Annotated in this window: 53 protein-coding genes and 2 pseudogenes (1 of these 55 running past the window's edge); 21 read left to right on the forward strand and 34 right to left on the reverse strand. The window is 54.7% G+C overall.

Going from position 1 to position 57671, the window contains the following annotated elements; genetic code table 11:
• Nucleotides 1-209 precede the first annotated feature (209 nt).
• Nucleotides 210-1811: an autotransporter outer membrane beta-barrel domain-containing protein gene (locus AC2FJ6_RS17320; RefSeq protein WP_496669590.1), complete on the forward strand. Its 1602-nt coding sequence runs from the start codon at nt 210-212 to the stop codon at nt 1809-1811.
• A 559-nt stretch (nt 1812-2370) separates the two neighbouring features.
• Here the strand turns inward: AC2FJ6_RS17320 and AC2FJ6_RS17325 are convergent.
• The 5 genes from AC2FJ6_RS17325 to AC2FJ6_RS17345 form a co-directional block, all read right to left on the reverse strand.
• Nucleotides 2371-3111 (reverse strand): maleate cis-trans isomerase family protein, encoded by a 741-nt coding sequence (locus tag AC2FJ6_RS17325; protein ID WP_170775625.1) that lies wholly within the window; start codon nt 3109-3111, stop codon nt 2371-2373.
• Complete coding sequence (locus tag AC2FJ6_RS17330; protein ID WP_496669592.1) at nt 3108-4175, reverse strand: pyridoxal phosphate-dependent aminotransferase; 1068 nt, start codon at nt 4173-4175, stop codon at nt 3108-3110. Before AC2FJ6_RS17330 ends, AC2FJ6_RS17325 begins: the two co-directional genes overlap by 4 nt.
• Entirely contained in the window at nt 4172-5824 is a 1653-nt protein-coding gene (locus AC2FJ6_RS17335; RefSeq protein WP_496669594.1) for a hydantoinase B/oxoprolinase family protein, read from the reverse strand. Before AC2FJ6_RS17335 ends, AC2FJ6_RS17330 begins: the two co-directional genes overlap by 4 nt.
• Entirely contained in the window at nt 5821-7920 is a 2100-nt protein-coding gene (locus tag AC2FJ6_RS17340; protein ID WP_496669596.1) for a hydantoinase/oxoprolinase family protein, read from the reverse strand. Before AC2FJ6_RS17340 ends, AC2FJ6_RS17335 begins: the two co-directional genes overlap by 4 nt.
• Nucleotides 7921-9122: 1202 nt before the next feature.
• The gene (locus AC2FJ6_RS17345) at nt 9123-10457 is read right to left on the reverse strand and encodes a tetratricopeptide repeat protein (RefSeq protein ID WP_170775645.1); all 1335 of its coding nucleotides are present in this window, start codon (nt 10455-10457) and stop codon (nt 9123-9125) included.
• Nucleotides 10458-10622: 165 nt separating this feature from the next.
• Between AC2FJ6_RS17345 and gntH the strand changes: the two genes are divergently transcribed.
• From gntH to AC2FJ6_RS17365, 4 genes are all read left to right on the forward strand, one after another.
• Entirely contained in the window at nt 10623-11954 is a 1332-nt protein-coding gene (gene gntH, locus AC2FJ6_RS17350; protein WP_496669598.1) for a guanitoxin biosynthesis MBL fold metallo-hydrolase GntH, read from the forward strand.
• A 64-nt stretch (nt 11955-12018) separates the two neighbouring features.
• Nucleotides 12019-12828 (forward strand): hypothetical protein, encoded by an 810-nt coding sequence (locus AC2FJ6_RS17355; RefSeq protein WP_174819524.1) that lies wholly within the window; start codon nt 12019-12021, stop codon nt 12826-12828.
• A complete protein-coding gene (locus tag AC2FJ6_RS17360) occupies nt 12779-14548 on the forward strand; it encodes a hypothetical protein (RefSeq protein WP_496669600.1) in 1770 nt (589 codons plus the stop codon). Before AC2FJ6_RS17355 ends, AC2FJ6_RS17360 begins: the two co-directional genes overlap by 50 nt.
• Before the next feature lie 4 nt (nt 14549-14552).
• Entirely contained in the window at nt 14553-15824 is a 1272-nt protein-coding gene (locus AC2FJ6_RS17365; protein WP_170775651.1) for a HupE/UreJ family protein, read from the forward strand.
• Between the two features lie 127 nt (nt 15825-15951).
• Here AC2FJ6_RS17365 and AC2FJ6_RS17370 read toward each other — a convergent pair whose 3' ends face one another.
• Nucleotides 15952-16830 carry a LysR family transcriptional regulator gene (locus AC2FJ6_RS17370; RefSeq protein ID WP_170773677.1) on the reverse strand — a complete coding sequence of 293 codons (879 nt, stop codon included), beginning with the start codon at nt 16828-16830 and terminating at the stop codon, nt 15952-15954.
• Nucleotides 16831-16993: 163 nt separating this feature from the next.
• Between AC2FJ6_RS17370 and AC2FJ6_RS17375 the strand changes: the two genes are divergently transcribed.
• Together AC2FJ6_RS17375 and AC2FJ6_RS17380 are read left to right on the forward strand one after the other, a co-directional pair.
• Nucleotides 16994-17257: a DUF4242 domain-containing protein gene (locus AC2FJ6_RS17375; protein WP_170773675.1), complete on the forward strand. Its 264-nt coding sequence runs from the start codon at nt 16994-16996 to the stop codon at nt 17255-17257.
• A 733-nt stretch (nt 17258-17990) separates the two neighbouring features.
• Nucleotides 17991-18890, forward strand: coding sequence for a hypothetical protein (locus tag AC2FJ6_RS17380; RefSeq protein ID WP_170773673.1), 900 nt, complete (start codon nt 17991-17993; stop codon nt 18888-18890).
• A gap of 160 nt (nt 18891-19050) precedes the next feature.
• Here AC2FJ6_RS17380 and AC2FJ6_RS17385 read toward each other — a convergent pair whose 3' ends face one another.
• Complete coding sequence (locus tag AC2FJ6_RS17385) at nt 19051-19950, reverse strand: LysR family transcriptional regulator (RefSeq protein ID WP_170774063.1); 900 nt, start codon at nt 19948-19950, stop codon at nt 19051-19053.
• A gap of 96 nt (nt 19951-20046) precedes the next feature.
• Here AC2FJ6_RS17385 and AC2FJ6_RS17390 point away from each other — a divergent pair, with 96 nt between their 5' ends.
• Nucleotides 20047-20694 (forward strand): class I SAM-dependent methyltransferase, encoded by a 648-nt coding sequence (locus AC2FJ6_RS17390; RefSeq protein WP_496669602.1) that lies wholly within the window; start codon nt 20047-20049, stop codon nt 20692-20694.
• Nucleotides 20695-20760: 66 nt separating this feature from the next.
• Nucleotides 20761-21234 (forward strand): GNAT family N-acetyltransferase, encoded by a 474-nt coding sequence (locus AC2FJ6_RS17395; protein ID WP_170774061.1) that lies wholly within the window; start codon nt 20761-20763, stop codon nt 21232-21234.
• On the opposite strand, the gene AC2FJ6_RS17400 is transcribed toward AC2FJ6_RS17395, so the two are convergent.
• Complete coding sequence (locus AC2FJ6_RS17400) at nt 21201-22208, reverse strand: AraC family transcriptional regulator (protein WP_170774059.1); 1008 nt, start codon at nt 22206-22208, stop codon at nt 21201-21203. The two genes, AC2FJ6_RS17395 and AC2FJ6_RS17400, sit on opposite strands and share 34 nt — an antisense overlap.
• A 137-nt stretch (nt 22209-22345) precedes the next feature.
• Between AC2FJ6_RS17400 and AC2FJ6_RS17405 the strand changes: the two genes are divergently transcribed.
• Both AC2FJ6_RS17405 and AC2FJ6_RS17410 read left to right on the forward strand, forming a co-directional pair.
• The gene (locus tag AC2FJ6_RS17405) at nt 22346-23173 is read left to right on the forward strand and encodes a Rossmann-fold NAD(P)-binding domain-containing protein (protein ID WP_170774057.1); all 828 of its coding nucleotides are present in this window, start codon (nt 22346-22348) and stop codon (nt 23171-23173) included.
• Between the two features lie 28 nt (nt 23174-23201).
• Nucleotides 23202-23654, forward strand: a complete 453-nt coding sequence (locus AC2FJ6_RS17410; RefSeq protein WP_170774055.1) for a DUF4345 domain-containing protein — start codon at nt 23202-23204, stop codon at nt 23652-23654.
• A 65-nt stretch (nt 23655-23719) separates the two neighbouring features.
• Here the strand turns inward: AC2FJ6_RS17410 and AC2FJ6_RS17415 are convergent, their stop codons facing one another.
• Complete coding sequence (locus tag AC2FJ6_RS17415; protein ID WP_170774053.1) at nt 23720-24598, reverse strand: LysR substrate-binding domain-containing protein; 879 nt, start codon at nt 24596-24598, stop codon at nt 23720-23722.
• 98 nt (nt 24599-24696) lie between these two features.
• Here AC2FJ6_RS17415 and AC2FJ6_RS17420 point away from each other — a divergent pair, with 98 nt between their 5' ends.
• Nucleotides 24697-25401 carry an SDR family oxidoreductase gene (locus AC2FJ6_RS17420; protein WP_170774045.1) on the forward strand — a complete coding sequence of 235 codons (705 nt, stop codon included), beginning with the start codon at nt 24697-24699 and terminating at the stop codon, nt 25399-25401.
• Nucleotides 25391-25642 carry a DUF6552 family protein gene (locus AC2FJ6_RS17425; protein WP_170774043.1) on the forward strand — a complete coding sequence of 84 codons (252 nt, stop codon included), beginning with the start codon at nt 25391-25393 and terminating at the stop codon, nt 25640-25642. Before AC2FJ6_RS17420 ends, AC2FJ6_RS17425 begins: the two co-directional genes overlap by 11 nt.
• A 122-nt stretch (nt 25643-25764) precedes the next feature.
• Here AC2FJ6_RS17425 and AC2FJ6_RS17430 read toward each other — a convergent pair whose 3' ends face one another.
• Together AC2FJ6_RS17430 and AC2FJ6_RS17435 are read right to left on the reverse strand one after the other, a co-directional pair.
• Nucleotides 25765-26436, reverse strand: a complete 672-nt coding sequence (locus AC2FJ6_RS17430; protein WP_237217492.1) for a tyrosine-type recombinase/integrase — start codon at nt 26434-26436, stop codon at nt 25765-25767.
• Entirely contained in the window at nt 26433-26792 is a 360-nt protein-coding gene (locus AC2FJ6_RS17435; RefSeq protein WP_331252128.1) for an Arm DNA-binding domain-containing protein, read from the reverse strand. The genes AC2FJ6_RS17430 and AC2FJ6_RS17435 overlap by 4 nt, the downstream gene beginning before the upstream one ends.
• Nucleotides 26793-27085: 293 nt before the next feature.
• Between AC2FJ6_RS17435 and AC2FJ6_RS17440 the strand changes: the two are divergent.
• Nucleotides 27086-27265 (forward strand): annotated as a pseudogene (locus AC2FJ6_RS17440) (DDE-type integrase/transposase/recombinase); the annotation flags it as partial.
• Between the two features lie 83 nt (nt 27266-27348).
• Here AC2FJ6_RS17440 and AC2FJ6_RS17445 read toward each other — a convergent pair.
• Nucleotides 27349-29676, reverse strand: coding sequence for a caspase family protein (locus AC2FJ6_RS17445; RefSeq protein WP_170774041.1), 2328 nt, complete (start codon nt 29674-29676; stop codon nt 27349-27351).
• Nucleotides 29663-29908: a hypothetical protein gene (locus tag AC2FJ6_RS17450; RefSeq protein WP_496669604.1), complete on the reverse strand. Its 246-nt coding sequence runs from the start codon at nt 29906-29908 to the stop codon at nt 29663-29665. The genes AC2FJ6_RS17445 and AC2FJ6_RS17450 overlap by 14 nt, the downstream gene beginning before the upstream one ends.
• 195 nt (nt 29909-30103) lie before the next feature.
• On the opposite strand from AC2FJ6_RS17450, the gene AC2FJ6_RS17455 reads away from it, so the two are divergent.
• A complete protein-coding gene (locus AC2FJ6_RS17455) occupies nt 30104-30391 on the forward strand; it encodes a hypothetical protein (RefSeq protein ID WP_170774037.1) in 288 nt (95 codons plus the stop codon).
• Nucleotides 30392-30654: 263 nt separating this feature from the next.
• Here AC2FJ6_RS17455 and AC2FJ6_RS17460 read toward each other — a convergent pair.
• The 3 genes and pseudogenes from AC2FJ6_RS17460 to AC2FJ6_RS17470 form a co-directional block, all read right to left on the reverse strand.
• Nucleotides 30655-31242: pseudogene (locus AC2FJ6_RS17460) on the reverse strand (transposase); the annotation flags it as partial.
• Between the two features lie 151 nt (nt 31243-31393).
• Nucleotides 31394-32479, reverse strand: a complete 1086-nt coding sequence (locus AC2FJ6_RS17465; protein ID WP_170774035.1) for a hypothetical protein — start codon at nt 32477-32479, stop codon at nt 31394-31396.
• A gap of 118 nt (nt 32480-32597) precedes the next feature.
• Entirely contained in the window at nt 32598-33779 is a 1182-nt protein-coding gene (locus AC2FJ6_RS17470; protein WP_170774032.1) for an adenylate/guanylate cyclase domain-containing protein, read from the reverse strand.
• A 729-nt stretch (nt 33780-34508) separates the two neighbouring features.
• On the opposite strand from AC2FJ6_RS17470, the gene AC2FJ6_RS17475 reads away from it, so the two are divergent.
• Both AC2FJ6_RS17475 and AC2FJ6_RS17480 read left to right on the forward strand, forming a co-directional pair.
• Entirely contained in the window at nt 34509-34634 is a 126-nt protein-coding gene (locus AC2FJ6_RS17475; protein ID WP_269149831.1) for a hypothetical protein, read from the forward strand.
• 27 nt (nt 34635-34661) lie between these two features.
• Nucleotides 34662-34919, forward strand: a complete 258-nt coding sequence (locus AC2FJ6_RS17480; RefSeq protein WP_174819525.1) for a hypothetical protein — start codon at nt 34662-34664, stop codon at nt 34917-34919.
• Between the two features lie 70 nt (nt 34920-34989).
• Here AC2FJ6_RS17480 and tcuB read toward each other — a convergent pair whose 3' ends face one another.
• Genes tcuB through AC2FJ6_RS17495 form a run of 3 tightly spaced genes read right to left on the reverse strand, consistent with a single transcriptional unit; the run spans nt 34990 to nt 38145 of the window.
• Nucleotides 34990-36069: a tricarballylate utilization 4Fe-4S protein TcuB gene (gene tcuB, locus AC2FJ6_RS17485; RefSeq protein ID WP_496669606.1), complete on the reverse strand. Its 1080-nt coding sequence runs from the start codon at nt 36067-36069 to the stop codon at nt 34990-34992.
• Nucleotides 36059-37453, reverse strand: coding sequence for an FAD-dependent tricarballylate dehydrogenase TcuA (gene tcuA / locus AC2FJ6_RS17490; RefSeq protein WP_170775661.1), 1395 nt, complete (start codon nt 37451-37453; stop codon nt 36059-36061). The genes tcuB and tcuA overlap by 11 nt, the downstream gene beginning before the upstream one ends.
• Nucleotides 37454-37464: 11 nt before the next feature.
• Complete coding sequence (locus tag AC2FJ6_RS17495) at nt 37465-38145, reverse strand: GntR family transcriptional regulator (RefSeq protein ID WP_170775663.1); 681 nt, start codon at nt 38143-38145, stop codon at nt 37465-37467.
• Between the two features lie 78 nt (nt 38146-38223).
• On the opposite strand from AC2FJ6_RS17495, the gene AC2FJ6_RS17500 reads away from it, so the two are divergent.
• Nucleotides 38224-39288, forward strand: coding sequence for an AbrB family transcriptional regulator (locus AC2FJ6_RS17500; protein WP_496669608.1), 1065 nt, complete (start codon nt 38224-38226; stop codon nt 39286-39288).
• Here AC2FJ6_RS17500 and AC2FJ6_RS17505 read toward each other — a convergent pair.
• From AC2FJ6_RS17505 to AC2FJ6_RS17525, 5 genes are all read right to left on the reverse strand, one after another.
• Nucleotides 39257-40237, reverse strand: a complete 981-nt coding sequence (locus tag AC2FJ6_RS17505) for a D-2-hydroxyacid dehydrogenase family protein (protein WP_496669610.1) — start codon at nt 40235-40237, stop codon at nt 39257-39259. The genes AC2FJ6_RS17500 and AC2FJ6_RS17505 overlap by 32 nt on opposite strands.
• Nucleotides 40238-40251: 14 nt before the next feature.
• Nucleotides 40252-40470: a hypothetical protein gene (locus AC2FJ6_RS17510; RefSeq protein WP_170775669.1), complete on the reverse strand. Its 219-nt coding sequence runs from the start codon at nt 40468-40470 to the stop codon at nt 40252-40254.
• 51 nt (nt 40471-40521) lie between these two features.
• On the reverse strand, nt 40522-41610 hold the full coding sequence (locus AC2FJ6_RS17515) for a 4-oxalomesaconate tautomerase (protein WP_496669612.1): 1089 nt from the start codon (nt 41608-41610) through the stop codon (nt 40522-40524).
• 88 nt (nt 41611-41698) lie between these two features.
• Complete coding sequence (locus AC2FJ6_RS17520; protein ID WP_480878380.1) at nt 41699-43729, reverse strand: tripartite tricarboxylate transporter permease; 2031 nt, start codon at nt 43727-43729, stop codon at nt 41699-41701.
• A gap of 79 nt (nt 43730-43808) precedes the next feature.
• Nucleotides 43809-44897: a type 2 periplasmic-binding domain-containing protein gene (locus AC2FJ6_RS17525; RefSeq protein WP_155150290.1), complete on the reverse strand. Its 1089-nt coding sequence runs from the start codon at nt 44895-44897 to the stop codon at nt 43809-43811.
• 139 nt (nt 44898-45036) lie between these two features.
• Between AC2FJ6_RS17525 and AC2FJ6_RS17530 the strand changes: the two genes are divergently transcribed.
• Together AC2FJ6_RS17530 and AC2FJ6_RS17535 are read left to right on the forward strand one after the other, a co-directional pair.
• On the forward strand, nt 45037-45705 hold the full coding sequence (locus tag AC2FJ6_RS17530; protein ID WP_480552939.1) for a response regulator transcription factor: 669 nt from the start codon (nt 45037-45039) through the stop codon (nt 45703-45705).
• On the forward strand, nt 45702-47084 hold the full coding sequence (locus tag AC2FJ6_RS17535) for a sensor histidine kinase (RefSeq protein WP_331252153.1): 1383 nt from the start codon (nt 45702-45704) through the stop codon (nt 47082-47084). The genes AC2FJ6_RS17530 and AC2FJ6_RS17535 overlap by 4 nt, the downstream gene beginning before the upstream one ends.
• A gap of 353 nt (nt 47085-47437) precedes the next feature.
• Here the strand turns inward: AC2FJ6_RS17535 and AC2FJ6_RS17540 are convergent, their stop codons facing one another.
• The 4 genes from AC2FJ6_RS17540 to AC2FJ6_RS17555 form a co-directional block, all read right to left on the reverse strand.
• The gene (locus tag AC2FJ6_RS17540; RefSeq protein ID WP_496669614.1) at nt 47438-47707 is read right to left on the reverse strand and encodes a hypothetical protein; all 270 of its coding nucleotides are present in this window, start codon (nt 47705-47707) and stop codon (nt 47438-47440) included.
• Between the two features lie 245 nt (nt 47708-47952).
• Nucleotides 47953-49242, reverse strand: a complete 1290-nt coding sequence (locus tag AC2FJ6_RS17545) for an L-fuconate dehydratase (RefSeq protein WP_170787812.1) — start codon at nt 49240-49242, stop codon at nt 47953-47955.
• Complete coding sequence (locus AC2FJ6_RS17550) at nt 49239-50084, reverse strand: fumarylacetoacetate hydrolase family protein (RefSeq protein WP_480719387.1); 846 nt, start codon at nt 50082-50084, stop codon at nt 49239-49241. Before AC2FJ6_RS17550 ends, AC2FJ6_RS17545 begins: the two co-directional genes overlap by 4 nt.
• A 16-nt stretch (nt 50085-50100) precedes the next feature.
• Nucleotides 50101-50865: an SDR family oxidoreductase gene (locus AC2FJ6_RS17555; protein WP_214646851.1), complete on the reverse strand. Its 765-nt coding sequence runs from the start codon at nt 50863-50865 to the stop codon at nt 50101-50103.
• Nucleotides 50866-51131: 266 nt separating this feature from the next.
• Between AC2FJ6_RS17555 and AC2FJ6_RS17560 the strand changes: the two genes are divergently transcribed.
• Nucleotides 51132-51926, forward strand: a complete 795-nt coding sequence (locus AC2FJ6_RS17560) for an IclR family transcriptional regulator (protein ID WP_170775035.1) — start codon at nt 51132-51134, stop codon at nt 51924-51926.
• A gap of 146 nt (nt 51927-52072) precedes the next feature.
• Here the strand turns inward: AC2FJ6_RS17560 and AC2FJ6_RS17565 are convergent, their stop codons facing one another.
• The 6 genes from AC2FJ6_RS17565 to AC2FJ6_RS17590 all read right to left on the reverse strand — a co-directional run.
• Nucleotides 52073-53344 carry an MFS transporter gene (locus AC2FJ6_RS17565; RefSeq protein ID WP_170775037.1) on the reverse strand — a complete coding sequence of 424 codons (1272 nt, stop codon included), beginning with the start codon at nt 53342-53344 and terminating at the stop codon, nt 52073-52075.
• A gap of 52 nt (nt 53345-53396) precedes the next feature.
• Entirely contained in the window at nt 53397-54206 is an 810-nt protein-coding gene (locus tag AC2FJ6_RS17570; protein ID WP_170775039.1) for a hypothetical protein, read from the reverse strand.
• A gap of 14 nt (nt 54207-54220) precedes the next feature.
• Nucleotides 54221-54694, reverse strand: a complete 474-nt coding sequence (locus tag AC2FJ6_RS17575) for a DUF3300 domain-containing protein (RefSeq protein ID WP_170775041.1) — start codon at nt 54692-54694, stop codon at nt 54221-54223.
• A gap of 72 nt (nt 54695-54766) precedes the next feature.
• Entirely contained in the window at nt 54767-55867 is a 1101-nt protein-coding gene (locus AC2FJ6_RS17580) for an alpha/beta hydrolase (protein WP_170775043.1), read from the reverse strand.
• A 63-nt stretch (nt 55868-55930) separates the two neighbouring features.
• Complete coding sequence (locus AC2FJ6_RS17585) at nt 55931-56413, reverse strand: hypothetical protein (protein ID WP_170775044.1); 483 nt, start codon at nt 56411-56413, stop codon at nt 55931-55933.
• 49 nt (nt 56414-56462) lie between these two features.
• Nucleotides 56463-57671 carry the 3' portion of a sulfatase-like hydrolase/transferase gene (locus AC2FJ6_RS17590; protein WP_480552516.1) on the reverse strand. It continues 489 nt past the right edge of the window, so the window shows 1209 of its 1698 coding nt (coding positions 490-1698); the start codon falls outside the window, past its right edge — the gene reads right to left on this strand; it ends in the stop codon at nt 56463-56465.

Raw genomic sequence — 57671 nt, forward strand, 5'->3', positions numbered from 1 at the left:
ATCACGCGAACCGGATGAGCCAGATCCTCTCTTAGGTCAGACCGCCAACTGGCCCAAAACCTCTGATGACGGACAGTGAAACGCAATTGGCTGTGGTTTGCCCGACTAAGTAGCGCTGAAGCACTCTCCTTTGACCTAAGTCAAAGTGCGGAGTCGGATCATGTATTACATTCAAACATTGATATACATGTTTGCTCAAGGGGGGGGATATGGCTTATTGGAGCGAGATTCTAGGAGGATTGACAGGGAAGCGACTAGGCGGGAATGACGTCTACAAATTACCTGACGGTGAAGGTGGAACGGCACTGGGTGATGCTGAGTGGATTTCAGATTTTGGCGTAGGTGGGAATGATATTCTTACCGGAGCCGACGGAGCAGTTAAAAACACCATCAGGGGCGATGCACACGCCTTGATTGACAAAACATCTGGCGGTGATGACATCATTTATGGTGGCTCTGATGTCGCGTTTAATGAACTTTCTGGTGATGCTGGGGCAATAGGTGATTTCGCCGTTGGTGGTGACGATACTATTTATGCGGGAGAATATGCCACGATTAACATCGTGTATGGCGACGCAGGTAGCAATTGGAATTTTGAAAACGATGTTGGGTGGTATGGTGCCTACGATCGGGCCGTTGGCGGCAATGATACGATCTTTGGCGCTGACACCGCGACCAAGGATGTGCTGATCGGTGACTTTGACCAAATGCGGGACCGAGCACGCGGTGGGGATGATGTAATTCATGTCGGGGCCTCGAGTGTAACCGAAGCCTACGGTGACGCTCTTATCATGTCTGACCATTCCAGTGGAGGTGACGATCAGATTATCGGCGGGTTCGACGCCACTAATATCCGAGCGTTCGGGGATACCAAGTACGCCTACGGCAACGTCGAGTTTGGAAATGACATGATCTCGGTTGGCGGTATTAGTCCTACAACGAATACGAGGCAGCTAAACGTTGTAAGTGGTGACGCTTGGGAGTTCGGCGGCGATTTAGTTGGCGGAAACGATACTCTTATTGGCGGTTCAAATCAGGGCGAAGGTCCTGAATTCGATGGAACGGCGAACTTTGACGGCGTTACTAATTCTTTAATTGGTGATGCACATTATCTCAACGACTCTTCTTCGGGCGGGGACGATACAATCTTCGGTGGAGAGAGGGCAGATTTCAACTGGATGTATGGAGATGGCCCTCAGATGTCAGGAGATTCTACGGGCGGAGATGATATTTTATATGGTGGCGATGCCAGCGAATTTAATAATCTCTATGGGGACGCCGACACTCTTACGGGAACGTCTTCGGGCGGAAACGATGTCTTGTACGGAGGTGACAATGTCTGGATTAACACACTTTCAGGCGACGGCTACCTGATGTCAGGGAATGCAACAGGAGGAGACGACATCCTGATTGCAGCGACGGCGTTCTCCAACACTCTAATTGGAGACGCCCGTACAATGTCTGACTTTACCGTCGGCGGAAATGACACACTTATCTCGAGCAGCAGTAGCGATACAATGTTCGGCGATGCGGTAATTTTGGGTGTAGATGCGGTAGGCGGAGCAGACGTCTTTGTTTTCAGTCCATCAGGAGTCACTGCAAACGACAGAATTGGCGACTTTCGGCAGTCGGATGGTGATCTTATTGATGTTAGTGCCTACGGCATCGACGACATCGAGGACTTGATAATCTACGACAATGGCACTTCGACAACGGTCCTTTTTGAAACAGAAGGAACGATCGAAGGAGTGGTGTTACAAGGTTTCGGAGATTCAACCCTACTCACTGAAGACGATTTCATCTTCGTTTAAGCTTAAGTTTTGGAACTGTGATCACAGAACGTAGCTGTCGGAAATGGCTCACAAACTAAATAAGTTCACGCGGAAAGAGTTTCTGTCGTCTGAGTCGTGATTGAGCTCACTCGAGTTCAAGCATCTTTTTGGGCTCTCTAGCGGTCAGAAATGCCCCGTGCTCACCCTCGAAATGCCCCCGCAACCGCCCCAGTTTCTAAGGCTTCGCTAAAAAGCCGATAACAATCATCGGAGGGCAAGGATTCCTACCACCCCAGCCAGTTCATCAGGACATGGAACGAGACTAGGCACTTAGGACTAAACCCTCCAAGAAATGCCCCAGTGGTTTCGGGTATTCTGACGCAATCCGATCTCTCCTCTAGCGGAGGTTCTATGGAGGTAGGAAATTGATTTACGGCGTGTCTTATCTTGATCGGGAAGAAGTCACGAACCAATTTTCAACTGGATTTTTCCGTTCGCCGCACCGGCGCTAACGCCGCAATGGTCAATGGCCTAAGGCTTGTAACAGAGCCAAAGTGGCGCCTCCACCTAGCGCGCGTAACTCTGTGTCCATGCCAACCTACAGCAGATCGAACAACCGGCCCGGCTCGTTGCCTCGACGCGGCAGTTTCAACGCACGCATCACCGAAAATATCATCGCCTGATTTGAGGTGACTACTGGTTTATCCAGCGCAACCTCGATGCGTTCAACAGCTTCGACTGATCGCATGTCGGTGCAACTGAGAACGATCGCCCGCGCATCGGGGTGATCGGCCTGACAGGCCAGATCGAACACTTCGTCCGGGGTCAGCTCGCCTTGCCCATAGTTGCCCAGCTCGCGACCTACATCGGCACATTTGACGGTTGCGATCTGGTTTTGCGCTAGAAACTCAACTGCCTGCAAGTTGATCTCGCCCAGATAGGGCGAAGAGAAACCGATCTTGGTCACACCAAGCGCCTGAATCGCGGCCACAAGCGCCCCTGCTGCCGTGAAGGACAAGGCACCCGATACCTCTTTGATTTCGCGTGCCAAGTCGGCGTCAAAGGATGGTCCATGGGTCAAAGTTGCCGAGGTGCAGCCATAAAGCACAACATCGGGGCGCACGCCTGAGATCATTCGCAGATCATGGCTGATATCCGAAGCACCCAGCCCAGCCATTTGTTCCGTGCCGGGGATCTGATCCACGTCATAGCCGCCTATGCGTTGAAAATGGATGGTAGTATCCGGCGACCGCATCAACTCCATATCCGGTTCCAGATTGGTGTTGGTGAAAGGCACCAGGACGCCGATTTTGGCCCGCCGGCGGGTTTCGTAGCTCATGACAACACCCCTTTCAGCACCTTCAGGCAGCGATCCATGACCGATACCTCACAGATCGTGGCGCGTAGGCAGTCGTTGAGGCCATAGCCACCCATGCCGCGCATCATCAGATTTTCGGCCCGCAGGGCCGCATCCGCACGTTGCGCCTCTTCATCCGAGGCAAAGCGCAGCAGAACAAAGTTGGTGTTACTTTCCGGGACGTTCAGGCCCATTGCGCGGCAGTCTTCAGTAAACTTGTCGCGGATTTCGGCGGTCCGATTGACCACATTTTGCATATGCGCCTGATCCCGCATGGCGGCGGCGGCGGCGGTCTGTGAGGCAATCGAGATGTTGTTGGGATTTAGAAGCTTGCGCATCACACCCGAGATTTCGGTTGGGAAGTAGCCCCATCCAACGCGCGCGCCTGCCATACCGTAGGCCTTGGAGAATGTACGCATGACCACGGTATCGCCGCGGTTTGTCAGGGCGAATATTTCGGTGGGGTCATGGGCATCATCGGAAAACTCGGCATAGGCCTGATCCACGACCAGCAGAATATCTTTAGGCAATCCGTCCCGCAGTCGCAGAACCTCGGAATTGGGGATCAAAGTGCCGGTCGGGTTGCCGGGGTTGCAAATAAAGACGATCCGGGTCTCGGGCATCACCGTGGCCAGGATGCCGTCGACGGAGACGGTCAGGTCGAGCTCGCGGGCCTTGACGTAATCAGCCTGCACCTGCGCCGCTGCCGTGGACACAAACGCGTATCCGAAATCTGTGCCCAGTACCTGGTCACCGAGGCCTGCATAGGCCCGGATCAGGCAACCGATTAACTCCATCGAGCCTGCGCCGCACAGTATCCGTGCCGGGTCCAGCCCGTGCACATCTGCAATTGCAGCACGCAGATCGGGCCATTCCGGGTCGGGATATAGCGGCAGATCGGTCATTGCCGCTTGCCCAGCTGCGATTGCGTTAGGGCTTGCGGCAAAGGCGCTTTCGTTCTGGGCCAGTGAGATGACGCCCGCGCCACCCAGATCAGCCAGCGCATAGGCCGTCATCGCATCCACATGGGGAACCGGGCGGATCATGCGTCACCTCCATAGGCTTTGGCACCCTCAGCGGTGACCAGACCGCGTTTGAGGTCCAGCGCCAGCGCATCGGGGTCACGGTCAGTAGGGGCGCCGAACCCGCCACCGCCGGGGGTGTCGAAGATCAGGTAATCGCCGCCTTCGACGCGTAGCTCTCCCTTGCCCGGGAGGTCGTTGTCGCCGTCGCGGAAACGGATGCGTCCTGGCGCGCCGGGCTGCCCGCCCATGCGGCCAAGGGCGGGAAACTTCAGCCGTTCAACCGATAGGAATACGATGAACGGCTCGTCATTGGACGAGGTCATCTCGATCCGCTGCCCGAGGCCGCCGCGATACTTGCCCGCGCCGCCAGAATCGGGGCGCAGTTCACGTCGCCAGATGGTCACCGGTGCCACACTCTCGGTAATCTCGACTTGACTGCCAAACACCCCCGAGGGGTAGGCGGTGGCTGACAGCCCATCCGCATGAGGCCGCGCGCCGGTGCCGCCATTATGAACCGGCTCAATCGCAAACTCGCGGCCACCGTCGCGGGCAACTTCGGGAGCGTGACGCATGGGCAGGTCAAACATGCAGCTTGCACCCTCAGCCGGGACCGCGTCGGGTAAGGCCTGATGCAGACAACCCAGCACAAGATCGGGGGTGACCTGACCCAGCGTGTGCCGCATCGCCACTGGAACCGGACGTTGGGCGTTTAGAATGCAACCCTTAGGGCCGTCCACGGTAAACGGTTCCAGCGACCCGGCATTATTGGGGATATCCGGACCAACGATGCAGCGCAGCGCGAATACGGTATAGGCGGTGGCATAGTTGAGCGGCACGTTTATGCCTTTGCGCGAACAGCCTGAAGTGCCGGTGAAATCCACATGCATGCCCGACTTGCTAACGGTGAGTGTCGCTTGCATCACCAGCTCATTTTCGTAGCCGTCCATCTTCAGGACGTTCTTATATACGCCTTCCGGCACCTCGGCGATTGCCTCAAGCGTGCCATGGCGCGACGTGTCTATGATATAGCTGCCCAAGCGGTCCAGATCGTCGATGCCAAACTCGTCCATCATCTCGACCAGCCGGGTCACGCCGGTCTCGCAACAAGCGATCAGCGCATAGATGTCGCCTTCGTTTGCAATCGGCTCGCGGCTGTTGGCGCGAATGATATTTAGCAGCAGGGCGTTTGGAGTGCCTTCTTCGACCAGTTTGCAAGGGGGGATCAGAAGCCCCTCGTCATAGATATCCGACCCTTCGGGCCCCATTCCAAGACCACCCAGATCGACCAGATGCGAGGTGCACGAGGTATAGCCCACGACCTTGCCGTTCTTGAACGCCGGCATCATCAGCAGAAAGTCGTTCAGATGCCCCGAGGCAAGCCAGGGATCATTGGTCATGTAGATGTCGCCGGGTCTCATGGTCTGCTCCGGGAAATGCTCACGCAGATGCATAACCGCCGCAGCCATGGTGTTGATATGTCCCGGTGTGCCGGTGACGGCCTGCGCCAGCATCCGGCCCTGCTCGTCGAAAATCCCGGCAGAAATGTCGCCGCACTCGCGTACAATTGGCGAAAACGCCGCTCGGATCAGGGTCTGCCCCTGTTCTTCGACCACCGCCAGCAGTCGGTTCCACATCACTTGCAGGTGGGCCGGAGAAAGATCAGCAGTCATAAAGCGCCTCCTGTCTGGTCATGGATCAGGACAAGATTCCCAATTGCGTCTACATGCGCCGAGAAATCAGCCGAGACCAGCGTGGTGGTTTGCGGTTCATAGATCAGTGCGGGGCCGGGAACGAAATCACCAGGTTTCAGATCCGCGCGCGCAACAAAGGCTGCGTCTTTCAAAACACCGTCGACATCGCAGGTAATGAGTCGCCATTCGGCCACGTTAAAGGCACGGCGATCAGGTGCCTCCGGCATCGGAGGTACATCGCTGTTTGGGGTTGCGACCCGAACGGCCCAGTTGAGAATCTCGATCGCCATTCCCGGCACAGGGCGCGAGAATTGTTTGCGATATTCATCCTCGAACGCGGCGGTTAGGCGGATGATGTCATCCGCCCCCAATGCACGGTCTGGGAGCGTGATTTCTATCTCGTGCCCCTGACCACTATAGCGCATGAAGGCGGTCCGCCAGGTTTCGGTCGCCGTACCGCCGGCACCCTGGCCCACGACCTCCTTTGCCTCGGCAATCATTGTTTCGAAAAGGTCGTTCACGCCATCTATATCCATGCTGTTGAGCAGGGAGTAGCGTGAGCGGACGATCTCAAACGACACAGGTGCGAACAGGAAACCAACTGCGGACCCAACGCCCGGGTTAGGCGGGATCACGATGCGCGACACACCGGCAGAGCGTGCAACGCGACTGGCATGCAGCGGACCGTTGCCACCGAATGCGATCATAGTACGCGGGCCCAGATCCTTGCCCGATTCCACCGCATGCATGCGCCCGGCGCTAGCCATGCTTTCGTCTACGATGCGACTGACCCCATCTGCCGAGCCTACGGCATCCAACTCCAACCTTTCACCGATCACTCGGGTCAGGGCAGCCTTGGAGGCATCCGGATCAAGCTGGATTTGCCCTTCGGCGAATGTATCTGGCGCGATATAGCCTAACGCAATGTCGCTGTCAGTCACGGTCGGCTCAGTGCCGCCCCGGCCAAAGGCGACCGGGCCGGGTTCCGATCCGGCGGATTTCGGACCGACAGTCAGACGGCCCAGACGGTCGACACCGGCGATGGATCCGCCGCCCGCGCCGATCTCGATCATCTCGACCACCGGGACGCGCACCGGCATGCCTGATCCCTTGATGAAACGTTCCGCCCGCGCGATCTCGAACTGGCGCGAGGTCTGGGGCCGGGCATTGTCGATCAGGCACAGCTTGGCGGTCGTGCCGCCCATGTCAAAGGACAGCACATCGCCAAACCCGGCCCGCGCCGCGATGCGCGCGGCAAGGATAGCACCCCCTGCAGGGCCGCTTTCCACCAGCCGGATCGGGAATCGGGTGGCGGTCCGCTCGGTGCACATGCCGCCTCCGGCGGTCATCATCAGGATCGGGCATGTCACGCCCTCGGCTTCGAACCGGGTGACGAACCGGTTAATATAGCTTTCCATCAGCGGCTGAATATAGGCATTGGCAACAGTGGTGCAGAGTCGGTCGAACTCGCGCGCCTCGGGACTTACTTCGGACGAGATTGAGACCGTCAGGTCCGGGCGTCTTTCGGCCAGAATGTCACGCAGGCGGCGCTCGTGCTCGGGATTGGCATAGGCATGCATCAGGCAGATCGCGACCGCCTCGGCACCGCTGACGTATAGATCAGCCATCAGCGCATCAATCGCGTCGTCGTCGAGAGGGATCAGGACGCTGCCGTCTGCCGCCATACGTTCCCGAACGGTCAGCGCCCGTTCACGTGGTACTAGCAAATCGGGCTTTTCCAAGTTGATGTCATACTGCGAATAGCGCCGCTCGTACGCGATCTCCAGGATGTCCCGGAAGCCTTCAGTCGTCACTGTCGCCACAACCGCGCCGCGTCGTTCAATCAACGCATTGGTTGCCAGTGTTGTGCCGTGGATGAAGCCTGTCACATCGCTCAACGCGCGCCCGGACTGGGCGATGACGCGCTGCGCGCCTTCCATCGCCCCATCTGCGGGGTTTTGGTGGGTGGTCAAAGTCTTGGTCGAGGCAACAATGGTCTCGTCGCCGGATACAAGCACCGTATCCGTAAATGTGCCACCAGTATCAATGGCTAAGCGCAAGCGTTGAGCGGTCACGTGGTATTCCAAATTCGCCTGAGTTCGTGCAGATAGAGCGCCCTTTCGGGTGATCACATCCGTTGCGGAACAAGGTTACAGCCGGTGGCACGGCGGTCCAGACGTTTTGTAGTACGATTCCGGTTCATTTTTCGAGCTTGCCCAGCTTTCGACAAGAGACAAGCGCGTTCGCGACAAAAAGGCCTGCAAGCGACAAGAATTATCGCTGCAGGCCAAGAAATCTACCGGTGTCAGACCGTCGGACGGGAAATACGCTATTAGGCAAACCAACAACGCTCGTGAGCTTTGGCAACATCCATTTCCCTATTTGCGGCGATACTGCCCTGCGTCAGAGTGCTGCTGACACTCATGATGTGGTTGGCAATCATCGGGACAAGCGCACCGCCGTCATAATTGACCAGCTTTTTCGCTTCGGAATTCAGCTTCGATTCTGTCGCAAACTTTTGATTGTCGACGGTCTCGTGGCTGAACGGTGAATGACTTCAGGTCTTGATCAATTGAAAACCCAATCATGAATTCACCGCTACGAGATTTAACCAGCAGTGAACGTCGGTTGGCTGCGAGTGCTATGGGTCCTCAATCTCCCCTACAACCTCCTCCTCCCTCTATATATTGTGGATCAGAAACGAGGATACTCGGGCTTCTCTATTCTCCGGTTTCTGTTCACTACATATACCTATTCCCCGCCCCCATAGGACCCCTGCTAAAAAATTCATGAAAGACGAGAGGTCAGAGGGTGCCAGAACAGCCGAGGCATAAACGGGCATTTCTCGGAGAGTTGAGCCCCTGTGGCATGCCGCCGTTCCATGTATGATTGAACTGGCTGGGGTTGTAGGACACCTTTCGAGACCACTAGAGACCCGTTCACAGGCTCTGGCTCGGTCACCGACTAGTCGTTCCGGGCTCTGACGGGTGGTCGCTGGTACTGGCGGGGGTGCTGTTTAAAGGCTAAGGCGGAGCGATCTTTCATTCCTAGTGCAGCGAATGGCTGTTGAGAGCCCAAAGATACCGGTTTCTGCAGTCCGCACTGGCGACGGCATTGCGCAAGAAAGCAAATTTTACGCAATCTGAGAAGACGTCGCTTACCTTGCTTCCCACTATCGATCTCAACTTCGCGCTGGTTTTAGGAATTTTGACCGGAGGACCTGCGCCAGCGGAGATTGTTTCGACCTTCGTATTCCGCCCCGCTGTTGTGCGCGATTCTATCGCATTGGGCTAACCCAGCCTTGTTTTCGTAACTCGCGTAGCACGGCCTCTGCGTTCTCGACATCTTTGTGGATACTTTTGAGCATCGCATCTATCGGCGCTTCCGGCCATGCGCGCTCAAGTTCAGCCAGTTTGGCTTTAGCCGCATAGTCTTGCCCCATAGCTGACAACGCTGCCGTTACATAAGCTAGTGAAGGAGCGCTGAGTGGATCGCCAAGTTGCTTTGCCTCTTCAAAGCGCTCTACAGTTGTTTGATATTCACCCAGATGAAAATACGTCGCGCCGGAAATGTTTCGATTTGCAAATCTTTGGTTGCTGGAATCCAGCAGAGATAGCCTGTCTGCTGTTTCAATAGCTTCTTCGAATTCGCCTGAAAACATGGCCACCGCGCCAAGAAAGTCGAGGACTGCTCCATCATTCGGATCAAGTTTTGATGCGCGTCTACTGAGTTGCAGCGCGGCCTCATAGTCGCGATTGGCAAAACTGGCCCAGCTTTTAGCAGACTGGCTCCAGGCTTGATCTGGGGCAAGGCTTACCGCCTGGTTCGCCAGCTTCATAGCGGCTTCAGCGTATTCGGTCTTGGCATCGGATGGCGGAGTTATCACCGCAAGTGACGCGAGTGCCTGCGCTGCACCGGCATATCCACCGAAATATTCTGGGTCGATCTCGATCACGCCCTCAAACACAGACAGAACAAGTAGCTGCCGCTGTCGGTCGAAGATCGGAAATATCATTGTCCGCGCTTGTTGCGCCAAATTGAATGCTTGTAACGCGGCTGGGGATTTCTCGTAAATTGCCGCGCGCCGCAAGTATGCGTCCGTGTCAGTTTCTGATGAACCACTCACTTCAGCAAAAGCAGTTTCCTGTCCATCTTGGGCAAGACCAACTGCGACCAACGCGCCAACGACGGCCCCTATGGCGAACGCCCCTAAGGGTAGTCCAATGCGTTTGGTTTTTGTTGAGATTGATACTGAACTGGTTTCTGAGACAGTTTCGAACCGCGGCCTATATCCGCCGCTGTCTACACACAGTCTTACCGGATCATCCCTACCAATACCCTCGTAATGCAGTTCCAAGAACTGACGAAGTCGACGTGCATCGACGCGAACGATATTTTCCGGGTCGGTCCCCTCTGAGGTATCGCGGTCATAAACATCTTGGGCGATAGTCTTGCTGCGAATTTGATCTCCCCGACCAGCGAGATCTTCTTCGACGATGTACGTCAGGAACGCCTGAAGCCTATCGGATCCATCCAGATGAGCGTCAGCAATCAACCTGCCGAGGGCAGCGCGCTTCTCGCCGTCCGAGATGTTGTCAGATTGCCGTACCACATTCGTATTTTTGCATTTATTGGCATGTGAGTCACCCCGTTATTCACCGTGAGTCACTTACGGGAAAGTCCCCTAAACCCTAAACTTTTAACCAAAACAGCGAGCCGGAGCGCGAAAATCCGCATTCCCAGCATGCCAATCTACTAAGCGACGGGAGGATTACACATGACACAACGTATGAATTACGAGAGGCTTAGCAAGCACTTCGCAATCGGCGTGATATTTGGCGCTTGGGCTATTTCTCCACAATCGGTCACTGAAGCAGTTATCGATTTAATTGCCCCTTCGGCAGCATACGCGCAGGAAACAGAAGAAGTTTCTCCTACGATGGTGCGTGATCGACCTCGCGATGTGTACTACCCCAATACCGAAGATCTCGCCGAAGACGAGATGCGGGTCATCGCGTGTGGAACCGGAATGCCTACAACGCGAGCTGCTCAGGCTGCTGCGTGTTTCCTTGTGGAACTGGGCAACGGAGATAAGTTCTTGTTCGACATTGGGTCGGGATCGGCAGAGCGGATTTCCTCACTGCAGATCCCGTATAATTACCTAAACAAAGTTTTCATCGGTCACCTGCATACTGACCATTTCGGAGCACTTCACGATCTGTTCATAGGCGGAGCGCTGATGGGGCGAAACGTTCCCCTGCGAGTTTGGGGACCAAGTGGGCCGGCTGAAGAGTTAGGCACAGCCTATGCGCTGGATCATATGCAGAAAATGCTGACCTGGGATTTAGCCGGTCGCGCTGGCAACATTGATTTTCGCGGGTATTCGATGGAAGTTAACGAGTTCGACTACCAGTTGGAAAACGAGGTTATCTACGACGAGAATGGAGTCCAGATACGCACTTTCCCGGCCATTCACTCGATCGACGGTGCAGTTAGTTACGCGCTCGAATGGAACGGCCTGAAATTCGTATTCAGTTCTGACACCTATCCGAACACATGGTTCAAGGAATACGCCAAGAATGCTGATCTAGCGATCCACGAGTGTTTCATTGCGGTGCCAGAACTCGTCGCCAAAATGAAGTTTACGCCCGAGTCTGCTTTGTTGGTCGGGACACAAGTTCACACCGCGCCCGAAGCGTTCGGCAAAGTGATGAGCGATATCCAGCCTCGCATGGCTGTCGCGTACCATTTCTTTAACGACTTCGACACGGCCAATGGCGTGTATGAAAGAATTCGATCAACGTACGACGGCCCGCTGAGCATGGCGGATGATTTCATGGTCTGGAATGTGACTAAAGACGACATCACCGTTCGAATGGCGGCTACTGAAGAACGCACATGGTCGCCGCCGCTTGCCGCTCCAGCGATCGCGCCGGACCCCGCAGACAAAACAGCTTACGCCGAGCAGGTGGGTTTGGCCCCGGAGGTTATGGAATTTTCCGATTTCACAAAGGGTGGTTTTGATGATGTCGATGACGTCTTGAGGCCAATCTACGAAGAAGCTTCGGAAGCCTTGGGGCAAGAGTTCCCATATCCCGGCGACAACTAACATCAAACTTGACTGGCGCGACTTAAACACGCGCCGGTTCTTTCAATTTTGATCGGGTCTTTCTATGCGATACACGTCATCGATTTCTCTCTATTTGTTCTGCGTTGGATGGTTGCTTGTCGCTGCATCCCACGCAGCAAACGCCCAGTCACTTGCACGTTCTGAAGAGGATGAAGGCGGTTGGCGACACTCAATCACGCCCTATTTGTTCCTTCCGCTCAGCACGACGGGCACATCAACTATAGATGGAACCAGCGTCGATTTAGACTTGAACCTGAGCGAGGTGCTGGACGTGCTGCAAGGCGCTGCTTCAGTACGTTACGAGGGCTGGAACGGCGACTTCGGGATCATTTCTGAAGTTTACTACGTAAAGCTTGGCGGAGATGGAACTCTACCCGGTGGCAGGGTGGACGTTGATGTTGATGTCCGGCAGACCTTTGCCAACGTGCAGGGCGCTTACCGGTTTGCGAACGGAGTAAATGCCTCGGGCCAACGCTATGCAGCGGATGCCGCAATTGGGGTTCAGTGGAACCGGATCAAACAGGAAATCGACTTTGCAGGCCCCGGCCCAGGTATGACGTTGGGTGGCACAGAAGAATGGCTCGAGCCAATGATCGCGCTCCGCTATGCGATGGAAATCAACGAGAAATGGAGTTTCGCCAGCCGGGCTGAACTGAGTGGTTTCGGTGTGAATGGCGATGACCTGCAATACCTGGTTGTGGCTGGGTTCGACTGGAAAGGCTGGGAAAACACCTCCCTGCGGTTTGGCTATCAGTTCTATGGAATCGACTTTTCCACCGACCGTTCGGATGGGGAGTTTGCCTATGATGTGGACCAGAATGGTATCTATGCTGCCGTCGCGTTTCATTTCTAAGATTGGCGAATGCAGCAAAGCATGGGTTTGGGTGGGCTCGTCGCTTGCGAGTCTTGCGTTTGGCGCAAGCCACTCGATTGCGGACCTCGTGTCCCCCTATGGCGGGGAAACGGCGCCGAACTTTGTTGAGCTTTCGGTGCAGCCCGATCATGTACGGGTTATCCTTGAGGTCGATTTGAGCGACTATCCGATATTTGTCGTTCCAGATGATGGTTCGGGTACGTCGCTGGCTGAGCGTACAGGTCAGAACATTCAGGTTTGGGCAGACGATGTGGAACTGACCAACACAACGAATACGATTGATGTGCGCCCCAGAATTTCCCGGCAAACAGCAGCCAGCGCTCAGTATCAGCCGCGACCACGCAGCGAAAACGTCGTCTACGTGGATATGGAGTTTCCATTCGATGGCAAGCCTGAACGGATCACATTCATTCCCCCCCTAAGTCCAGACGAGATTCCCTTGGCTTCACTTGGTGTTGTGGCCGAGCACATGGGTGTTCCGGTGACAGACTATCGCTACCTTTCTCAGGCCGAAACGATGCTGCCAGATTGGGATGATCCTTGGTTTAGCAAGTTTGAGAACCCAAACCTTACCCGTCACCACAAATCTCCGATGATGTCGTTTCTGGCCATGGAGCCGCGGGTCGTCCGGCACGAGATCATATTGCGCTTGAAAGACTATGAGACTTGGGCGGAGTTGGACTTTGGAGATGCTGACCGACTGACCAGAGATGATGTCATCAAGATCAAGTCTGACGTCTCGGACTTTTTTGAGACGAGAAACCCTCTCGCCGTCGATGGCAAGCCGATGAAACCGGAAACGGTGCAGGTCTCGCGTATCAAAGTTGGTGCCGAAGGTTTGCGTGTTCTTCCGGATCAAGCCGAGGCAAACCGAAAGACGATGTTACTGGGCGTCGTCCTTTCCTATCCGGTTTCGACTTTGCCGAACCGAATTGATCTGGCATGGGAGCTTTTCCCAGTTGGTTTGGATGTTATTCCGATCACCCTTTCAGATCCGGCAGGGGCGGTCCCCTCGCAGATTTATGCATCCGATCCCGTTGTAAGTTGGAACAATTACCTGACAACTTGGACCAACCCAAAGACAAGCCCAGTCGTCGTTAAAGTCGCGGCTGCAACACAGGTGCCCTCGCTTGCGTTCGGCTTAGGTTTTCTGTGTTTGATATGCGCCTATTTCTCGTTGCAGCGCACAAACGGCCAGCGTCTGATCTTGCTTGGCCTAACCGGGGCATTCGGTGCCGCCGCGATTGTCACATACTCGCTGAACAACCCGTCGTCAGCGCCTGAGTCGGATGAAATCGCATCGCGTCAAATCGTGGAAGGGCTGGTGGCCAATATCGGAACCACGATGCTTGAGACGCGGGATGATAGTGCCTTAGCGGCGATGGAGCCATATGTCGAAGCAACTAATCGCGTCAAGGTTCAAGCAGAAATGCGTCGTGGTTTGTCAGTTACGTTACCCTCTGGCGCCATGGCTCGCGTCGAAGCGATTTCAGACCTGAATGTCGAGAGTTTCACGCCCGGCGAAGAAAGAAATCGGCATCAGGCCCTGGCCAGTTGGACAGCTCGCGTAAGCGGAGGTCATTGGGGGCACCTGCATAGGCAAGCGGTTTCTTATCGTGGCTTGCTCGACGTTTCGCGGCATGGCGACCATTGGATGCTTGATGACCTGACGATTATCAGCGCCAAGACAGGAGGGTAATTCTGTGGTTGTGGTAAGGTTGTTTTTTGCCACATTCTTGTTTGCCACGATCCTTTTGTGCGCGGGCAGAGCAGAAGCGCATTTCAATCTAAACCAGAATGTTCGCATTCACCATGTGTCCCACTCGGAAGATGGCCTTGATGTCTATTTACGCCTTCCGATGCCTTATTTGGTGGCGGAACTCGTCGGTACCGAGGGCCCGGACGGTTTGCCCAAACCAGCTCCATACACATACAATCAGATCGAAGATGGCGTGCTCATGCACTACTTGGATCAGGCCGCGTTGCACAAAGATCCAACCGGCTTGGCTCGTATTGCTGAAAACGGCCTTGTGCTGTCTATCGACGGTCATCGACAAACCCCCGAAATCGTCTCGATAAGACTGCATCCTTTGGGGCAGGAACCTGGATTTGCTACGCTCAATGAGGCACGCTCGGCACTTGCGCCTAGGGACGTTTTTCCAATCAATGAGGAGATTTATGTTGGCGAGGTGATGGTTGACGTGCACCTGCGCTTTGTTACGGGAGAGGTAGGAGCATACAGTTTGTCCTATACGTCATATCCGGGGCTTCCTGGACAAGATGACACGGCGAACCTGATCCTCGACTATAACGGGCAGGATGTTCGAACATATCGTGCGCGGGGTTTGATGCATACCCCGGTCGAAATTTCCGGATCAGCGACCGCAGCCGTTTCGACCTTTTTTGCTGAGGGAATTCGGCACATTTTGGAAGGTCCCGATCATGTTCTGTTTGTGCTTTGCATGATCATCGGTGCGCTAAACTTGCACAGCCTTCTCGCCCGCGTCACAGGCTTTACCTTGGGCCACACGGTGACACTGATTTTGGGTTTTTTTGGTTTCGCGCCGAGCGGAGCATGGTTCATCCCAACCGTCGAATTGGCAATAGCGCTTTCGATAATCTACGCAGCTGCAATGGCGGTTTGGCCACCTGAGAAAGGACATGGCGACCTGAAGACCTTTGCCATCACGTCCGGGATTGGTTTGCTGCACGGGTTTGGCTTCTCCTTCATGTTGCACCAAATTCTACGTATCGATGCACCAAACGTTTGGCACAGCTTGCTAGCTTTCAACGTTGGAGTGGAGGTTGGACAAATCATGATCGTTTTATTGGTCTGGCCGTTGGTTTTGTTGCTGCGCAAACAACCAGGGCGTATCTGGGTTGGTTCTCGCACTGTTGTTGCTGCGTGCGCAAGTCTGGTCGCAATGGTTTGGGTAGTGGAACGGGCAGAGTTTTTTCTCTGGCCACTAGTATGAGTATGTTGTGCGGCTTTGAACAGTATGCGGACCTTCACTTAGATTTGTTGAACGTCAACTTCGTTCGCGCAGCAGACATTCACTGAATTCTGCCGAACGTCTGCACCGAGCCCAAAGCTGACGTTACTTATCCCGGCCATGCAAAAGTCTGCGATGACCTCATAAGTGCATCAAGTGCAGGCGAATGTTTTCGGCCGGGAACTGTAAAGGCCGCGATAGTTCTTGAAACTTCTGGCTCAACAAGCGGGCGCTGCATCAAGCCCGGTAGAGTAACCGAGTACTCAGGCATAAAGGCAAAACCAATGCCCGCAGCAACCATTGCTTGTACCCAATCTTCTCGCTCAGACCTGAAGCGAGCGTACAGCTCAACGCCTTTTGACTGACAAACCGACATTACCATCTCGCGCAACTCACAGGCCAAGCGGTCAACGTAGTTTTCTTGTGATAAGTCTTGGAGCGAAACTGAGTTGAGTTGTCCAAGGCGGTGTTCCGGCGGGAAAACAACCACATATCTTTCGTCGTAGAGTGGTCTAGTCCTGAACTCCTCTTCAAGCTCTTCAGTCAGGGTCATTAAAGCAACATCGATATCGCCATCGGCAAGTTTTTTCTTTAGGTCCGACACGCTTGCTTCGTTGACAGACAACTCCAATCCGCTGTGGTTTTTCTCGAATTGAGCTAAAAAGCGAGCAAGGCGAACGTGCCCAATTGTTGATAGGACACCCAAGCGCAGCGGTACTTTTTCCAGCAAACGAAAATTCTGAGCCAGCGCTTGTGTAGCTGCTGCTTCGTCGACGATGTGCTGTAGATGCGGCAGCATAGACTTCCCAAAGTCGCTAACCAGTATTTTCCTACCTTCCCGATGGAAAACCTGTGCGCCCAGTTCGGTTTCTAGTGACTTGACGCCCTTGGTAAGCGCTGGTTGGCTCACATTGCATTCTGCAGCAGCTTTGGTGAAATTCAGATGCTTTGCGGCAGATAAGACATATCTAATCTGAGACATCTCCATGTTGGGGCACCTCGTCACTGAAAGCTAATAACAATCATGACGCAGGATACACCGTTTTATCCAAACCTGGAGTTATTAAGTCATAAGGTATTGATAGTTCCCCGAGCCACCGCTCCGTGATGCAATAGACGCACTAGTTTTGACTATTCGGAAAGGGAGCGAAATGTCTGTTTTTATGGTCGAAAGAAACCTTAAGGGTATCAGCATAGATGACTTGGGCGCTGCTCAAAAAGCCGCGATAGCAACTGCGCAAAAAATGACGGCAGATGGAGACAAGATCAGCTACGTTCGTTCAACATTTGCTCCCGAAGACGGGCGCTGCATGTGCTTGTTTGATGGTGAAAGCGCCGATCAAGTTCGTCGATTGAACGATACCGCTGGGCTTCCTTACGAAAAGGTCGTAGCCGCAATGGACCTTACCCCGTAACGGCTTGTAATATTGATTGCTTTTTGGGCCCTGAGTATATGCTCATGGGCCCTTGGCAATGGTTGAGCAGCTCGGCAGGGAGGTGCAGGTTCGTCCCGCAGATACTTGGTACACCGAGTTTTGCGGAAGCGCAGCATCATCTCCAATGCAGACTAGAACTCATCTCGTTTTAGCTTCTTCGAAAGACTAGCTCAGGCTCCCTGGAGTTCTGCTTACACAATGCGACCACAGACTGCCGGATGGATCACTTGGTCAACCTGCGCGACTGTTTGCATTGGACGCTGCAGTACAGAAGGGAACTCGGGCTAAGGCCTGCCCTCGCCATCCCAATACTCTTGATCAGGCCTTTGATATCCAGCCCCTTGATAGCTGTCATAGCTGCACACCCTCACAACAATAATTACAAAGAGTGCTATGAGGATTGCCCTGGCAGTTGGGGTTTGGAGCAAGTACTTCATTATTCATTTTTAATTTTGCGAGAGTGAAATGGCAAAGAAGTCCTGCGCCCCTTCATTCAGACCGCCAGTAGAACCGAACTAGACGAACGCGAAATTACACTGCTGAACAACGCGCTGAAGGTTTGCGAGGTGGCTTGGATATCGCTTGTTAGGCAACACCTGCTGATGACGGTGTTAACGGCGGCTTCGTCCACTTAGCAGACTCTAAAGGACTTGATCTGTTCGACCAGGAATGACAATTCAATACGTAACCAGTCTCACGTGGAAAATGTCAGATGAAAAATCTTCTTCTAACGTGCTGCTTTGGATTTGTTTTTCTTGGGTTCACCTCGCTTCCGTCGGCTGCCCAGCCTCGGTTAGGCTGGGCGTATCAGGTTGATGGGCTTGCCGCGTTTCAAGGGGATGCGGATTTGAGTGACGGCGGCAAGTTCTCTGCAAGTCGAGCGTTTCTACGTGCCACCGCACTTTACAATCTAGAAGGCGGAAGCTCCGTTGGGCTTTCCACCAGTTTTGGCAAGCTGGACTATAAATTCAGCCAATCGAACAACCAGCCATGGGAAAACATACGTGACCTTCGCGTAGCTGTTCCTGTTCGGTTTCGTGTGGGGGATACAACAACGGTTTTTGTATCGCCACAGATCAGGTGGGACTACCAAAGCGGGTCCTCCTCATCTGACGGTAGAACCTACGGTGTTTTTGCAGGTATTGCATGGCAACTGAACGAGCGCCTAACGATAGGCCCAGCCTTTGGTGCGTTTTCTGAATTTGACGAAAGCGGTACTGATTTTTTTCCGGCTCTGCTTATCGACTGGGACATAAATGACCGCTGGAATTTGAACACTGGCTCTGGTGTCGGAGCAACGCAAGGTCCCGGGTTGTCGCTGAGCTACGCTCTAAATGAGGCTATCGATCTTTCGTTAACCGCACGATCAGAGAGAATTCGTTTCAGGTTGGATGAGGATGGCCTCGCCCCGGATGGGGTGGGTGAAGATAAGAGTATCCCTGTGGTTCTTTCTCTTGGGTACAATCCGAATCCTGGAGTTTCATTGAGCGTATTTGCGGGAGCAGAATTTGATGGCCGCCTGACGTTAGATGATGCGAATGGAGTAGAAATCAGTCGGCAAAGCTATGACACTGCGCCGTTGGTTGGGCTGGCGTTTAGGGTCAGGTTCTAATCGCGGCATTGAGCCTGTTTGCCAGATGTGTGCGGAGGTTTTTTCGCGGCTGAGTTCATACTTCTGCTTTGTCCGCGCAACAGACATTCACTGAATTCTGCCGAACGTCTGCACCGAGCCCGAAGCAGACTCCAGATCACGACACCAAACCAACTCACGTTCAATAATTTGTCCGCGAGCCGAGATGGTCTGCAAGCTGATCAAAAACCAACCTGATCCTTCGCGCTGTTTGCAACTCAGAGTGGGTGGCCAACCAGATAGGAAATTTGAATGGCTCGCGTTCCGGCAGAACACGCTCCACACCGGGTGTAAGGGCCGCCACATCGTCTGACATGACACTAATTCCGAAGCCTTGGCGCACAAGCTCCCATGACACTATCCCGCTCTGCGATCCAATGCGGAAATTCTTGCGGGTTATTTCGATGCCAGCCGGATTGAGAAATCCAATCATCGTGTCAACATCGCCAAAGCTGACGAAATCCAACTTAGCAAGTTCGCCGTCATTTTGTGGCCGCCCAACTTGTTCGAGGTATGAAGGGGCAGCGTAAAAATGTGCTTTCGCTTCTGCCACGAGCTTTGCAATCAGGTCCGGTTGTGTTGGGCGCACATGCCGAATTGCAATATCTGCCTCGCGCCGCTGTATGTCGCGTATGTCATTTGCTGCGACAACGTCGATCTCAATCCGTGGTGCCGCGAGCCTGATCTGCTTAAGAATAGGCGGAAGCTGATAGGCTGACATCACGTCGGACGCAGTGATCCTGACCTGCCCTTCAATGGCTTGCGACTGGCTTGTCGCGGTCAGAGAAATCCTATTCGCTACATTTGCCATTTCACTGACATGCACCAAAAGCTCAGCACCGGCTGTTGTCAGATTAAGCGACTTGCCAACCCTTTCAAACAAGGTGACGCCAAGCGCCAGTTCTAGTGCGGCGACGTGCCGACCGACGGTTGGCTGGGTCTGCCCGAGCACGCGCGCCGCGGCGGTAAACGAGCCTTCTTCTGCCGTTGCAAGAAAGGACCGAGCCTGGTTCCAATCGAAATCGATAACCTTCCAATTCATGCATTAATGCATAACAGTTCTGCAATAACTGGCAATTTAATAAATCGGCATTTTAAAATACTGGCTGCGGTGACACCAAAAGAAAAGAGAAACGATATGGCTGCATTGTCCAAAGATGCCGCATTTTGGAGCAAGATTTCGCGCAAATATGCGGCTGATCCTATCCGAAATATGGAAGGGTATCAGAACACGCTCGCACGCACAAAGTCCTACCTGAATGCCGAAGACAGCGTGCTAGAAATCGGCTGTGGAACGGGGTCGACCGCGTTGCTACTGGCACCGCATGTGGCTCAAATAACTGCCTCCGATCTCGCACCGGGGATGATCGAAATCGCCAACGAGAAACTCGCTGAAGAAAAACTGGAGAATGTCACATTCAAAGTGGCCGAGGTTCTGCAGCACGATCTTGACAACGGCTCTTTCGACGCTGTCCTCTCACATAATCTACTGCACCTTGTTCCCGATCTGGGCCATGCACTCGAACACATTGCGACCCTTACAAAAACCGGTGGGGTATTCATTTCCAAAACCGTCTGCGCTCCGGAGAGTGGGGGGTTCAAATATGTTATGATCAGCCGAATAGCGATCCCGATTATGCAGTTGCTCGGGAAAGCTCCGTTCGTAAATTTTGTATCCGCAGCTGAACTCCAGCTCGCCGTTGAACTTGCGGGCTTCGATATCGTCGAGACAGCGGATCAAGCCGGGTTATTGCCGAGCCGGTACATTGTCGCGAGAAAGCTGTAAAAAAGTATTCGCGCCAAAATTACGGTGCATGCAAGGGACAGCTCGGGCCATCAAATGAGAATAATGATGAAAGATGGGATTTCATTTGCACGCCTTTCGGAAATCGATCCGAATGACATTGCGGTTCATATGTCCGATCCCCGGGTAGCAGAGCATATGCCGCTTTTGACGTTCAAATGGAATGTTGACGTCGCAAGAGAGTTTATCGCCAAGAAGGAAGGCTACTGGGCACGGGACGGCCTTGGACATTGGGCGTTTTTGTCAGGCAGTCGGTTTGTTGGTTGGGGGGGCTTTCAAAAAGAAGGTGACGAATGGGATTTTGGGTTGGTTTTGCGGCCCGATGCCTTTGGACTTGGGAAACGGATTTCCAAAATGGCAATCGATTTTGCGATCGCTGACAAACGTATCCCCTTTGTCACGTTTCTGTTGCCACCAAGTCGAAAAAATCTGGGTGCGCTCCGGAAACTCGGCGCCAAACACATCGGCGAGATCGAATACGAAGAGGCTCAGTTTCTCAAGTTTCGCCTGGATACGGAGTGAACTCCGTTCTTCCTGATTTTTCCCGGTGGTGCGCCATACACCCGTTTGAAGGCCTTGTTGAACGCAGGCTCTGACAAGTATCCGATGTCAGCGGCAATCTGCGAGATTGGTTGATCCGTGTACACCAACCTTTCGCTGGCCAGGTGCATACGCCACGTTGCAAGATACTGGATTGCTGGAATGCCTACCAACTCAGTAAACCGCGCCGCGAAAGCGGATCTGGACATACCAGCAACCTCCGCGAGAGACCCGACTGTCCAAGCCACAGCAGGCGTTCGGTGAATTGCGACTATCGTGCGCCCGATCTGCGGATCTCGCGCAGCTTTTAACCAGCCTCGATCCGCATCGGGTGCGCTGTTCAACCAACGACGAATGGCCTCAATGACAACCACATCGGCCAGTCGCGTGATCACGGTTTCGCCGCCCGGTCTCAATTCCCGCGCCTCTTTCGCTATGAATTGCAAAGTTGCCTGTAGCCAGCTTCCGGCATCCTCTTCCCACGGGTCGATTTTGAGTACATCCGGAAGCAAACCCATCAACATATCACTGGCGGCGTGATCGATCCGGACGAGGCCATACATGATGCCCGTCTCCGCTCCACCACCACCGTACTCCAGTGTTTCATAGAGTTCGGTCACCTTGCGAATGGGCAACTCTTCCAGCGTCAAAAGCGGCGCGTCTTCTGAGCTAAAGAAACCGACCGGTGCTCCGTTGGTCATCAAGACCAGATCGCCTTTTTCGACCTCGAATGGGTCATCGTCACCGACCCTCATCAAGCACCGCCCGTGTGTGATGACCGCAAAGCTCAGTACGCTGGGAAACCCTGGGATGGATACGCCCCATGGTGCTGTCATGCGAGACTGGCAATAGAATGTGCCAGTGAGTTTCAGAAGATGAAGGATTTCCCCCAGCGGATCGCCGATCGGCTTTGCCAGCGCATCTGGGTCAGGGACATGTGGTTCAACCTTGTTCATGTCGCGACTTTGGCTGAAATTTGGCTCTTCGTCTATCCATTTAGGACGATTGGATAAGAATACTGGATTCTGAAGAATAGAACATCTCTATTGATTGCCTAATTTCGGGCCATCAACTGAACTCATGGAGATGACCAATGATACAGCAAACCATTCTCGTACTTGGCGCAACAGGCAAAACGGGATCGCGGATCGCGACACGTCTGGAAGAAAAAGGCCAGACAGTCCGGCGCGCATCGCGGAACAGTGAAACGCCATTTGACTGGGAACAACCGCAGACCTGGCCCGCAATTCTGGAAGGCGTCTCGGCCGCCTATATTTCCTACTTTCCTGACATCGCATTCCCAGGCGCGGTTGAGCAAGTCGAAGCGTTCACAGCATTGGCGCGGAAAAAAGGATTACAGCGCCTAGTGTTGTTGACCGGACGTGGTGAGTTCCATGCGGAACGGGCCGAAGCGGTCGTTCGCAATTCTGGAGTGCCATTTACGATCGTTCGCGCCGCGTGGTTTGCACAGAACTTCTCTGAAGGGGCATTGCTTGGTCCAGTCATAGCAGGTGTCTTGCCAATGCCCGCAGGTGATGTGCGCGAACCGATCATCGACGTGGACGACATTGCCGATGTTGCCGTAGCCGCCCTGATCGAAGACGGACATATCGGTGAACTTTATGAAGTCACCGGCCCCCGTCTCATGACGTTTGCAGACATGGCCGCAGAGCTTTCGCACGCCATGGGCAGGACTGTGCGATACCTGCCAATTTCATTCGAAGACTTCCACGCGGAAATAGCCCATGCCAATGGCGAGATGATTGCTGATGTGATTACGGACATCGCGCGTGAAACGCTGGACGGGCGCAATGCGAACCTCGCCGACGGTGTCCAGCGTGCGCTTGGACGTACGCCACGCGACTTCGCCGACTTCGCACACAAAGCTGCAACCTCTGGCGCGTGGACCAGAGCCACTTGAGTCGGGTCAAAGGGCAATGGAGACGATCATGAAACTTGGACTTAAACGCAGACTTATATTGGGCATGTCCGGATTGACGGCATTCGCCATAGGTCTGGCCATCACTCTGGACCCACAGTCTTTCTACGCCAACTACGGCATCGTACTCTCGCCGCAGCCAAACCTGATGAGTGAGTTGCGTGCGCCTGCTGCTAATCTCGCAGTACTTGGCCTGATCATTTTGTGCGGAGCATTTTACCAAAAGTTGGTCCAGGCCTCAGCCTTGCTTGGGGCTACGGTTTTCTCAGCTTTCGCCGTGGGCAGGACAATCAGTTTCGTCCTCGACGGTTGGCCATCCGAAAACATTATTGCTGCATTTGCGATAGAGGTTTTGCTTGCGGTGTTGTGTTTGTGGGTTGTCGGTGGAAATGCGAAATCTGCAGCGTCGGCCCGAGACGGCTTTAGTCCGCAAAACTGTCATTTGGCGAATTTCACTGAATGACCGTTTTGCGGACTCAACTGCCATTCGCTCGAATGATTTAAGTGCCTGCTTTCCATTCAAGGCATTCAGGTTTCTTCGGCGGAGCGCGACTTGAGCCATGCCAAAACGTTGGTCACCGACTCATTGTTTTTGGTGGCTCGCGGCATGAGGACATAGAAGTCATTTCTGCCCGGATCCCAGGCGGCACCAATCTCGACTAAGCGTCTGGCTTCAATGTCATGAGCCACTAGAAACCGACTTACCAGGGCCACACCTTGCCCGGCAATAGCAGCATCGACCGCAAGAGACGTTTGGCTCAGATGGAGGTCACGAGGAGACTGGTACTCGACGCCTAAATGCGCAAGATAGCTGGGCCAAAGATCATGGGTGTCATGGATTTTTGGAAGTTTATTGAGGGTTTCTGGCTCAAGAAGACTATCGTCCTTGGTCGCAAATTTTGGCGCAGCTACCGCGATGAGCAATTGCTTGAACAGAAGGGTTACGTCTAGTGATGCGCCAAAGGGCGGCGATCCTTGGCGTACTGCAAGGTCAATCCCGTCGCTATGAAAGCTCGAGACTTTCTCAGTGGCCATGATCCGCAAATCAATATTCGGGTATGCTGCGGAAAAGTCGGGTAGGTTGGGGATCAGCCATTTTGCGGCGAAAGTCGGAGTGACGCTGATAAGGACTTTGTACGGCTCTGGGTTCAACTCGGCAGTTGCGGATCGAAGGTCTGCGAACACGTCAGCGATCCGCTTGTGATAGATGCGTCCGACCGATGTGAACCGCAGGCCCTTCGGTACCCGTTCAAACAAGGCCACATCAAGATGCGCTTCGAGTTGACGCACTTGTTGCGCCACGGCCCCTTGCGTGACGCCCAATTCATCAGCGGCGGCTCGGAAACTAAGGCGGCGGCCTGCTGCATCGAAAGAACGCAGACTGTTGAGTGGGGGAAGTTCAGTCATTTTGCAATAGTATTTCTACTGCCACGCAACATCAATTCTCAATCGCACTTTCTCAATAAGCCTATAATATGTAACCCAACCACAAAAGGACACTAGATATGACAGTAGAAAAAGTAGCTCTGATCACAGCAGGCGGTAGCGGCATGGGTGCGGATGCAGCCCGCAAATTGGCGGAAGACGGGTTCAAGGTTGGCATCCTGTCCTCGTCAGGCAAGGGTGAGGCGCTCGGCGCTGAACTCGGGGGCTTTGGCGTGACGGGCTCTAACCTTGACGGAGAAGCGCTCAACGCTTTGGTCGAAGGCGCGAAGGATCGTTGGGGCCGTATTGATGTCTTGGTGAACTCTGCTGGCCACGGACCGAAGGGTTCGATTCTCGAAATCAACGACGACGAATGGCATAAAGGGATGGAAGTGTACCTGATGAACGTGGTCCGCCCTACAAGGCTTGTCACGCCGACAATGCAGGCGCAGGGCGGCGGAGCAATCATCAACATCTCAACCTTTGCGGCCTTCGAACCCGACCCTCTCTTTCCAACGTCGGGGGTATTCCGGGCCGGGCTTGCAGCATTCACGAAGCTCTTTTCGGACAAACACGCGTCAGAGAACATTCGCATGAACAACGTCCTTCCGGGCTTCATCGATAGCCTGCCCGAAACCGAAGACCGCAAATCGCGTATTCCCATGGGGCGTTACGGTTTCGCGTCAGAGGTGTCTTCTCTCATTTCATGGCTCGCCTCGGAAGATGGTGGCTACATGACGGGACAAAACCTGCGTATCGACGGAGGTTTGACCCGTGCAGTCTGATGCCTTGGACTTTGTATTGCCGCGCGAGCGCCTTGTCTTCACGGTCAAGTGGGGCGCATCTGCTGTTCAGATCATGGGATACACCGCAACGGGGTTTGGCTGGACACCTTGGAACCTTTACATGTTTCTTATCGGCGTCGTTGGTTGGTTCGCCGTTGGCGCACTGTGGAATGAAAAGGCACTCATGCTTGTCCATCTTGTCGCGCTAGGGGCAATGATTGCTGGTATGGCAAGCAGCTAAAAGGCAAGAGCAGCCATACGGTGCTGTGCAGTATCGGGGAGGTATGGGCGCGAAGCCGTCATCGAAACAGTTCGGTCGAATGACTGCTTTGCCTTGGCACTGGTCGGCGCCGAGTCAGTTGATCAATTTCTGCAGCTTCTTATCTGCCCCTCCAACACATAGTCAGATGCCAGCGCGCGCAGCGGCTCCAGAATGGCCAGTATTTCATCGGTGAAGGGGACAAGATGGACCTGCCCGCCTTTCATACGCTCCGCAGGTATGGTCCATAGATGCGCATCTACGTCGACCTCGGGCCATTTCATCTCCAACACTTCTGAAGTGCGGCAGGCGGTAAGAATGGTGAACTGCAGAGCTTTGGCGGCCATGGCTGAACGGGTCTGCGACTCGGCATAGAACGCCGGCACCTCTTGCCACGGCATAGCATCGTGGTGCTGAACATTGGCTTTGACGGTAGGCAGCACCTTGCCTTCGCGGATCGCGGTCACCGGGTTCTCGCCAGAGCGGAAGCCCTTAGACTTTGCCACGTCGAGCACCGTCTTGATCCGCTGAGACAGTCGCTTTGCAGTTTCGTGTTTCTCAGTCAAGATGGGCGACAGGCACATCAGCACTTCGGGCCAATCGACGCTATCCACGGGCATGCGGCCGATCTTTGGAAACGCATAGTCACGGAAAGTATTGAGCCATTGCTGGCCATGCTTGGCGTTCTTCCATGTGGGCGGGCGTTCGATGTGGATCTGGCGGCTGAGTTCTTCGAAGGTCGGGATTTCACGCTGAGCATTGAAACTCGGGTTCAACCCGCTTTCGCCATCCGCCGGTATCCGAGCGCCCTCTTGCGCGCCTGGTTCAATGTGACCAAATCCGAGTCGCCCAAACCGAAATCTGTGCGTAGGGGAGAGCCCTTGCGGTTCTTTTGTGCCTTAGCCGTTACGCGCACGATCCAGCGCCGCGCTCCAGATGGATCAACAACGAGGTACTGGCCAAAGCCGTCACCATGCCGACCCGGACCGAGATTCTCTACCAGCTTCTTTGTCAGCTTCCCGCCGAGCGCAGCTTTGACAATACCGCAAAATATACCACTCAATGAAAGTACACGGGTATGATCGGATAAAATCCAACGAAACCCACCAAACCGGCTGCAGCCATAAAACACAGAGGCTTAAGCAACCTAATGTGTCTCATCGAAATTTTGGAAAATCACTGTGGAACGTCACTGATATTTGACTCAAACGACAGCCAAAACCTCAATGAATCTGCAAATCGTGTCACGCAATTCTGACCCAAACGTCAAGCATTCCTGACCCAATCTGAATAGCGGTCCTTCATCAACGCTGCGGCTAAGGTCTCAATAGAGCCCAAACCTACCAAGTTGTTGCATCGTAGCGAACGTCGGCTGAAGAGTGCCGACTACCACAAGGATGGTGGAGCTCAGACGAGGCTGCTTACATAATTGAACAAGATCATCGCTTCATCAAACGTCGCATCAGGCCCATGTTAGGTTTTTAATCTTTCTCATCAGCTGAATCTGCCCTGGCCGGCATCGAATTAGTCAACATGATCCGCAAAGGTCAATTCACACCCGGAATCTCTCCGTTTCAGCAGTTTGCTCAACTGGCAAGTAAATAGATCCGCCCGCGCAATCTCTTCGACCTTCAAAGGAACCTGCGACAGAACCGTCTTTTGAGCCGATGTTTCCAGGCTTATCATTGTCAGAACAAGTCAAAGCGAACCGGGTTTTGCGCCCAATAGACACGGGCTGCCAACAGCAATCTTTCCTTCGGATCAATTGTTGCCGCAAATGGAACGGGCACGCCGAACTTTGCACTGACATTCTCCAGTGCAAGCTGGGTTGCGGGCCCAATCAGGCCGTCCACTGCTATGTTTTCGCCCAGTTCGTTCAAAGCCATCTGCAAAGAACGGTCCAAATCCACCCGTGAAATCTGTTCCAGCTGTGCCCTGGCCTGAGCCGAGGCTTCTTCATTGGGCAATAGAGCGGCCTTGGCAGCGCGTAGTGCTGCGTCAGCAGGTCCGCGTTTGGCCACTTGCCCATCTAAGATGATATATGCACCGTTCGCGCCACCCCAGGCATCGCCACGCGCAAGTGATTTGTCATACCACTCCAGCGCTTCGGTTCGAGATCTGCCCTGCAACTGATCGTTGAGGATCATTCGGGCGATGCTGGCTGGTGCGGTCGGGTGGCCGCCCTCTGCCGCAGCCAGAAAATAACCTTCGGCTTTGTTGAAATCGACTGGATTGCCGCCAAGCCCGAATAACGACACATAGGCAAGGTTATCATAACCATAGATGTCCTTGCGCAACTCAGATGCGCGAAGGTATCTCATTCCGCGTTCAGGGATGTAGTGGTCGGAGTTGTCGCGCAGAAAGTACAGCCCAAGTTCGTTCATCGAAAATGTATGACCGAGTTCGACGGAGCGTTCCAGAAGTTCAAATCCGCGCTTTTTTTCGTTTTCTGTTTCTCCATTCCGTAGCAGTTGCTTGCCGAGGCTGTGCATCGCGTAGGGGTCCTGTGCGGTGGTCGCGTCCTCTAGCAGCGCACGTGCTTTTTTGGGGTCATAAGGTGTTTTGGTTACGGCACGATCAATGCGATCAGTATACAGCAGAGTTGCAAGTGCATATTTTGCGCGGATATGGCCACCGTCGGCCGCCGCTGAAATGTTGCCGAACGCGTCTGACACCTGACCCGCAGCCTGCTGTACGCGTCCGAGTTGATAGAGAAACCGCATGTTGCCGGGGTAATCCTCAACCGCTTGTGTGCAGGCCGCCAGAGCGGTGGCGAGGTCCAGTTCATTTGGAAGGCGAAAGACGCCAACCCCGTTCAGATCCAGTGCATCTCCGGCTTCTAGATCGCAGGTATTCAATTCCAGTTCTAAAGAAACTTCCACCAGATGTTTCTTTTGATCCGCCGTAACTGCTTCAACCGAAAAAGTGTCGCTGAAATCGGTATCTACCAACTCGTTGGCCCGCGCGTCCGTTATTTCCGGTGAGTATGTAAGGCTGCCACTCGATGACTGACCGTTTGTTGTGACGACGCCGCGCCGTGGATTGCCGACAAGACGCAGGCTGAGAACTTCATCCCCGAGTTTCTGTTCCAAGGCTTCGGATATTTGGACGTTTTTGTCGAATTGCTGGCTCAGGTTCATAGACTTGGGCTCAGTTTCCAGCACAGGTTCTACATCTGATTCCGTCTGCTGTTGCGCCAGATAGAAAGGACGCACAAGTGTCGAGCTTTCCCACGGGATTTGTTTGCCCGCTGTTGACTGGTGAACCTTTTCACGAATGATGGGAAACAGTTGTTGAATGTTCTCGAAAGGCGAGGATTGTGCGGTTTGCAGAACGGCCGCGGTATAGGGGCTGTTCTGACCCTCGGCACCATCACTAGCCGCCGCACCGGGGGAGGTAGAATAGGCGACCAACGAGTTCAACGGGGTTTTGAAAACGTCAAACCCTTCGCGGGTTTCGAACAGGTTGGCATCCAGATCAGCCGCCAGCCTCAGGTCCTGGAAAGGATTGTCACGACATGAATCGAGGATCGCCACATGCGCAGAGCTTCGTGCCGACAGGGCGTCAATCACGCGGTCCAGCGTCATGGTTGCTAAAGGCACATCGTATATACTTTCAAATTTTGCATCCACGGGCAGTAAATAGTTCCGGCGGCCGATCTGAATGCCGTGACCCGCGTAATAAAACAAAACGTCAGCTGAATCAGGAATATTCAAAATCGCAGTTCTAATAAGTTCTTCAAACTTGCGTTTGCTCAGGTCATAGCCGTCATACACCCGAAAATCGAAGCCACGCAGCATATCAGCAATATCCTGCGCGTCCTTACGAGCGTTCGTGAGGTCTCCGACATTTGTGTAGTCTTGGTTGCCAATCACGATGGCCACGCGGGCCGAGGATATTTCTTCTTGGCTATTTGCGGCGTCCGTTTGCGCCAGCGCCATCTGGGTGGTTAGGAGCACGACCGGCACCCCGGCCAAAACCTGACCGAGTTTACCTTTTATCTCACGCAGAAACATTAAACGATCCTTTCAGATCAAACTCAGCCCCAGCTTCCGCCACCGCCTCCGCCAGCGCCACCGCCTCCGCCAGCGCCACCGCCTCCGCCACCGCTATTGCCTCCGCCATCGCCGCCCCCTCCTTCGTTGTCTTCGCCCGAGACAGGCGTGCTTCGGCTGACAGAAGTGGTTGTTGATGACGCAGGAACCGAAGCTTGCGCGGCAGCTGGCTGCTGCTCTGGAACCGGCGCATCCGGGACCTCTGACTGCGACCACGGCGTGCTACATCCGGCAACGGCAACAGAACAAACAACTAAAGTACAAATGGTTGAAATACGCATTCACGCCTCCTCAACAAAGTTCAAAACCTTTAGGACGGTACTGGAATACTTGGCACTGCGAAGTGTAGCGTAAATAAACTAGTTTACACAGGTAAAAGAATCTTCATGTGCGCCGTAGGGGCGGCCGGAAGCGGGTTCTGGGCACCGGAAGGCCACTGGTTCTGCCGGATGGCCCGAACCAGTGGTGGAGCCTGGAATTCGTTTCCGACGCTTTGACCGATGGTCGCCGGTTCCGCATTCTGGCCGTGATGGATGACAATGCACGCGAGAACCCAGTTCCGCTGGCTGGCACGCCCCATACATGCTTGCGTGTCACGCGGGAGCTTGATCGGCTGATTTCGGAGCGTAGTCAAACTGGCACCATTGCCTCTGACAACGTCCTATTTGCAGAATGAATGGCTGATTTGGCATCAGGTCATAGTCATGCTGAAGCGTTCCAGCACGGTCGAATGTGTGTCAGTTCGGCGTTTTGGTCAACAATATGTCTCTCCTATATTATACATAGAGTACGCTTTTGCGGCTCTCACCGTCCTTAAGCCGAAATCTGCGGGTCGTTGAGCAGAAGGCCTGAACACTATCTGAGAGGTCGAATGCTCGCCTCTACGGCCCTTCCAGAGAAAGGTCCTTCTGCTGTCGATCATCCCTCAAAGAAGGGACGTTAGGGTTCGCCGCGTTTGATGGCCTCGTGTGCCGCGCGGGCTATTTTTGCAGCGATTGCGGTATACGCCTTGCGGCGCAAATGGGTGTTCTGCCGATCCTTAGCGGTGTAACGCTCGAATTCGTCGCGGAAGCTATTGGTCTTTTGCATGATTGCCACCTGACCAGCCATCCAGAGTGTCCGTCGTAGCTGGGCATTGCCATATTTGGGCAGCTTGCTATGGCCTATGAATGTGCCGGATTGGATGGTTGCGAGGTCCATGCCACAGAACTTCAGAAATTGGCGGTGATGCTGAAAGCGGCGCAGATCGCCAGCCTCTACCAGGATGGTCAGCACATTGATCGGCCCGATCCCTGGGATAGATGTCAGCTGCTGATAGCCGTCGTTGGTCTTGAGCAGTTCAACGGCGCGACCCTCAATCTCGATACGATGAGCAATCAGGTTACGTCCTTCGCCCAACACCAACCGAAACATCCACGCGGCATCTGAGTCCGGTTCAATGGGCAAACCCACAGATGACTTAGCTGTTCGGTAACTATCTGCAAGAAAGCGTTCTTTTAAGACTTTGCAACCTACAACCTGCCAGGCGTCAGCGAATAATGCCTCACTGGTGGCGGTGTTTCTTGCACACTACGCTTCAGCATGAATTTAATGAACATGGTACGTGATGACAGGTTCCCCGCTTTGTCACTCCCGTTTTCAAGCGTAGACAAGCGGCACTCACGATATTTGGTTGGCCTTAACTGCCCGGGCCAAGAGAACAGGTCAGGTTGCCACCATACCACCCGGCAAACACGCCGCGCGAACGTTGGCCTTTGAGTTTTCTTTTCAAAAGCAATCCAGCTTGGGTGTTGGGATAGTTGCGAAGATAGGCCTCCGCCCAAGCAAGGTTGTGGTACCTATCGCTTCGCGTAGTCCAGAAAAATGTATCTTGGGGACCGCTTAAGCCAACTGGGTTATTCGGCGCAGCTGATGACTGAACAAGCCATACCAATGCTCCATGGATATCTGTCTGACGGCTCTTATGTCGAAAGCCTTTTCCACCGCCACGCCGCGATGCATCCATCGCAAGCACGAGGTACCCGTATGTGATAAACGTGTAGTGTAGTTGCCGCTTGGCCGGACGTTTGTTGCGAGCTTGGTCAAATGTACCGGCCAAAGGGGCATTCGGGCGCATTTGCCGCGCTAGATATGCTAGATCTCTTTCACCTTTTTTGAACGCTTTTCGATTACCTGTTTCTGCACCCCATGCCAAAAGCCCAGCCGCACGGGCGGCATGGCCTTCTTTGCCGTACATCTGCTCGAAACCGCCTACTGAGCCTGCCCTTGCTGCAAGTCGATCCCCCCAGTCTGCAATTGCGACAATTCTTGGGTCATTTTTTCCCAGAATTGCGCTTAGTGAGCTGTAAACCATCGACAAGTTGAGCAGGATGTTCGCTTGCCACCAGGCTGCGTCTATCTTCACGCCATCGAACAAGCCTTGTTTTTCGAATGATCTGGCCTGAGCGGCGGCTGCAAGTTGATCGGCGATCTGGCTGGCGTCCGCCTTGGATCCGGTACGAAGTAGATGGGAATTTGCTGCGCCGAGCTCATTCATGAAAACAGCGGGAGGTCGGTCTTTGCCGGATGCTGTTTTGAAGGGTTGAGTGATTGGTGCGGTTGTGAATTTGGAAGGCTTACGTTCCGGGCACCAGGCATTTCGGTAGGAACTATTCGCAGAGAAGAATTCCAGTCTTTTTTGGGCGTTTGCGAAATCGGCCGCCACGGGTTTTGCCCCTAAAATCCCGATACAACATATTAAAATTAAAACGAAAAATAACCGCATATCACCAATATCCCACTAGAATACTTATCACTGATGCTAGTGAGATGTTCGGGAATCGGTCAAGCACCAGTCTTGAATTACGAACCTTCCGCAAAACTGTAACTGGTACATTTCGGAATTAGGGTTTGGGAACCTCAACTATGAACGAACGCTTCCAAATTGTTGTGTCGTTCCAAAGAGGGCTGGTTTTGGGAACATTCGGGCCTTGAAAATTTCCGAAATCCTGATTGCCGCTGCTGTTATCAGGACTACCTCGCTTCCAATTGGAAAAACTCATGGGCTCACCATTTGCCCATCTCCAACCACCATCAGGCTCCGCGCCTTCAGGGTCTTGCACCAAACCAATCAATGGTCCCAGAGCGAGGTTTCCTTCGAACGCCCAGTGTCCATCATCTTGCAGCGTCAGTTGATACACAAAGTCGTTTTCTTCTTCGTCAGTGATGGTAACGAGGTGTCCGCCCAAGGCTTCGGAAACCTTTTCAAGAATCTCAAATTCTGCGCCCCACGTTCTGATTACGTAGTACGTCGAACCCCCGTATTCGCCGACGGTCACCAAATCAAAAAAATCAAGCAGTTCTTCGCGAGATGGGTTTAAGGTCAAAAAATCCTCTAGGTATTCGGGGTCAAAGTTTTTTGCCTCGTCGGATTTGTTTGACAGAAGGGCAAACACTGAGAAGCCAACAGATATTAAGACAACCCCGAATAAGAGGGGCAAAAAGTACTGCCCACGAACCCAAGCCTGAAGTCGTCGCGCGGCTTTCTCGTAGGTTGGCAGGGTGGCCTCACCTACTTTGTACACCTTCAATGGTTGATCAAGGTTTTTGACAAAATGCTCGCCGATTTTTGTGAAGCGGTAATCCAAGCTTCCTTTGACTTGCTCAATAACGTTTTCGGCTAAACAGATTCCACCGGGTTCCGAAATCGTCTCAAGCCTGGATGCTACATTCACTCCGTGACCCAACAAATCACCGTTGGGTTGCTGAACGACCTCTCCAATATTGATACCGATCCGGTACCTCATGCGGTCGCTTGTTCTAAGCTGAGCATTGTTAGCATTGTGTTGTTCTTGAATGGAAATAGCGGCTTCCACCGCGCCGGTGGGATTGTCAAAACACGCCAGCACGCTATCGCCTGCCGTGTTTGCGATCCTGCCTCCGTAAGACTTGATAATCGGATCCATAATCGAACGAAGCTCTGCGAGACGATGTAGGGTAGCCTCTTCATCCTCAGAAACTAGTTTCGTAAACCCAGCAACATCTGCCGCCAATATCGTCAATAGTCGCTTTGAGTTTTTGTACACATCAAACTCGCAAAAATACTCACATGATGTTCGAAGTAGGACATTTCAAAGTATGCTGGCAGATTTTGGATGCTGTATCAACAAGTGGTGATGGCGCTGCCCGCTTAGCTTATTTTCAAGCGAAATGATTTCATTTGTCAGAGAATGTAGCCAAGCCTACGGGAAAACGTCTCTAAAACTCAGAGAATGCTATTTCTTGACTAATATAACACCATCCAAAGTTATTGTTTGTTGATTGTCCGGAACAATAGCAGACTTTGGTAGCCATACCGCGAACGTCAGCTTTGTCCGCAAAGTGGCCGCTCACGAAGTTTCGACGAACGACCGCCCTGAGCCCCCAGCCGACTTGCCAATTTCTCGCTGAGCGCGTTCGCAGCACGAAAATCGCTGCAAGTGCGCTGTCTTCGGTACTGCAACGCGACGAAGATATCCGCCGTTCGTGAGCGGTGCTGAGAAATTTGGAGGCCAAAGATCAAGTTGCGGGACACATTAGACTTTCGCGACTGCACAAGGCGTGACTGCTTAGCGCCTGTCTTCGACCTTGGCGTTGGGAGATCTAAATTCCCCCAGCCCTAATTTAGCTTATGCTTCCCAAGGAGGCTTCCTGAGTGCCGGATCATAGCTTCCCTCGATCAAGTCGAACTGCACATCCGCTTTGTCGTAAACACTCTTGCACCGTACCTGCTGACCGATTTGCTGCAGCCGATTATTCCGGCAAACAGGCGTGTCGTGAACCTCTCATCTGCCGCACAAGCCCCGGTGAACATCAGGGTCATGCAGGGCAATGTGCCGCTGGCGGATATGGAAGTCTATTCTCAGAGCAAGCTGGCGATCACCATCTGGACCCGGGAATGAGCCAAATCCCAAGCTGATGCGCCTGTGATGGTCGCGGCAAATCCCGGATCACTTTTGGCCTCGAAAATGGTGCAAGAAGGCTTTGGCGTTGCCGGGAATGACATGAACTTCAGTGCGGATATCCTGATCGAGGCCGCCCTGGGCGCGCGGTTTGCTGACGCATCAGGGGCCTATTTCGACAATGACAGTGGCGCTTTCGTAAACCCGCATGCCGCAGCACTGGACATAGATCACGTTGCCGATGTCATGAGCACCATCAAAGAATTGATCGCCCAAACGGGTTGAGCCAACCTGCGATCGCATCGAAATGCGCTTCAATTGCGACTTCTTTTTCTCCTTTAGCGTTGGAAATTTACTAGCAAACACCTGACAACTCTCTCTTCCGCTGCGCGTCTCTGACCAAAGCCGCGAGCCGATAGAAGCCATGAGCCATCTTAGTGTAGGGCGTCAGCAGGAAGAATGTCAGAACCGATCCAAGGTGGATGGCAAGCAGCGCGGGCATCAGAGTAGTCGAACCAAGGGCGTAAAGAACCAGCCCGCTGAGGCCGACAAAACCGAGTATCAGGATAAAACCGATGTCCCCACCCCATGCGGACGGGTCGCCAAGCTCGCAATCCGACTTTTGCTTAAGCAGAGCCATCGCTCCACAACCCACTGTCAGCAACACACCGCCCGAAATCCCGAACAGTTTTGGCAACGACCAAAACCCGTAGGGCGCGTGCAACCCAAACCCGTAGTGCATAATCGTCGCCACCGAGGTCGACGCAAAGCACAGCAGGAAGCCGTACATAATGGCTTGGTGAATGTGGCGTCGGGCCTGACTGAACCGGTCTTCGTCCTCGAAATTGCAACCCTCGCCGTGGCCTGCGGCCAAGTCCTGCATCTTGCCAGCGCGTTTGAACGCAGCTATCAGATCAGACATTTGGATAGGTTTGCCACCAACCTCCGTCCAATAGCGCCTCAGGCTGATAGCCAAGCTAAAGAGTGGCAAAAGGAATGCGGGCGCAAAGATTGCGACCATCGCATTGTGGGACAGGACGGTATAGAACCCCTCTCCTCCGCTTGATCCGATGGCACGAATTGCCCAGAACAACAGGGCAAATCCGATCACAAGCGCCAAGGCTATGGCCCCGCCGTGTGTGTGAAACCGGCGCGCCAAAGGCTGCGGCCAAGCGAAGCTTTCCCAGCTGTCCCGCCGCACTTCGGCCAGAGCTTTCGGCAGGTTCAGGTCAAACTCGTGCGGAGCTGTGTACTGACAGGCGTAGTAGCACCCCCTGCAGTTGTGGCACAGGTTGGCCAGTTGCGTGATGTCCCCATCCGAGAACGCGCGTTCCGCGTGCAGCGACGGGAAGACCGAACAATAGCCCTCGCAGTAGCGGCAGGCGTTGCAGATCTCGGCCTGACGGCGGGCTTCTTGAATAAGATCAGTTTGCATAAGCGGCTGCCTCACGTCCTGCAATGCGTCCAAAAACGGTTCCAATGGTCATGCCGAAACCGGCCAGATACCCCTGCCCCAGGATCGAACCCGCCATCGTCTCGCCCGCGGCCCATAGGTTTTTTATCTTGCCGCTGGGAGTCGAACACTGAGCCGTATCGTCGACCTTCAGCCCCAGATAGGTAAAGGTAACGCCAGTGCGCAGCGAGTAACCATAGAATGGCGGTTCGGAGATCGGGCGGGCCCAGTTGGTCTTGGGTGGGGTCAGACCGGAGGTCGTTACTCCGTCCAACTCGGTTGGATGAAATCCACTGGTGTCGCCGCATGCTTCGTTGAATTCAGCAACGGTTGCCTTCAGCTTGTCGGCAGGCAGGTCCATCATTCCAGCCAGGTCTTCCAAGGTATCCGCCTTTAGCGGCGGAAAGACCGAGGGCATGAACAGGTTCAGCGACTTGGCATCGATGATCACGTAGCCAACTTGACTCGGCTGCGCCGCCACCAGACGTCCCCAGATCGCATAGCGTTTGGGCCAGACGTCTTCGCCCTCGTCATAGAACCGCTCGGCATTCTTGTTCACGACGATTGAAAACGGCACGCAGTCTAAACGGGTGACGATGCCGCCGTCGAACTTCGGCGCCCGCCCGTCAATGGCGACGGCGTGGCATTGGGTTGGATCGCCAACGCTCTCGACGCCTTGATCCAACAGATCAGCCAGCACAACCCCCCGGTTATAGGGCGTCCCCCGGATCAGGAAGTTCTTTGCTGGCTCGCCCCATGCACGGGTGAGCCAATCCGTGTCGGCCTGAAACCCGCCCGAGGCAACGATGACGGCCTTGGGAGTGATGCGATGAGATTGGCCTTCATAGGTGTAGTCGACCCATTCAATCTGGTCGCCGTTCAGCTCAAGATGCGTCACGGCAGCTTCGTAAAGAACATCCACGCCCAAAGCTGCCGCTGTGCGGTAGTAGGCGTTCACCAGAGACTTCCCACCCCCCATAAAAAACGCGTTGGTCCGCGCCAGCGACAGTGTCCCAGACAGAGAGGGTTGGAACCGCACGCCGTGTTCTTCCATCCACGGCAGGCATTCCTCGGAGGTTCGGATCGCGAGGCGAGCAAGATGTTCGTCGGTTTTGCCGCCAGTGACCTTGAGCAGATCTTCAAGATACTCATCTTCACTATATTCTTCGATCAGAGGGCCCAGAGGAGCACCATGCATACAACGAAAATTGCGCGTATGGCGTGAGTTCCCCCCACGATAGGGTTTTGGTGCCGTCTCGAGGATCAGAACACGGGCGCCTGCCTCGGCAGCAGTCATCGCCGCGCAAAGGGCTGCATTCCCACCGCCGATCACAGCGATATCATAAGCTTCCTTTTGGGTTGCCATATCCTGTCTACCTATTGATTTTCGTCGGTTATCCGGTCGCGCTCTTGCAACGCCCGAATACGCATTCGTTGTGCGGCCTGAATATGCGCGCGCATTTCTGTTTCAGCCGCTGCACCATCGCGGGCCTTTAAGGCAGCCATGACGCGCTTATGCTCTGCCACTGCTTTCTCGGCCCGATCACCGTCCAGCAATTGCGATGGCCCAAGGATCAACAGCGCTTTTTGCAAAGACAACATAGACTTGGCAAGAAACCGATTCTTTGCCGCATCCAAAAGTGTGGCGTGAAAAATCCGGTTGATCCGAGCCGCCTCCGAGCCGGTGCCTGCCTCGGCCAAGCGATCGTTCAAAACGCCCAACTCGTCCAATTCGACATCCGACGCAGCACGCGCTGCTAAACGGGCCGCAGTTCCCTCGAGCACCGCGCGCATCTCATAGAGTTCCATTACTTCGGCGTAGTCGAGGCTGCGTACGGTTGCGCCCTGCCGGGGCACATGAGTGACTAGCCCGTCGGCCTCCAACTGACGGATAGCCTCCCGCACCGGTGTGCGGCTGACCCCTAATCGTTCTGACAGCTCAATCTCACGCAAGCGTTCGCCAGGCAGCAGTGTGCCCTCGCGAATCTCGTCCAGTAAGCGCTGATACGCAGAATTGCCTTGTGGGCCAGGCTGTAAGGGGTCGTCTTGAATGGTCATCGAGCGCTCGCTTGTCTTCTTGCGTCCAGTTGTATACATTTGGATACATAGCGAGTCAATATTGTTGGAAGCCGCGCCTTGCCCACCCAAGACAAAACACCTTCCCTCCTGACAAAGCGGGCCGTAACACTGGTCCTTGCACTGCTGGGCACCGGAGTATTTTGGACGTTGAATCTGCCGCTGCCCTTTCTGTTTGGCCCAATGAGCGCGTGTCTCATAGCCGCCCTGGCGCATGCCCCAATGGAAGGTTTTGGTCAGGTCTCGGTTGCAGCGCGCACCATACTCGGCGTTGCAGTTGGGGCTTCGATAACCCCTGCGCTGTTTGTTGAATTGCCAAAGATGGCAGCGTCTATCGCACTGGTCCCGTTCTTCATCCTGCTGATCGCGTTGGTCGGAGTGCCTTTCTTTCGCAAGTTCTGGGGGTTTGACTCCACGACCGCGTTTTACGCTGCCATGCCAGGCGGATTGCAGGACATGATCATCTTTGGCGCCGAAGCAGGCGCCAACCCGCGAACACTTTCCCTGATCCACGGAACGCGCGTGCTGATCATTGTAACGCTGGCCCCCCTGTTGCTGACAGTGTTCTACGATGCCCAGCTCACCAACCCAATCGGAGAGCCCGCGCGCGACCTGCCAATACATGAGCTGGCACTGATGGTACTGGCCGCTCTTATAGGCTGGAAAGGCGGTGAGCGGATCGGCCTGTTCGGTGCATCTATTCTCGGCCCAATGATCCTGACAGCAGCCCTATCACTGGGGGATTTCATTCATACCCGACCACCGCGCGAGGCCATCCTTGCAGCGCAATTCTTTATTGGCTGTGGGATAGGCGTGAAGTTCGTGGGCGTCACTTGGGTCGAACTCCGCCGGGTGGTTGCAGCGGGCGTCGCCTATGTCATCGTCCTTGCGATCCTCGCAGCCGCTTTCACTGCTGTTGTCACCACGCTGGGCTTCGGTCAACCGGTCGAGGCTTTCTTGGCCTTTGCCCCCGGCGGACAGGCCGAGATGACAGTGCTGGCCATCGTTTCGGGTGCGGATCTGGGCTTTGTGATCACCCACCATCTGACAAGGATCGTGCTGGTTATCATCGGCGCGCCTATAGCGGCCAATCTTATCCTGCGCTGGTCCAAACCTCGGGGTTGATCATGTGAATAGGGGCACCTTCAGCATAGGCGTTCACCTGATCGAAAATATCTGCGAATTGCAGGTCGAATTCGTCCTCAGTCACAAAACCTATATGCGGTGTCGCAATCAGGTTCGGGTGCGATAGCAAAGGGTCATTCGGGTCGGTGAGCGGCTCGGTATCGAAGACATCAATTGCGGCCTTCCCCGGGCGACCGGCGTTCAGCGCATCCAACAAAGCACCCGGAGCGATCAGCCCGGCCCGGGAGGTGTTCACAAACATCGCGCCCGGTTGCATCTGCGAAAAATCTGACGCTGTGATGATACCGTTCGTGTTGGGCTTCAGGCGGACGTGGACTGAGACAACATCGCAGTTGGCAAAGAACGCTTCGCGGCTTGTGGCAATCTGCACGCCGTCGGCCTGCGCGCGTGCCCGGCCTTCATCCGAAGACCACCAGACAACATTCATCCCGAATGCCTCGGCATAGCCAGCAACAGCGCGGGCGATACGGCCATATCCATACAGCCCCAACTTCCGCCCTCTCAGGGTCTTGCCAACCCCGGCCTGCCAATGCCCCGCTTTGACTGATGCCATCTGCGCAGGCAAGTCGCGCATCCCGGCCATGATTAGTGCCCATGTCAGTTCGGCTGCGGCATATGAGGGCGTCCCGCCATGCATGTTCGAACACAGCAGCACTCCGTTATCCGAGCATGCCTGCACATCGACGTGCGGATACACGCTGCGCTGGCTGATCACTTTCAGGTTTGGAAGATTTTCAATCAGATTGCGGGTTATCTTGGTGCGCTCGCGAAACAAAACCAGCGCCTCAGCCTCCTGCAAGCGTGTGGCCAACTCGCTGGTATCTTCGACATGATCTTTCCAGACCTTCACATTATGGTCGGAAAGTTTTCCGAAGCAAGGAAGGCCCTGCAGTGTGTCAAACCAATCATCCAGAATATGAACTTTCATCGACTTCCTATAGCCTACTCGGTGCTCAGTTTTCTTGGCGTCGGCACAAAATTAAGTTTGTCGAGTGCTTCAAGCGCATTGCGAACCCGTTCGCGTTGATCCAGCAGATGGTTGAATTGCTCATCGCACCCGGCAATTGGCGTTGGGTATTCCGCGATATCCTTTCGCAAAGCCGACTGCGCCAGCCTGAGTTCCTGACGCGCGATATCAAGGCATTCCGAATAGTCGTCCATCGTGATATCCTCATTATGTATACTATTGTATACCAATTAGAGGTTCCCACTTCAACTACCGTTCCACGCGGATTCCGGAACATAAACATGCCCATCCGCCAATTTACGCGCAGTCCTCACCAAACCGGCAGAAATTACGTTGAACTCCCCATCATTCGAGAAGTCCACCAGAACGTCGATCTTGCCTGAGGCGTGTTCCAAAACAACGTCTGCTGGGCTTGAATCCAGGCGATCAAGCAACCCGTCGGCGACGGTTCCGGGCGTCAAAGCGCAAGATGCCATGCATTGCGCGCCCGTAACGGCCATTGTCGGATGAGTTTTCCATGGCATGAAATACCGAACCGCAAGGGTTCCACCTTCTCTGGCGGGTGCCATCAGGCCGAATTTCGGAGTAACCGATTTCGATACGTCCCCCATACCCATCCGTTCCCCGGCTTCGATCCGCACGGCCTCCATCCGATCAAAGAAAGCACGGTTGGCATCCAGCTCTTCGGCGCTTTCATATCCTGTCAGTCCGAAATCGGCCGCCCGGGCTATCACCATCGGCATAGCGACGTCCATGCACGTTAGCTCGATCCCCTGCGCTGTGTCGCGCAAATTTCCAGTGGGCAGAAATGCACCTGTTGCCGAACCCACAACGCCCATGAAACTCAGCTGCACCGGTGCAGAATGACCGGGAACTCCGGCGACTTCCGCATCGCCCTCGTAGACCAACTCACCGCCCGGGGTTTGCACTTTGGCAACGACACGGGCGCCTGTATTAACTGCGCGAATGCGGATCTCGGTCACTTCGCCGGTGGGCTGAAACAAACCCATTTCGATCGCAGCTGGACCGACTCCTGAGAGGATGTTTCCGCAAGTAGGTTTGAAATCAACCAGCTTCTCATCAACAGAAACCTGCGCGAAGAAATAGTCGATATCCGCCCAGTCGTCTTCGCTGACGGATAACATCGCCACTTTGGTCGTCACTGCGTTTCCACCACCGATCCCATCGATATTGAGTGCTTGTCCAGCCCCGAGGGCAGCGACAAGAACATCGGCCAAAGTGTCCAAATTTTCGGGCAGATCAGAGCGCCGAAAATATGGCCCTCGGGACGTGCCACCGCGCATGAAAACATATGGGATTGCTGTCTGGGTCATTGCGAACCCTCCTTTACAAACCGTTGAAGTTTCTGATTTCAGCCCCGCCCGGCCCGCCAAATTGGCAGGCCGGGCAGCCGTGGAGTGCCTACTTGAGCGGCCATGGCAGGTTCACCATGTCTTGCAGCAGACCTGGCGGGAAATCCCGGTTCAGGGCACCGGCCATGAAGCACATGAAACCGATGCCGCAGGCCGTCAGGAGCAGCGTCATCTGCCAGCTGGACCCGGCGCGAATGCGGAAGAATGCGATCAGAAAACCGATCAGGGCGAGGATGAATCCTACAACCCATGTGGCCGCGATCAGACCTGCAAACCATGCGAGGGTCGACCAAAGTCCATGCGGCGCGCTCGCATCCTCACCGGCGAGTTCTTTGTCAGCAAAGATCGCATCGCCCTCGGGACGCCGCATCATTTGGATCAACAGGATGACGCAGCAAAACAGCGACACGCTGCCGATCACCAGCGGGATGATCTTGTCGGTCATGTTGTAGTCAGGGATCATGTTGGCATTGATCAACGCCACGATCAGGTAAGCCATGATCACCAGCAGGAAGATCAGCGGCGCGCGCTTGCTGCCGGATTTGACCTCACCTTCGGCCATGATCATCTTGGCTTGACGAATGCCCAGAATAACCGAAACCACGGTGACCACGATCAGTACGATAACGATCGGGCTGAAGACATACTCCATCCCCTCACCAAAGCTTTTGCGGAAGCGGAAAGAGGCTATCTGGAACGCCTGGTTGGTGAACTTCTCAACCGGGTTGGACAACACGAACCCAATCAGAAAGGCCGGGCGCGACCAGTCGAAACGGCGCAGGAAAATGCCGATCAGACCGATGACGAACAGAGCCAGCAGGTCTTCGAAATTCTGACCGGACTGGAACGCCGCAAAGCTGATCAGCATGAACAGGAACGGCGCCAGATAGGTGAAACGGATCGTGGTCAGCTTGGCGATCCCGCCCGAGGCAGCGATACACAGGATGGTGCCCACTACGTTGGCAAGAGCCAGCAACCAGACAATCGAATAAGTGATGTCGAGATTGTCCTTGAGCATGCTAGGCCCGACCTCGATATCGCCAGATCCCAACAGTGCGACAGCGCCGATAAAGATCGCCATTGAACCCGAGCCAGGGATACCAAACAGCAGCGTTGGAACCAGCCCCCCGCCCTCCTTGGCGTTGTTCGAGCTTTCCGGCCCGATGACGCCTCGCACTTCGCCCTTTCCGAAGTTGCTTTTGTCTTTTGTCGATTGAACCGAATGGCCATAAGCGATCCAGTCAACAACCGAGCCTCCGAGGCCGGGAATAACACCAACGACCACGCCAATGATCGAACAGCGGACCGACAGCCAAATGTTCGCGGCCCAGTCTTTGACGCCATCCAGCCAACCGGCCCCTAGCGAAGCGCCCTTGGCAATGGATCGGTCTTGTCGCAGCAGCGAGACGATTTCGGGCACCGCAAAGATACCCAAGCCAACGATGACCAACTTCAGACCATCGGTCAGGTAAGGAATGTCATACGTCGCCATACGCAGCGAACCGCCTGCGTCCGCCTCGCCAATCGTACCGACCATCAGGCCCAACCCTGCGGCGGCGACACCCTTCAGCGGGACACGCCCGGCGAGGATAGCGACCATCGACAAGCCAAGAATGGTGATCATCAGCATCTCGGGCAGACCGAATGCCAGAACGATGGGCCGCGCGATCAGGATAAACATGGTCAGAAATGTTGCGCCGACCAAACCGCCAAACAGCGATGACGCAAAGGCCGCTGACAATGCCCGCGCGGCCTCGCCCTTTTTCGCCATCGGGAAACCGTCCAACACCGTCGCCTGTGAGGCGGAACTGCCGGGGATGCCCATAAGAACCGAAGCAAAGGTGTCAGAGGTTGGAACAACGGCGACCATCCCGATCATCAGCGCCAACCCAAGAATAGGGTCCATGCCGAACATGAAAGGAAGCAATAGGGACAGACCAGCAATACCGCCAAGCCCGGGGAAAACACCTACTGCCAGTCCCATAACGACACCGAGAACAAGGTACCCCAGAACAATTGGTTGCAGGATCAGACCCCACGCATCACTGAGCGCAGGAAGAGCGGTGGCGAAAACCTCCATAGCGGCCGCCTTTCATAAATTGTCTTGTGTTTGGAAAAGCGCGCGCCCGACATTGGGGCACGCGCAGTGGTGTTTGGGCTTAGTTCAGCTCGACACCATAGGCTTCTTTGAGCCAGTTCAGGACATAGGCCTTGGCGTTGTCGTCGACGTTTGTCGCAGTTTGCAGCGCCGACTTGGAGCCGTCACCAACAAACACAGGATATTTGCCCACGCGCTTCGAGGAGATGTCGGCAAAGTCGCCTCGCTCGGTCACAGCTTGGAACGCTGCGGTGTAGGCGTCGACCACTTCCTGAGGCGTGTCACCCGGCAGGAAGGCCAGCTTCTGAACCGGGAAACCGGCCACAAAGAACGCTTTCCACGCATCCCATGCCTCACCGCTGGTTTCACAGCCATCGGTCGCTTCGCATACTTCTTTGAATGTCGGGATGTCCGGGAAGGTCGGGTCGCGCACGATGTTGCCGTCCGCATCCAGAGCACCCCAAGTCATCATCGGCACAGCCTGACCGGATTCAACCAGAGGTGCCGATCCACCCAGATAGCCGGACGAGGTCTGATAATCGATGTTGGCTTCACCCCGCTCGAACATCAGGCGACCATCGCCACGGCCTTTGATGCCAAAAACAGGCTCAACATTCATGCCCAGCATTTGCCACGCCAGCAGCGGTACAAGGTCAAGGCGTGTCGCGCCCTGCGAACCGTAAATAAAGTTTGTGTCTTTCAGCGCGTTCGCAGAGCCATCAAACTTTGCTCCGTCTTCGGCGTTCAGATAGGCAACACCACCCGTTCCTGACGCCATAACCGGGATCCAATCGTTGTACTCGTAGCGCACGCGAGGATCGCTCAGCAGATATGGGAATTGAGTTGAACCAGAGGTGCCAAACAGCAGCGTCCCGTCGTCATGGCTCTGCTCCTGAAACCAGTTTGCGCCTTTGGTCGAACCAGCGCCCGGCATGAATTTCACGACAACTGTCGGTTGACCCGGTAGAGCCTCCGACAGAAGCGGCGCAAAGAAGTTGGCCCATTTGGCAGACCCGCCCGTTTCCGAGAACGGGATAACCCATTCAACGGTCTTGCCGGAGAAATCGACCTCGGCAGCGGCAGGTGCGGCGATACCGGCGGCGGCGATCAGCCCCACGACGGCCCGACGGGTGAAGTTGGAAATGGTCATTGGTTCCTCCCTGTTGACCAGACAACCACGCCAGCGCCCTCTGCACCACCGTGATCGCAAATAGAACTGTGGGGTTGATTCCCCATCCCATCTGGCAATCATGGAGCACCAACCTTGCGCGAAACTTGCAGGAGCCCTGATGCGGATCGTCATCGTCGAAGACAACGAGACCCTCGCCAACGCTATTGCTTATCGTCTGCGTGACCGCGGTCATGCGGCAGAAGTGCTTTCGGATGGCGACGAGGCTGACTTGTATCTTGCGCAAGAGGGCGCCGACTTAGTTGTTTTGGACATCAATTTGCCCGGACAGTCAGGGCTAGAGATCCTGAAATCTCTTCGTAATCGTGGTGACAGCGTACCGGTGATCTTGCTGACGGCACGTGCCGAAACAAGCGACCGGGTTTCCGGGTTGGATATGGGTGCAGATGATTATCTGGTTAAGCCATTCGAAATGGACGAGTTGGAAGCACGCATCCGGGCGCTTTCTCGACGCAAAGACCTCGACTACGGAGCAAAAGAGAGCATCGGCGGCCTGGAATTCGACCGCGCTGCACGTCAGGTAAGTGTGCAGGGCACTGTTATGGATATCCCGCGGCGGGAAATAGCCGTGCTTGAATGCCTGTTAGAGCGCAGGGGCAGAATTGTGCCCAAAAGCCAACTTACAGATTACGTCTATGGCGTGGGTGCCGATGTCGAGGCCTCGGCCGTTGAACCTCATGTATCTCGGCTGAGAAAACGTCTTCAGGATCTCGGTATTAGAATAAAGACAGCCCGAGGTCTGGGATATCTGCTTGAGGTGCAGAAGTGATCAATCACGGCTCGCTCAGGTTAAGACTTTTCATTCTTATCCTAACCCCTTTGGTACTAATTGCAGCCTTGCTTGGTCTTTGGCGCTTTATGATTGCACAGAATACGGCGCAGGAATTGTTCGACGACAGCCTGTTATCTGCTGGCCTAGCCATATCGCGAGATGTTGCGATTTCGGGGGGTGATGCGCTGTCACCAACGACACGCAGCATGATCCGCGACGCGTCCGGCGGAGAGATTTTTTACCACGTAACAGGCCCCGGCGGCATCTATGTGACTGGCTATGCGTACCCTCCGGCCGCCACCAACCCATCTGCTCAAGAGGTGTACAAACCGCAGTTTTTCGAAGCGCTCTACCGCCAAGAACCAGTGCGCGTTCTTAAGATGACGGAGCGCGTGACCATAGACAATCTAATCGGAGATGCGACAGTTACAGTTTGGCAACGCATGGCGGATCGCAATGCGTTTGCGAATGAATTGTCTATCCGCGCAGGAATTCTGATGGGCGTTCTGCTGGCCACCCTCGCTATTGTGGTGTGGTTCGGCGTCGCTCGTGGCCTTAGGCCGTTGTTGGATTTGCAGGACGCAATAGACCTGCGTTCACCAGATGACCTCAGTGAGATCAAGCGCGCTGTCCCAGTCGAAGTTCAAGGAGTTGTCAAAACCTTGAACCGGCTTTTTGGACAGGTGGAAAACAGTATCAACGCCCATCAAGTGTTTATTTCCGAAGCTGCACATCAGCTGCGGAACCCAGCGGCCGCCGTGCAGTCGATGGCCGAAGCGCTGCAGGACGCGAAAACGGATGGCGACCGAGAAAAACGCATCTCCGAGCTTGTTGCGGCGGCAAAAAACTCAGCGACGGTGGCGGAACAGCTGTTATCGCTTGAAAGGCTCAGGCAGCCGACGCACGAAAATCAAATGGTTGAAATTGACTTTCGCTCGGTCGTGGAAGAAGCCTGCGCTGAGATGGGAGTTAATATCCTTGCAAAGGGCATCGAGTTTGATGTCACGATGCCTGAGACGGCGGTCACGGTGTTCGGCGACCGTGTCTTTCTGATTGAGGCTCTAAAGAACCTGCTGGATAACGCGGTCAAACATGGTGGCCCAAAGTTGAGCCAAATCTCAGTTGTGCTGCGGTGTGACGGCAAATGCGTCAACCTAACTGTGACCGACGATGGTGCTGGCCTTTCACCAGACCAAAGCGAAGCGGCATTCAATCGGTTTTCTCAGTTGGAGTACTCCGAGGGCAGCGGATTGGGGTTGTCAATCGTCTCTGCAGTGGCGCGGCGCCACGGAGGAATGGTCGAAATCAACCTAGTCGAAAGAGGAGCGAGCATTACGCTTGAGCTCCCCATAGTCCTGGACCGTTCTTTCGATTGACCGCGTCGGGCTCTAACCAGTCCTTCGCTGCACTTGGCCCAAACGCGCCCCCAACCCGCCAGCATCAGCGACCCACATCAGCCCTCCGGAACGACGCGTCAGCGGACGTTTCAGCACCAGTGGGCTGTCGATCTAGCTGTCTAGGCCGCGCCCATTAACCACCTCTCTAGCGGTTAAAATACCCCCGAATTCGCCCCAATTTCTCGGGCTTCGCTGAAAAGCTGAGTCTAATCATTGGTCGGCAAGGAACCCTACCACCCCAACCAGTTCATCGGAACATGGAATGACACTCGGCTCTTGGGGTTGAACCTTCCGAGAAATGCCCCGGTTTATGCCACAGTGGTTACGGGTGTTTAGGGTGCGTCCTCAGAGATCGTTGATACGGAAGCGCCCGATATGTTTTTGTATTCAGCCGCCATCTTATTGAACAGATCCAAGTTCACATGGGCTTTCCAGCGACCATAAGGCCGCAGAGTAGACAGGCAACCCGAGATGCTAACCGGGCCTAAAGACTGACCCAGGAACGCAGCACCGGCAAATGGCGTGTCAACCGTACCCAGCGACAGCGCCTCATTCAGCGCAGCCTCTTCGCTCAATTGCGAGGGCGGGCAGACCTTCAACATGAAACGGTCGATGGTCTTTTCTTACAAAAGCTCGGCGACACGCACAGCCGCTGTAAGATATGGTGTTGAAGCCCCGTGGACACGGCCAAAACGCAGAGTCTACTTTACCAGACCAGCCTTTTCTCCGAGTGCAAGAACACGGGCGATCCCAAAGGCGGTTTTTTTAAATTTCATCCTTAGGAGCAATTCCTTCGGGTTGCTTGAAGACCTTCGCCGGTCTACCGAAATTGTTCAGACCTTTGCATTTATTCCGCCGCCAGTTCCGCTGAAAAACGGAAATCTTCGATGGTTTCGGGTTTTATTTCGATCGAGAACCCTGGCTTTTCCGGCGCCATATAGGCCCCGTTTCTCACCACACAGGGATCGACGAAGTGCTCGTGCAGGTGATCAACATATTCGATCCGCTTGCTGTCTTTCTCGCCCGAGATCGCGATGTAATCGATCATCGACATATGTTGGACATATTCGCACAGACCCACGCCCCCGGCATGGGGCCAGACGGGCAAGTTGTATTTCGCGGCCATCAGCATGACGGCCAGAACCTCGTTCAATCCTCCCATCCGACAGCTGTCGATCTGAACGATGTCGATCGCGCCTTCTTTGATGAATTGTTTGAACATGATCCGGTTCTGGCACATCTCACCCGTCGCCACTTTGACCGGCGCAACCCCTTCGCGGATTTCCTTGTGGCCAAACACGTCATCGGGGCTGGTGGGTTCTTCGATGAAGTACGGGCTTGCAAAGGACAGGGCCTTGACCCAGTCGATGGCCTGATCCACTTCCCATACCTGATTGGCGTCGATCATGATGTTTATGTCTTCGCCTAGAACCTCGCGGGCGATGGTCAGACGACGTATGTCATCGTCAAGGTCGCGGCCCACCTTGAATTTGGTGTGGGTAAAGCCTGCGTCCTTGGCCTCCTGACACAGGCGGCGCAGCTTGTCGTCGGGATAGCCCAGCCACCCGGCCGAGGTTGTGTAACACGGGTAGCCTTCGGCTTTCAGCTTGGTGATGCGGTCGTCTTTGCCCGGCGCGGCGGCGCGCAGCATGGCCAGCGCTTCGTCCGGGGTGATCGCATCGGTCAGATAGCGAAAGTCGATCAGGCGCACGATATCTTCGGGGGACATGTCACCCACCAATTGCCAGACGGGTTTCCCCGCCTCTTTCGCCCACAAATCCCACGCCGCATTCACCACCGCGCCCGTAGCCAGATGGATCGCACCCTTGTCCGGCCCGATCCAGCGCAACTGGCTGTCTCCGGTGATATAACGCCAGAAGCGGCCCATATCTTCGGTGATCCATTCTAATTCCAAACCCTTGACCAAAGCGCCAAGCGCTTTGATCGCGGCCACGCAGATCTCATTGCCGCGCCCAATGGTGAACGTGAGGCCGTGGCCCTCATGCGCACCATCGGTTTCCAGCACCACATACGCGGCGGAATAGTCGGGATCGGGGTTCATCGCATCCGATCCGTCCAGACTGTCCGAGGTCGGAAAGCGCAAGTCTTCGGTTCGAATGCCGGTGATGCTGGTCATGCGCTGGCCTTTACATCCTGCCGTTGCACGCCCAGCCCCTCGATCCCCAACTCCATCTTGTCGCCGGGCTTCAGATAGGTTTGCGGGTTCTGTCCCATCCCAACACCCGGAGGCGTCCCGGTCGAGATCACATCGCCCGGCTGCAGCGACATGAATTGCGACAGGTGCGAGATCACCGTGGCAACGCCGAAATGCATCGTCTTGGTCGAGCCGTCCTGATAGCGATGCCCGTTGACCTCAAGATACATCGGCAGGTTTTGTGGATCCGGCACCTCATCGCGCGTAACCAGCCAGGGGCCGATTGGGCCAAACGTGTCGGCAGACTTGCCCTTGACCCACTGGCCCGAGCGGTGCAGCTGAAAGTCTCGCTCGGACAGATCATTGACTACGCAATAGCCCGCGACATGATCCAGCGCGTCCTCTTCCGAGACGTATTTCGCCTCTTTCCCGATCACCACGCCCAGCTCGACCTCCCAGTCGCTTTTGACCGAGTTGCGGGGGATTTCGACCGTGTCATTGGGACCGATGATGGCGGATGTGGCTTTAAAGAAGATGACTGGTTCGGCGGGCAGCTCCATGCCGCTTTCGGCGGCGTGGTCGGCATAGTTCAGGCCGATGCAGATGAACTTGCCCACCTGGCCCACACAGGCCCCAATGCGCGGGTTGCCCTCGACCAACGGCAAGGTTGCCGTGTCGATCGCTCGCAAAGCATCAAGACCGGCATCGGACAACACCTCGCCCGAGATGTCTCCAATCGTGCCCGACAAATCACGGATCGCGCCGTTTCCATCCAGCAGTCCCGGCTTTTCCTGACCAGCAAGGCCATAACGCAGCAGTTTCATCTAAGTCTCTCCTTGCTTACACGGTCCAGCCGCCGTCGATGGCGAAAGTCTGTCCAGTGGTAAATCCACTTTCATCGCTGGCCAGATAGGTCGCCAGCGCTGCAATCTCGTCTGCGTGGCCAATCCGCCCCATCGGTTGCCGCGCGATAAAGTCTTTCAGTGCCTGATCGTAGTCACCGGTTGCCCGCAAACGGTCATGCAAACTGGGGCTGTCTACGGTTCCGGGGCAAATTGCGTTGCAGCGAATGCCCTGTGTTACGAAATCCGCTGCAATTGACTTTGTCAGCCCGATCACCGCAGCCTTGGACGTGCAATACGAGAACCGGTTCGGCACACCCTTAATCGAAGACGCAACCGAGGACATGTTGATGATCGACCCCCCGCCGGCCTCCAACATGCCCGGCAGCACCAGCTTGGCCAGCCGGTACATTGCCTTGACGTTCAGATCAAAACTGAAATCCCACTGGCCCTCGTCACAATCCAGGATCGAGCCCGCACCCACAAAGCCTGCGCAGTTGAACAGAACATCCAGAGGACCAGTTTGCTCCACCGCTTCTGTCACTGCATCCGCGTCTGTGACATCCAGCTTCAACGCGGTGACACCTTCGAGTTCGGCCAGTTCAGCCAAGGTGTCGTCGTTGATGTCGCAAGCTATCACATGAGCGCCCTCGGCCACGTACCTCTCGACGCTGGCGCGTCCGATGCCTTGCCCCGCAGCGGTAACCAAAGCTTTTTTTCCGGCCATTCGGCCCTGAGTTGGGTTCATATTGATCTCGATCATTAGTTCAGATTTTAGGTGTTGGCCGGTGTGAGCGATCAAAGCCAGCCGTCTTTAGCCTGGGTTTAACACTGGACTTCAGCCTTGCTCAGACCGGCAATGCGTCAGCGCTCTGGAATTTGGCTTGGCGGTCTTTTCTACCACGATTCCTCCCCACTATATTATTTAAATGCAAATCATACTTTCATTTATAAATCAACATTGACTTCTGATTACGACCCAAGCGATGATCGAACGCTCAGACTCATCGGCCTGACCAGGAGGGCAAAGTGGCAAATTCGTCAGAGAAATACCGCGCTCCAGCGTTAGAAAAAGGACTTGATATTATTGAGCTTCTTGCCCTTCACGGCGACGGAATATCACAAGGTGAAATTGCGCGAGCCTTGCAACGTTCGCAAAGCGAAATTTACCGAATGCTATCCACATTGGTGCGGCGGGGGTATGTCGTTCGATCGAAGGACGGTGATCTTTACTCCCTAAGCCTGAAAATGTTCGCAGTGTCCCAGGGGCATCCACCAATTGAACGCCTGATGGAGGTTGCCTCCCCCAAAATGCGCGCAGTCACCAGACTTGCCTGGCAGTCTTGTCACCTTGGTATGGAAAGCAATGGAGACATCGTCGTCGTTGCTTCGGTTTCGGCCCCAGGAAATTGGGTGTTTTCGTTGCGCGTAGGCACTGTCATTGGCCTAAGCAACACAGGTACTGGCCGCGTTTTGGCTGCGTTTCGAAGCGACCAACAGATCGAAGAACTTCTGGATATGCATCGGTTGGCACAGGGAGAACCGGAAATCGACCGCAGTGAGTTCCTAGAGCATGTGAGCCGTATTCGGGAAGTTGGTTACGAGCGTATGCCATCTGCAACAGCAGTGGGCGTCACGAACCTTGCCTTTCCCGTCTTCGACCGTGAACGTGTGCCAATTTGTGTCGTGAACTGCCCCTATGTCGAGCGTATCGACAAGTTAGACGTGCCATCGTTGGATGAAGTACATCTGTTGTATCAGTCTTTGGCCGACGAGCTTACCAATTTCTACTCTGGCGAAAGCAGTTTACTGACCGAGCATTGACGGGAAAGGTTATGTGACCCCATTGAAGCTCCGCTGACCCAACAACGGACGCAGGGTACCCGGTGCATCAATTGCGGCAGCCCTCGGCCGACTGCCGTTGACTTGTTACCGGCTTAAACCGACGCAAAGTTTCCTTCAGATATCGCTTAGAAACGCGAATGCTCGGGCCTTTTTGTTTCTGGGGATATGGACACCGACGTCGGAGACGCGGCGACCCCACTGGCAGCCTCAGCGTGGGGGACGCTCTCGCGCATTTTGAGGCGGACAACGGTGAACATACCAGCGACCAACATCAGCACCCAACACATCCATTGGACCGCTCTGTCACTGCCAAGAAGAGATCCGATCCCCCCAAAAATTGGCCCGACCACGCTGCCGACGGTGTAAACAAACAACAAGGTGACAGCTGTGGCGCCTACATAAACAGGAACTGTACGGTCCATGGCATGCGCGACAAGGACCGAATAGAGCGGCATGATCAGTCCTCCCAGAAACACAGAGCCGATTATCATGACAACTTGCAGCACGAGCCCGCTTTCCCCGGCGATTGTAAACCCCTCGTTGCGTGAGGCAATTGACAGGATCATGACGGTCAAGGCGGCGCTCAGTGACATCGCCGCGATCATATAGCGGCGGTCCATTCGATCTGATGCGTGGCCGATTGGGAACTGAAACAGAATACGTCCCAAGTAGAAGGCTGCCACGACAAACGCGATCATATTTGCGCTCATCCCTGCGACCGAAGCCTGATAAGGCAAAACAGTCAGCAGCAGCGCCAACACGAAGCCGTTCACAAACACTCCGATGAACGCGGTTGGGGATTCCCGGAAGGACGCGATAAGGCGCAACTGCGCGTGCGCAGGCACACTGGGGGGAGAGGTTCGAGTCGGCACCAGAACGATGATCGCAATCGAATAAAGTGCGGACATCATCACAAACGCTTCGGACAAATCGCCCGAGAACAGTATGATAAAGGCCTGGCTTGCGACAGACGTCACACCCAAAACGATGTAGTAGATGGACAGGATGCGCCCTCTGCTATTTGCGGGTGCAGAGTCGTTGATCCACGCATCCCCAATGGAATACAGACTGGCCGTAGCCAATCCGGTCGCAAATCGCGCAGCAATCAGGACAAAGGTGTTTTCTGAGATCGACAACAACAGGGCACACAGGCTGCACAATGCCGCCGAGGCTGCAAATGCCCGTATGTGACCAATCCGGGCCAAAGGCCGAAAGATAAAGAAACACCCAAGCAAGAAACCCATAGAATAGCTTGCAGCGACGAAAGACGCTGCCTCTTGGCTGCCACCGGAATCCGCAATGCGCAACGACACCAAGGTGCCCAAAGCCGCCGTCGACAGGTGGATCATTCCAATGGACACAAACAACGAACGCAGAGACACAATGGATATTGTCATTTCAGCCTCATATTGGTTTGCAAGCTACGGACCCGACGACAGTTATCGTTGTCTACAGCTTGAATTTCACGCCGATAAGCAAACCGTGCTGTTCAACGTCATAGACGAACCCGTCTCCATCCTCGCGATCGACAGAGAAGTACCGGTAACCACCGACCACATCCACGGTTTTACTTACCCGGTAGCCGAAACCGCCGAACACATCCGAGGTGAAATCCGACCCCCCACCTCCGACAAATGCCCAACCAGTCACATACCAGTCTTCTGAAACATATGATTGACCGCGAAGACCAATGATACCATCGAACCAATCGTCCCCTCCGCTGACCTCACGGCCCGGAACGGTCCCGGCACTGAGCGAACCGTCAATGGATACGTCATAATACCGAAGGCCAACCGCCAGTCTCAATTCGGATGTTTGCGTTGCGAGGGCCACGTATTCCGGCCCAAGCGTTGCAATCAGAATATCGGTGTCAACAACGGCCGAGCTAAAGGCTGGGCCAGGTGTTGAGGCGCTGGAATTGAAGTCAAAATACTGAAGATCGCCAAAAACCCCGAACCTGTCCTTTGTTGCTGATCCAGCGATCATGAAACCGATTTCCAGTTCGTCCAGCAAGTCGCTGAAAGACGCGTCGACACCCAATGTCGGCGCTCGTGGCCCCGGAGACACATCGCCATTCAGACTGGGCATCCAAAGATATGGGGTCAGCGCGAAATCCCACCCGGATGCCGCCTCCTGAGCCTGTCCGGAAAGAGGTGCAAAAGTCAGCGCCAAAGCGACTGCAGGCCTCCATGCTGCGATCTGGGTACGTTTTCCCTGATGGCTACTCCGGTGTGTTTCGGACAAATTTTTCCGATGCATGTTTCAATTTCTCCTCAACCAGCGTCATTTTGCATGTGACGGACTATCTGCGCCGCGGGTCGTCTGCACCACGCGTTGGCCGGGCTTGTGGCCCCGATCGTTTCGGTCCACTCGGTATGTGCGGCCATTTTCTTCAGTGTTTCCGGGAATGCGGTGGCCAGCACTGTCACGTTGCCATCCCAACCCTGTTCTTCGATCAGCGTCTTACGGGCGCCCGGCTCTTGGTCCGCGTGAACCTGAACATACTGATCTGCCTTGGACACTTCAAGCGGGTAGATCGCCGCGACAAGGATCTGAATCAGCAGCGTATCCGGATAAAGCGCAACCGGAGCGGTAAGTTTCTGAAGCTCTTCCGCCGTAAACTGGGCCTCGTCCGCTGTTTCTGCCGCTTGCTCAGTCGATGTGTTCTGCGCCGTTGCTCCGACAGGTGCAACCAACACGGCAGCGATCCATAGAAATGCCAAAAGAACGGTCGATCTTGTGCGCATCTCAGGGATTCCTTTTCCGAAATTCGCTGAAGCCGAGGACAAGGCAGTTACTGGCGCGACTGGATGGTCTATTCATCCGCCCACCCTCACAACTTGCAGCAACCCGTCGATGCCGGTGCCAATTTTGCGACCCACAGGGAAACTGACATCCGATTCAAAACTTGAGTTTTCACTCAGGGCAGTGCCGATCAACTGCGCGATTTCGGGCGAGTCCTTGAATTTCGAATGTGCCAATGAGCCCGTATTTTTGACTGCGCTAAGGTCGATTGCATTAACGCCCAGTTCGGCCAAATCCTCGGCTGGGATCTGTCCCAGACGCGAGACACCGCCGGCGACCCGTTGGCTGGCCCTGAGCGCCTTGTCATCCTGAGACACAAGCACGACGAACCGTCGATACTGTTCCGGAAACCTGCGAATTTGCGTCAGAAACAGATCTATATCTATATCGGGTGCGGCCAGAACGACGTTTTGGGCCTTCCCCGTCGGGTTCAGCCCGGTCGTCATTGAAATCTGCCGCCCGGCCTCCATGACCAGGAATGTGCCCATCGAATGAGCCACTAGATCGTATCCTTCAATGTTGCTGCTTTCCATGACGGAAAACATGCTGACCAGGTGATCTCGAGCGATCAGGGCGCTGTTTATGTCGTAGACATATTTGACGGTCTGCCCGCTTGAAGCCCAGGTGAACAAGATCGGGACCCCCTTGTATCCGGAATCTTCGACGAATTGGGCCATTTGCAAAACCGCGCTGGTCAGGTTCGTGTTATAGCCATGCACGAACAACAGCACTTCGTGATCATTGCGGGGCAAAGCTCGCACCGAACGGCTGACTTCTTGCCGGAATTGGGTTCCGTCACTGAACAACTGCGGCGCTGTGATCACGAAATGCTTGCGTGGGTCGGCAGGCAGGGATGACGGTCGTTCAATATTCCCTTTCTGATGATCCGGGGGGATGGTGACGTCGACAGCAGCAAAGCTCATGTCAGAGGCACGGTCGCCTGAAAAGAACTCGGATGGGTCGTCAGACAGAGCGCGCGGCGTCGCAATGTAGATCCTATGGCGGGTGAGTTCCGGAACGCTGGAAACTGGTATTGCGGTTTCGACGCCCACAAGGTTTTGGGGCCCGCCGCACCCCGCGCAAACACTTAGCAGCATGACGATCAAAAAGCGCATTGAAACCAGTCCTGTTACAGGTCTGTCGAGTGGGGCCGCTATATTGGGCGCCCCCCGGAGGCGTCATTGGAACTGAATCTTTATGGATTGTTCGACCGGGGCCGACAGCTTTACACCCGTGGATTTATGGCGCGCAACGATCACTACGCACGCAGCGTTGACCAGCGTAATATCACCAGCCGATTGAACCGGGACGACACCACCGGCCACTCCGAAATATTGCCCAACAAAATCCAGCGGGTCGGTCAGACCATATACCTCACCCTCAATCTCGCCGACGCGAGCACCCGACTCCAAGGCCTTCACGCCGTTGGCCGAGAAGGGGATCTCTTGCCCGTCATTCAAGGTCAGAACACCTTTGCCCCATCGAACCCCAACAAGGATCGAGAAGCTTTGGCCGTTAAAGGTGATCTTTCCGGAAAGCGGCAGGTTTTCTCCGCAGGGGGCATTGGCCGTCTGCGCTGTGGCCGCAGGTATCTGCGTAAAGGAAAGCGCCAGGATGGCAACGGTATTGAGTGCTGTTTTCTTAGAAATAAACGGGATCATTGCGGTCTCCTACTCGGAATAGGGTTTCAAAGGATGTGTCTCGGGGGACTTATTGTTCGGGTGTTTGCCGCATGAAGAAGAACTCCTCGACAACAGCCTTGGTTTCGGGACGTAAGTTGACGATCCCGTCATAAGGGACACCGGTGCCCGGAGGCGTATCGGGGTATTTCTGTTTGCGTAGGAAATGCCGCTGGATCATGTTGACGAATTTCGCGCTGCCCCAGGCACCGATCTCGGTCGAGACGGGATATTTTTCCTGTGGGTCGCGAAACAGGTCGTAGAAATCCGCGAGGATCGCGTTTTCGATGTTTCCGCCGGGGATCGCCAGCTTGTATTGCTCTTTAACCACGGCCTCCAACTTGTCGATGTTGTAGAGGAACACGTAGTCCCGGCGGCCATGCGCCTCGCCATTCAGCAGCAGGGACGTCTGGTCAATGCCGTCGATAACCCGATCCCGCGGAATTGCATCGGTGGCCCCAGCCACACGCGCTAGCGTTGTGAACAGATCGGTGACATGGACCATATCGCCAACAACCGATCCGGCCTGGATCATCTCGGGCCAGCGAACAAAGGCGTCCACGCGAACGCCACCCTCGGTCGTGGCACCCTTGCCGCCCCGGAAGATCATGGGCGTGTAACCTGACTGAGGCGCGTATTTTGTGAAATGCCCGTTGTCACCCATAATGATGACGATGGTGTTGTCGGCGACGCCCAACGTCTCCATCTCGGCCAAAAGGTCGCCGATCCAGGTGTCCACCAGCTTCATTTTCTCGACATAGTGACCGCCATTGGGCGTCGTGTATTCGCTGGTTGTCGTGCGCGGTCCGGTTAACGGATAAAGCGGCCAGTATTGCAAGAAGAACGGCTCGTCCTTGGCGGCAAGGCTACGTAGCTGTTCCATTGCCTGCTCTTGATATCGCACGTTCATTTCATGGTACTTGGCTTCGTTCCAACGTTCGCCCGGTTCCATATGGACCTCGCGCACGTCCTCGTTGCGCACGCCTTCCACTCCAGTGGCCAAACGCGAAGCGTCAGTGCGCAACCAACGATCCATCGTATAGAGATCGTCATAGTTGTTGTCGCCGATCCCAATCGAGACCTCCTCGTCGGCTGCATCGTCGTGATAGATCGTCAACTGACCCTGCTGATGGATCGGAAAAGCCGCAAAATCGAAACCTTGGTAATTTGGCCAGGACTCGCGGATATCGCCCATGTGCCACTTTCCGATATGGGCGGTGTTGTATCCGGCATCTGACAA

It is taken from the genome of Ruegeria sp. CDSA089 (assembly GCF_059612205.1).

Coding starts and splice junctions, on each gene's coding strand:
- AC2FJ6_RS17540 (WP_496669614.1), bottom strand. CDS start 47,707: ATGTTGAAGGTCTGCCCGCCCTCGCAATTGAGCGAAGAGGCTGCGCTG.
- tcuA (WP_170775661.1), bottom strand. CDS start 37,453: ATGGCAACCCAAAAGGAAGCTTATGATATCGCTGTGATCGGCGGTGGG.
- gntH (WP_496669598.1), top strand. CDS start 10,623: ATGACACAACGTATGAATTACGAGAGGCTTAGCAAGCACTTCGCAATC.
- AC2FJ6_RS17330 (WP_496669592.1), bottom strand. CDS start 4,175: ATGATCCGCCCGGTTCCCCATGTGGATGCGATGACGGCCTATGCGCTG.
- AC2FJ6_RS17510 (WP_170775669.1), bottom strand. CDS start 40,470: ATGGACGACTATTCGGAATGCCTTGATATCGCGCGTCAGGAACTCAGG.
- AC2FJ6_RS17515 (WP_496669612.1), bottom strand. CDS start 41,610: ATGACCCAGACAGCAATCCCATATGTTTTCATGCGCGGTGGCACGTCC.
- AC2FJ6_RS17355 (WP_174819524.1), top strand. CDS start 12,019: ATGCGATACACGTCATCGATTTCTCTCTATTTGTTCTGCGTTGGATGG.
- AC2FJ6_RS17530 (WP_480552939.1), top strand. CDS start 45,037: ATGCGGATCGTCATCGTCGAAGACAACGAGACCCTCGCCAACGCTATT.
- AC2FJ6_RS17445 (WP_170774041.1), bottom strand. CDS start 29,676: ATGTTTCTGCGTGAGATAAAAGGTAAACTCGGTCAGGTTTTGGCCGGG.
- AC2FJ6_RS17495 (WP_170775663.1), bottom strand. CDS start 38,145: ATGACCATTCAAGACGACCCCTTACAGCCTGGCCCACAAGGCAATTCT.
- AC2FJ6_RS17385 (WP_170774063.1), bottom strand. CDS start 19,950: ATGAATTGGAAGGTTATCGATTTCGATTGGAACCAGGCTCGGTCCTTT.
- AC2FJ6_RS17575 (WP_170775041.1), bottom strand. CDS start 54,694: ATGCGCACAAGATCGACCGTTCTTTTGGCATTTCTATGGATCGCTGCC.
- AC2FJ6_RS17570 (WP_170775039.1), bottom strand. CDS start 54,206: ATGCATCGGAAAAATTTGTCCGAAACACACCGGAGTAGCCATCAGGGA.
- AC2FJ6_RS17420 (WP_170774045.1), top strand. CDS start 24,697: ATGACAGTAGAAAAAGTAGCTCTGATCACAGCAGGCGGTAGCGGCATG.
- AC2FJ6_RS17400 (WP_170774059.1), bottom strand. CDS start 22,208: ATGAACAAGGTTGAACCACATGTCCCTGACCCAGATGCGCTGGCAAAG.
- AC2FJ6_RS17565 (WP_170775037.1), bottom strand. CDS start 53,344: ATGACAATATCCATTGTGTCTCTGCGTTCGTTGTTTGTGTCCATTGGA.
- AC2FJ6_RS17390 (WP_496669602.1), top strand. CDS start 20,047: ATGGCTGCATTGTCCAAAGATGCCGCATTTTGGAGCAAGATTTCGCGC.
- AC2FJ6_RS17520 (WP_480878380.1), bottom strand. CDS start 43,729: ATGGAGGTTTTCGCCACCGCTCTTCCTGCGCTCAGTGATGCGTGGGGT.
- AC2FJ6_RS17550 (WP_480719387.1), bottom strand. CDS start 50,084: ATGAAACTGCTGCGTTATGGCCTTGCTGGTCAGGAAAAGCCGGGACTG.
- AC2FJ6_RS17325 (WP_170775625.1), bottom strand. CDS start 3,111: ATGAGCTACGAAACCCGCCGGCGGGCCAAAATCGGCGTCCTGGTGCCT.
- AC2FJ6_RS17320 (WP_496669590.1), top strand. CDS start 210: ATGGCTTATTGGAGCGAGATTCTAGGAGGATTGACAGGGAAGCGACTA.
- AC2FJ6_RS17375 (WP_170773675.1), top strand. CDS start 16,994: ATGTCTGTTTTTATGGTCGAAAGAAACCTTAAGGGTATCAGCATAGAT.
- AC2FJ6_RS17585 (WP_170775044.1), bottom strand. CDS start 56,413: ATGATCCCGTTTATTTCTAAGAAAACAGCACTCAATACCGTTGCCATC.
- AC2FJ6_RS17405 (WP_170774057.1), top strand. CDS start 22,346: ATGATACAGCAAACCATTCTCGTACTTGGCGCAACAGGCAAAACGGGA.
- AC2FJ6_RS17370 (WP_170773677.1), bottom strand. CDS start 16,830: ATGGAGATGTCTCAGATTAGATATGTCTTATCTGCCGCAAAGCATCTG.
- AC2FJ6_RS17380 (WP_170773673.1), top strand. CDS start 17,991: ATGAAAAATCTTCTTCTAACGTGCTGCTTTGGATTTGTTTTTCTTGGG.
- AC2FJ6_RS17335 (WP_496669594.1), bottom strand. CDS start 5,824: ATGACTGCTGATCTTTCTCCGGCCCACCTGCAAGTGATGTGGAACCGA.
- AC2FJ6_RS17480 (WP_174819525.1), top strand. CDS start 34,662: ATGGTCGCGGCAAATCCCGGATCACTTTTGGCCTCGAAAATGGTGCAA.
- AC2FJ6_RS17580 (WP_170775043.1), bottom strand. CDS start 55,867: ATGCGCTTTTTGATCGTCATGCTGCTAAGTGTTTGCGCGGGGTGCGGC.
- AC2FJ6_RS17415 (WP_170774053.1), bottom strand. CDS start 24,598: ATGACTGAACTTCCCCCACTCAACAGTCTGCGTTCTTTCGATGCAGCA.
- tcuB (WP_496669606.1), bottom strand. CDS start 36,069: ATGCAAACTGATCTTATTCAAGAAGCCCGCCGTCAGGCCGAGATCTGC.
- AC2FJ6_RS17360 (WP_496669600.1), top strand. CDS start 12,779: ATGATGTGGACCAGAATGGTATCTATGCTGCCGTCGCGTTTCATTTCT.
- AC2FJ6_RS17395 (WP_170774061.1), top strand. CDS start 20,761: ATGAAAGATGGGATTTCATTTGCACGCCTTTCGGAAATCGATCCGAAT.
- AC2FJ6_RS17450 (WP_496669604.1), bottom strand. CDS start 29,908: ATGCGCCGGTTCCAGAGCAGCAGCCAGCTGCCGCGCAAGCTTCGGTTC.
- AC2FJ6_RS17555 (WP_214646851.1), bottom strand. CDS start 50,865: ATGATCGAGATCAATATGAACCCAACTCAGGGCCGAATGGCCGGAAAA.
- AC2FJ6_RS17465 (WP_170774035.1), bottom strand. CDS start 32,479: ATGCGGTTATTTTTCGTTTTAATTTTAATATGTTGTATCGGGATTTTA.
- AC2FJ6_RS17525 (WP_155150290.1), bottom strand. CDS start 44,897: ATGACCATTTCCAACTTCACCCGTCGGGCCGTCGTGGGGCTGATCGCC.
- AC2FJ6_RS17410 (WP_170774055.1), top strand. CDS start 23,202: ATGAAACTTGGACTTAAACGCAGACTTATATTGGGCATGTCCGGATTG.
- AC2FJ6_RS17545 (WP_170787812.1), bottom strand. CDS start 49,242: ATGACCAGCATCACCGGCATTCGAACCGAAGACTTGCGCTTTCCGACC.
- AC2FJ6_RS17505 (WP_496669610.1), bottom strand. CDS start 40,237: ATGAAAGTTCATATTCTGGATGATTGGTTTGACACACTGCAGGGCCTT.